64 protein-coding genes (2 of these 64 only partly in view) are annotated in these 54755 nt (G+C 73.2%); 30 read left to right on the top strand and 34 right to left on the bottom strand.

The annotated features are described in order from the left end of the window. Window positions 1–342 carry the beginning of a discoidin domain-containing protein gene (locus tag ACLQ2W_RS28800; RefSeq protein WP_425790350.1) on the bottom strand. The gene continues 2235 nt to the left of window position 1, outside the view, so 342 of the gene's 2577 nt are visible here — the first part of the coding sequence; the start codon lies at window positions 340–342; its stop codon lies off the left edge, out of view. Window positions 343–514: 172 nt separating this feature from the next. Then, window positions 515–1591, bottom strand: coding sequence for a DUF4037 domain-containing protein (locus ACLQ2W_RS28795; RefSeq protein ID WP_425790348.1), 1077 nt, complete (start codon window positions 1589–1591; stop codon window positions 515–517). Between the two features lie 99 nt (window positions 1592–1690). On the opposite strand from ACLQ2W_RS28795, the gene ACLQ2W_RS28790 reads away from it, so the two are divergent. After that, window positions 1691–2614 (top strand): 5'-3' exonuclease, encoded by a 924-nt coding sequence (locus ACLQ2W_RS28790; protein WP_425790346.1) that lies wholly within the window; start codon window positions 1691–1693, stop codon window positions 2612–2614. Window positions 2615–2792: 178 nt separating this feature from the next. On the opposite strand, the gene ACLQ2W_RS28785 is transcribed toward ACLQ2W_RS28790, so the two are convergent. Together ACLQ2W_RS28785 and ACLQ2W_RS28780 are read right to left on the bottom strand one after the other, a co-directional pair. Continuing rightward, window positions 2793–3746 (bottom strand): MHYT domain-containing protein, encoded by a 954-nt coding sequence (locus ACLQ2W_RS28785; protein ID WP_425790344.1) that lies wholly within the window; start codon window positions 3744–3746, stop codon window positions 2793–2795. A 166-nt stretch (window positions 3747–3912) separates the two neighbouring features. Beyond that, window positions 3913–6693 carry a DEAD/DEAH box helicase gene (locus tag ACLQ2W_RS28780; RefSeq protein ID WP_425790342.1) on the bottom strand — a complete coding sequence of 927 codons (2781 nt, stop codon included), beginning with the start codon at window positions 6691–6693 and terminating at the stop codon, window positions 3913–3915. An 86-nt stretch (window positions 6694–6779) separates the two neighbouring features. Between ACLQ2W_RS28780 and ACLQ2W_RS28775 the strand changes: the two genes are divergently transcribed. After that, window positions 6780–7544, top strand: a complete 765-nt coding sequence (locus ACLQ2W_RS28775; RefSeq protein WP_405094062.1) for an HAD family hydrolase — start codon at window positions 6780–6782, stop codon at window positions 7542–7544. 99 nt (window positions 7545–7643) lie between these two features. After that, window positions 7644–8570: an EamA family transporter gene (locus ACLQ2W_RS28770; protein WP_425790339.1), complete on the top strand. Its 927-nt coding sequence runs from the start codon at window positions 7644–7646 to the stop codon at window positions 8568–8570. Here ACLQ2W_RS28770 and ACLQ2W_RS28765 read toward each other — a convergent pair. Beyond that, window positions 8533–9459 (bottom strand): diacylglycerol kinase, encoded by a 927-nt coding sequence (locus ACLQ2W_RS28765; RefSeq protein ID WP_425790337.1) that lies wholly within the window; start codon window positions 9457–9459, stop codon window positions 8533–8535. The genes ACLQ2W_RS28770 and ACLQ2W_RS28765 overlap by 38 nt on opposite strands. A 95-nt stretch (window positions 9460–9554) precedes the next feature. Here ACLQ2W_RS28765 and ACLQ2W_RS28760 point away from each other — a divergent pair, with 95 nt between their 5' ends. Continuing rightward, on the top strand, window positions 9555–10301 hold the full coding sequence (locus ACLQ2W_RS28760; RefSeq protein WP_405094059.1) for a hypothetical protein: 747 nt from the start codon (window positions 9555–9557) through the stop codon (window positions 10299–10301). A 58-nt stretch (window positions 10302–10359) separates the two neighbouring features. Here ACLQ2W_RS28760 and ACLQ2W_RS28755 read toward each other — a convergent pair whose 3' ends face one another. Then, window positions 10360–11010, bottom strand: coding sequence for a fasciclin domain-containing protein (locus tag ACLQ2W_RS28755; RefSeq protein WP_107155602.1), 651 nt, complete (start codon window positions 11008–11010; stop codon window positions 10360–10362). Window positions 11011–11113: 103 nt separating this feature from the next. Continuing rightward, entirely contained in the window at window positions 11114–11812 is a 699-nt protein-coding gene (locus ACLQ2W_RS28750) for a hypothetical protein (protein WP_425790335.1), read from the bottom strand. A gap of 151 nt (window positions 11813–11963) precedes the next feature. Here ACLQ2W_RS28750 and ACLQ2W_RS28745 point away from each other — a divergent pair, with 151 nt between their 5' ends. Beyond that, window positions 11964–12848: an ABC transporter substrate-binding protein gene (locus tag ACLQ2W_RS28745; RefSeq protein WP_425790333.1), complete on the top strand. Its 885-nt coding sequence runs from the start codon at window positions 11964–11966 to the stop codon at window positions 12846–12848. Between the two features lie 78 nt (window positions 12849–12926). On the opposite strand, the gene tatC is transcribed toward ACLQ2W_RS28745, so the two are convergent. The 5 genes from tatC to ACLQ2W_RS28720 form a co-directional block, all read right to left on the bottom strand. Further along, window positions 12927–13880, bottom strand: coding sequence for a twin-arginine translocase subunit TatC (gene tatC / locus ACLQ2W_RS28740; RefSeq protein WP_405094056.1), 954 nt, complete (start codon window positions 13878–13880; stop codon window positions 12927–12929). Between the two features lie 20 nt (window positions 13881–13900). Next, window positions 13901–14221, bottom strand: coding sequence for a Sec-independent protein translocase subunit TatA (gene tatA / locus ACLQ2W_RS28735; RefSeq protein ID WP_405094055.1), 321 nt, complete (start codon window positions 14219–14221; stop codon window positions 13901–13903). 188 nt (window positions 14222–14409) lie between these two features. Beyond that, the gene (locus tag ACLQ2W_RS28730) at window positions 14410–14652 is read right to left on the bottom strand and encodes a hypothetical protein (protein WP_425790372.1); all 243 of its coding nucleotides are present in this window, start codon (window positions 14650–14652) and stop codon (window positions 14410–14412) included. 15 nt (window positions 14653–14667) lie between these two features. Beyond that, entirely contained in the window at window positions 14668–15678 is a 1011-nt protein-coding gene (locus ACLQ2W_RS28725) for a helix-turn-helix transcriptional regulator (RefSeq protein WP_405094054.1), read from the bottom strand. Continuing rightward, window positions 15675–16673 (bottom strand): helix-turn-helix transcriptional regulator, encoded by a 999-nt coding sequence (locus ACLQ2W_RS28720; RefSeq protein WP_281940772.1) that lies wholly within the window; start codon window positions 16671–16673, stop codon window positions 15675–15677. Before ACLQ2W_RS28720 ends, ACLQ2W_RS28725 begins: the two co-directional genes overlap by 4 nt. 126 nt (window positions 16674–16799) lie before the next feature. Between ACLQ2W_RS28720 and ACLQ2W_RS28715 the strand changes: the two genes are divergently transcribed. Together ACLQ2W_RS28715 and ACLQ2W_RS28710 are read left to right on the top strand one after the other, a co-directional pair. Further along, the gene (locus tag ACLQ2W_RS28715; protein ID WP_425790329.1) at window positions 16800–17789 is read left to right on the top strand and encodes a cation diffusion facilitator family transporter; all 990 of its coding nucleotides are present in this window, start codon (window positions 16800–16802) and stop codon (window positions 17787–17789) included. A 44-nt stretch (window positions 17790–17833) separates the two neighbouring features. Then, entirely contained in the window at window positions 17834–18919 is a 1086-nt protein-coding gene (locus ACLQ2W_RS28710) for a DUF3866 family protein (RefSeq protein WP_425790327.1), read from the top strand. Window positions 18920–18938: 19 nt separating this feature from the next. On the opposite strand, the gene ACLQ2W_RS28705 is transcribed toward ACLQ2W_RS28710, so the two are convergent. The 8 genes from ACLQ2W_RS28705 to arc form a co-directional block, all read right to left on the bottom strand. Next, window positions 18939–19163: a hypothetical protein gene (locus ACLQ2W_RS28705; RefSeq protein WP_425790325.1), complete on the bottom strand. Its 225-nt coding sequence runs from the start codon at window positions 19161–19163 to the stop codon at window positions 18939–18941. A 60-nt stretch (window positions 19164–19223) separates the two neighbouring features. Next, a complete protein-coding gene (pafA, locus tag ACLQ2W_RS28700) occupies window positions 19224–20582 on the bottom strand; it encodes a Pup--protein ligase (protein WP_425790323.1) in 1359 nt (452 codons plus the stop codon). A 124-nt stretch (window positions 20583–20706) separates the two neighbouring features. After that, a complete protein-coding gene (gene prcA, locus ACLQ2W_RS28695; protein WP_425790321.1) occupies window positions 20707–21540 on the bottom strand; it encodes a proteasome subunit alpha in 834 nt (277 codons plus the stop codon). 63 nt (window positions 21541–21603) lie between these two features. Beyond that, complete coding sequence (prcB, locus tag ACLQ2W_RS28690) at window positions 21604–22443, bottom strand: proteasome subunit beta (protein ID WP_199199544.1); 840 nt, start codon at window positions 22441–22443, stop codon at window positions 21604–21606. Then, window positions 22362–22859: an endonuclease VII domain-containing protein gene (locus ACLQ2W_RS28685; RefSeq protein ID WP_425790318.1), complete on the bottom strand. Its 498-nt coding sequence runs from the start codon at window positions 22857–22859 to the stop codon at window positions 22362–22364. The genes prcB and ACLQ2W_RS28685 overlap by 82 nt, the downstream gene beginning before the upstream one ends. A 211-nt stretch (window positions 22860–23070) precedes the next feature. Next, window positions 23071–23277: a ubiquitin-like protein Pup gene (locus tag ACLQ2W_RS28680; RefSeq protein ID WP_046562769.1), complete on the bottom strand. Its 207-nt coding sequence runs from the start codon at window positions 23275–23277 to the stop codon at window positions 23071–23073. Window positions 23278–23383: 106 nt separating this feature from the next. Continuing rightward, entirely contained in the window at window positions 23384–24901 is a 1518-nt protein-coding gene (dop, locus tag ACLQ2W_RS28675; RefSeq protein ID WP_425790316.1) for a depupylase/deamidase Dop, read from the bottom strand. Between the two features lie 141 nt (window positions 24902–25042). Then, window positions 25043–26824, bottom strand: coding sequence for a proteasome ATPase (arc, locus tag ACLQ2W_RS28670; protein WP_107155587.1), 1782 nt, complete (start codon window positions 26822–26824; stop codon window positions 25043–25045). A gap of 177 nt (window positions 26825–27001) precedes the next feature. Here arc and ACLQ2W_RS28665 point away from each other — a divergent pair, with 177 nt between their 5' ends. After that, window positions 27002–27295, top strand: coding sequence for a ferredoxin (locus ACLQ2W_RS28665; RefSeq protein WP_107155586.1), 294 nt, complete (start codon window positions 27002–27004; stop codon window positions 27293–27295). Between the two features lie 102 nt (window positions 27296–27397). Here the strand turns inward: ACLQ2W_RS28665 and ACLQ2W_RS28660 are convergent, their stop codons facing one another. The 3 genes from ACLQ2W_RS28660 to ACLQ2W_RS28650 all read right to left on the bottom strand — a co-directional run bounded on the left by ACLQ2W_RS28660 (window position 27398) and on the right by ACLQ2W_RS28650 (window position 30203). Then, the gene (locus ACLQ2W_RS28660; RefSeq protein WP_343447548.1) at window positions 27398–27970 is read right to left on the bottom strand and encodes a hypothetical protein; all 573 of its coding nucleotides are present in this window, start codon (window positions 27968–27970) and stop codon (window positions 27398–27400) included. A 149-nt stretch (window positions 27971–28119) separates the two neighbouring features. Continuing rightward, a complete protein-coding gene (locus ACLQ2W_RS28655) occupies window positions 28120–29064 on the bottom strand; it encodes a tRNA (adenine-N1)-methyltransferase (protein ID WP_425790313.1) in 945 nt (314 codons plus the stop codon). Further along, the gene (locus ACLQ2W_RS28650) at window positions 29061–30203 is read right to left on the bottom strand and encodes a M50 family metallopeptidase (RefSeq protein ID WP_425790311.1); all 1143 of its coding nucleotides are present in this window, start codon (window positions 30201–30203) and stop codon (window positions 29061–29063) included. Before ACLQ2W_RS28650 ends, ACLQ2W_RS28655 begins: the two co-directional genes overlap by 4 nt. An 82-nt stretch (window positions 30204–30285) precedes the next feature. On the opposite strand from ACLQ2W_RS28650, the gene ACLQ2W_RS28645 reads away from it, so the two are divergent. The 4 genes from ACLQ2W_RS28645 to ACLQ2W_RS28630 all read left to right on the top strand — a co-directional run bounded on the left by ACLQ2W_RS28645 (window position 30286) and on the right by ACLQ2W_RS28630 (window position 36190). Beyond that, window positions 30286–31203, top strand: a complete 918-nt coding sequence (locus ACLQ2W_RS28645) for a RecB family exonuclease (protein WP_425790309.1) — start codon at window positions 30286–30288, stop codon at window positions 31201–31203. 732 nt (window positions 31204–31935) lie between these two features. Next, complete coding sequence (locus ACLQ2W_RS28640) at window positions 31936–32619, top strand: response regulator (RefSeq protein ID WP_425790307.1); 684 nt, start codon at window positions 31936–31938, stop codon at window positions 32617–32619. A 257-nt stretch (window positions 32620–32876) separates the two neighbouring features. Further along, window positions 32877–33644, top strand: a complete 768-nt coding sequence (locus tag ACLQ2W_RS28635; RefSeq protein ID WP_425790305.1) for an ABC transporter ATP-binding protein — start codon at window positions 32877–32879, stop codon at window positions 33642–33644. Further along, entirely contained in the window at window positions 33644–36190 is a 2547-nt protein-coding gene (locus tag ACLQ2W_RS28630) for an ABC transporter permease (RefSeq protein ID WP_425790303.1), read from the top strand. The genes ACLQ2W_RS28635 and ACLQ2W_RS28630 overlap by 1 nt, the downstream gene beginning before the upstream one ends. Window positions 36191–36232: 42 nt before the next feature. Here ACLQ2W_RS28630 and ACLQ2W_RS28625 read toward each other — a convergent pair whose 3' ends face one another. From ACLQ2W_RS28625 to ACLQ2W_RS28615, 3 genes are all read right to left on the bottom strand, one after another. Continuing rightward, window positions 36233–36871 (bottom strand): HAD family hydrolase, encoded by a 639-nt coding sequence (locus ACLQ2W_RS28625; protein WP_405094042.1) that lies wholly within the window; start codon window positions 36869–36871, stop codon window positions 36233–36235. 115 nt (window positions 36872–36986) lie between these two features. Further along, the gene (locus tag ACLQ2W_RS28620; protein ID WP_425790300.1) at window positions 36987–37736 is read right to left on the bottom strand and encodes a neutral zinc metallopeptidase; all 750 of its coding nucleotides are present in this window, start codon (window positions 37734–37736) and stop codon (window positions 36987–36989) included. 85 nt (window positions 37737–37821) lie between these two features. Further along, window positions 37822–38319 carry a hypothetical protein gene (locus tag ACLQ2W_RS28615; protein WP_425790299.1) on the bottom strand — a complete coding sequence of 166 codons (498 nt, stop codon included), beginning with the start codon at window positions 38317–38319 and terminating at the stop codon, window positions 37822–37824. 56 nt (window positions 38320–38375) lie between these two features. On the opposite strand from ACLQ2W_RS28615, the gene ACLQ2W_RS28610 reads away from it, so the two are divergent. Then, entirely contained in the window at window positions 38376–38792 is a 417-nt protein-coding gene (locus ACLQ2W_RS28610; protein WP_281940739.1) for a hypothetical protein, read from the top strand. A 4-nt stretch (window positions 38793–38796) separates the two neighbouring features. On the opposite strand, the gene ACLQ2W_RS28605 is transcribed toward ACLQ2W_RS28610, so the two are convergent. Next, window positions 38797–38976, bottom strand: coding sequence for a hypothetical protein (locus tag ACLQ2W_RS28605; protein ID WP_281940737.1), 180 nt, complete (start codon window positions 38974–38976; stop codon window positions 38797–38799). 52 nt (window positions 38977–39028) lie between these two features. Continuing rightward, window positions 39029–39184, bottom strand: coding sequence for a hypothetical protein (locus ACLQ2W_RS28600; protein WP_425790296.1), 156 nt, complete (start codon window positions 39182–39184; stop codon window positions 39029–39031). A gap of 52 nt (window positions 39185–39236) precedes the next feature. Here ACLQ2W_RS28600 and ACLQ2W_RS28595 point away from each other — a divergent pair, with 52 nt between their 5' ends. Genes ACLQ2W_RS28595 through ACLQ2W_RS28565 form a run of 7 tightly spaced genes read left to right on the top strand, consistent with a single transcriptional unit; the run spans window position 39237 to window position 42428 of the window. Continuing rightward, on the top strand, window positions 39237–39896 hold the full coding sequence (locus tag ACLQ2W_RS28595) for an HNH endonuclease family protein (RefSeq protein WP_405094038.1): 660 nt from the start codon (window positions 39237–39239) through the stop codon (window positions 39894–39896). 42 nt (window positions 39897–39938) lie between these two features. After that, window positions 39939–40109, top strand: a complete 171-nt coding sequence (locus ACLQ2W_RS28590) for a hypothetical protein (RefSeq protein ID WP_425790294.1) — start codon at window positions 39939–39941, stop codon at window positions 40107–40109. Beyond that, window positions 40106–40444 (top strand): hypothetical protein, encoded by a 339-nt coding sequence (locus ACLQ2W_RS28585; RefSeq protein ID WP_425790292.1) that lies wholly within the window; start codon window positions 40106–40108, stop codon window positions 40442–40444. Before ACLQ2W_RS28590 ends, ACLQ2W_RS28585 begins: the two co-directional genes overlap by 4 nt. Further along, the gene (locus ACLQ2W_RS28580; RefSeq protein ID WP_425790290.1) at window positions 40441–40878 is read left to right on the top strand and encodes a MerR family transcriptional regulator; all 438 of its coding nucleotides are present in this window, start codon (window positions 40441–40443) and stop codon (window positions 40876–40878) included. The genes ACLQ2W_RS28585 and ACLQ2W_RS28580 overlap by 4 nt, the downstream gene beginning before the upstream one ends. Next, entirely contained in the window at window positions 40862–41158 is a 297-nt protein-coding gene (locus ACLQ2W_RS28575) for a hypothetical protein (protein ID WP_425790288.1), read from the top strand. Before ACLQ2W_RS28580 ends, ACLQ2W_RS28575 begins: the two co-directional genes overlap by 17 nt. Continuing rightward, entirely contained in the window at window positions 41155–41490 is a 336-nt protein-coding gene (locus tag ACLQ2W_RS28570) for a YnfA family protein (RefSeq protein ID WP_405094037.1), read from the top strand. The genes ACLQ2W_RS28575 and ACLQ2W_RS28570 overlap by 4 nt, the downstream gene beginning before the upstream one ends. 2 nt (window positions 41491–41492) lie before the next feature. Then, on the top strand, window positions 41493–42428 hold the full coding sequence (locus tag ACLQ2W_RS28565; RefSeq protein WP_425790286.1) for an alpha/beta hydrolase family protein: 936 nt from the start codon (window positions 41493–41495) through the stop codon (window positions 42426–42428). A 57-nt stretch (window positions 42429–42485) separates the two neighbouring features. On the opposite strand, the gene ACLQ2W_RS28560 is transcribed toward ACLQ2W_RS28565, so the two are convergent. Both ACLQ2W_RS28560 and ACLQ2W_RS28555 read right to left on the bottom strand, forming a co-directional pair. Further along, a complete protein-coding gene (locus ACLQ2W_RS28560; RefSeq protein WP_425790284.1) occupies window positions 42486–43289 on the bottom strand; it encodes an alpha/beta fold hydrolase in 804 nt (267 codons plus the stop codon). 31 nt (window positions 43290–43320) lie between these two features. Further along, a complete protein-coding gene (locus ACLQ2W_RS28555) occupies window positions 43321–43986 on the bottom strand; it encodes a DUF4097 family beta strand repeat-containing protein (protein WP_425790282.1) in 666 nt (221 codons plus the stop codon). A 232-nt stretch (window positions 43987–44218) separates the two neighbouring features. Here ACLQ2W_RS28555 and ACLQ2W_RS28550 point away from each other — a divergent pair, with 232 nt between their 5' ends. After that, window positions 44219–44947: a helix-turn-helix domain-containing protein gene (locus ACLQ2W_RS28550; protein WP_425790280.1), complete on the top strand. Its 729-nt coding sequence runs from the start codon at window positions 44219–44221 to the stop codon at window positions 44945–44947. A gap of 85 nt (window positions 44948–45032) precedes the next feature. Here the strand turns inward: ACLQ2W_RS28550 and ACLQ2W_RS28545 are convergent, their stop codons facing one another. From ACLQ2W_RS28545 to ACLQ2W_RS28530, 4 genes are all read right to left on the bottom strand, one after another. After that, complete coding sequence (locus tag ACLQ2W_RS28545; RefSeq protein WP_425790278.1) at window positions 45033–46535, bottom strand: FAD-binding oxidoreductase; 1503 nt, start codon at window positions 46533–46535, stop codon at window positions 45033–45035. Window positions 46536–46657: 122 nt separating this feature from the next. After that, window positions 46658–47128 (bottom strand): hypothetical protein, encoded by a 471-nt coding sequence (locus ACLQ2W_RS28540; RefSeq protein WP_425790276.1) that lies wholly within the window; start codon window positions 47126–47128, stop codon window positions 46658–46660. 244 nt (window positions 47129–47372) lie between these two features. Further along, window positions 47373–47663: a hypothetical protein gene (locus ACLQ2W_RS28535; RefSeq protein WP_425784715.1), complete on the bottom strand. Its 291-nt coding sequence runs from the start codon at window positions 47661–47663 to the stop codon at window positions 47373–47375. Then, a complete protein-coding gene (locus ACLQ2W_RS28530) occupies window positions 47660–47980 on the bottom strand; it encodes a hypothetical protein (RefSeq protein ID WP_425790274.1) in 321 nt (106 codons plus the stop codon). Before ACLQ2W_RS28530 ends, ACLQ2W_RS28535 begins: the two co-directional genes overlap by 4 nt. A gap of 432 nt (window positions 47981–48412) precedes the next feature. On the opposite strand from ACLQ2W_RS28530, the gene ACLQ2W_RS28525 reads away from it, so the two are divergent. The 9 genes from ACLQ2W_RS28525 to mobF all read left to right on the top strand — a co-directional run. Beyond that, on the top strand, window positions 48413–48814 hold the full coding sequence (locus tag ACLQ2W_RS28525; RefSeq protein ID WP_425790272.1) for a hypothetical protein: 402 nt from the start codon (window positions 48413–48415) through the stop codon (window positions 48812–48814). Further along, window positions 48811–49257: a hypothetical protein gene (locus tag ACLQ2W_RS28520; RefSeq protein ID WP_425790270.1), complete on the top strand. Its 447-nt coding sequence runs from the start codon at window positions 48811–48813 to the stop codon at window positions 49255–49257. Before ACLQ2W_RS28525 ends, ACLQ2W_RS28520 begins: the two co-directional genes overlap by 4 nt. 11 nt (window positions 49258–49268) lie before the next feature. Beyond that, a complete protein-coding gene (locus ACLQ2W_RS28515; protein WP_425790268.1) occupies window positions 49269–49448 on the top strand; it encodes a hypothetical protein in 180 nt (59 codons plus the stop codon). Beyond that, a complete protein-coding gene (locus tag ACLQ2W_RS28510; protein WP_425790266.1) occupies window positions 49448–49894 on the top strand; it encodes a DUF3307 domain-containing protein in 447 nt (148 codons plus the stop codon). Before ACLQ2W_RS28515 ends, ACLQ2W_RS28510 begins: the two co-directional genes overlap by 1 nt. A gap of 143 nt (window positions 49895–50037) precedes the next feature. Beyond that, window positions 50038–50334 (top strand): hypothetical protein, encoded by a 297-nt coding sequence (locus ACLQ2W_RS28505; RefSeq protein ID WP_425790264.1) that lies wholly within the window; start codon window positions 50038–50040, stop codon window positions 50332–50334. Beyond that, window positions 50331–52022: a type IV secretory system conjugative DNA transfer family protein gene (locus tag ACLQ2W_RS28500; protein ID WP_425790262.1), complete on the top strand. Its 1692-nt coding sequence runs from the start codon at window positions 50331–50333 to the stop codon at window positions 52020–52022. The genes ACLQ2W_RS28505 and ACLQ2W_RS28500 overlap by 4 nt, the downstream gene beginning before the upstream one ends. Next, window positions 52019–52714, top strand: a complete 696-nt coding sequence (locus ACLQ2W_RS28495) for a hypothetical protein (RefSeq protein ID WP_425790260.1) — start codon at window positions 52019–52021, stop codon at window positions 52712–52714. Before ACLQ2W_RS28500 ends, ACLQ2W_RS28495 begins: the two co-directional genes overlap by 4 nt. Window positions 52715–52724: 10 nt before the next feature. Continuing rightward, a complete protein-coding gene (locus ACLQ2W_RS28490) occupies window positions 52725–53756 on the top strand; it encodes a hypothetical protein (protein WP_425790258.1) in 1032 nt (343 codons plus the stop codon). A 248-nt stretch (window positions 53757–54004) separates the two neighbouring features. After that, window positions 54005–54755: the 5' end (the start) of a MobF family relaxase gene (mobF, locus tag ACLQ2W_RS28485; RefSeq protein ID WP_425790256.1), read on the top strand. 3635 nt of this gene lie beyond the right edge of the window; only the first 751 of its 4386 coding nucleotides appear in the window; its start codon is at window positions 54005–54007; its stop codon lies beyond the right edge, outside the window.

Genomic DNA, 54755 nt, shown 5'->3' with positions numbered 1-54755 from the left:
GTCGGTGGAGGTCTGCACCTGGTAGGCCCGCGCGTACGCCCCCTCCCAGGTCAGGCTGACCCGGGAGACGGTGGCGGTCGCGCCGAGGTCGACCTGGATCCACTGGGGATCGGCGAACGCGCTGGACCAGCGGGTGCCGGTGTTGCCGTCGGTGGCGTTGGACGCCGGGGTGCCGGCGTTCTCGGTCGAGGAGGCGGTGGTGGGTCGGCCCTGGGACAGCAGCGGGTCGGCGGCGCGGGCCGGCCCCGCCGGGGCGGTCAGCGCTCCGGCGGCGAGCAGCGCGGCCAGCGCGGCGAGCAGCCGGCGGACCGGTCGGCGGCGGACGGGCGGAAGGGGTGACATGGGCAGCTCCGGGACGGGTGGAGTGCGGGGAACGGGCACGGGCGTGCCAGGGTGGCCGCCCGTGCGGTGGACCATCCCCGCACGCAGTGGCGCATGTCAATTCCCCGCAGCGGCTTCCGCTGCTTTTTTCGCACCTTGTGAAAAGTCCGGAACAAAGCAAACTGGTCGCGCCTCACCCGGTCGCGGTCGCCGCCGCCGCGACCCGCCGGACCCGGTCCGGGTGGGTGAGCACGTCGACGTTGTCGACGTACTGGTCCACCGCGCCGACCGGTGGCCGGTCGCGCAGGTCCGGGTCGTCGATCGCCGCGCGCAACGCCTCGACGAACCGACCCGCGTGCAGCACCAGGAACGGTCGGTCGTGGAACGGACGGGCGGTCGGGTCCACGGGCGCGGCCAGCCCGGCGTCGTTGGTCCAGGCCGCCACCGTCTCCAGGGCCCGCACCAGACCGGCCTGCCGGGCCGGCCAGTCGCCGGGCCCGAGCGCGACCGCCAGCGCGTCCCGGACCGGCGCCGCCGCCGGCAGGCCGGCGAAGACCGTGCCGAGCCACTTCGGGTACGGCGGCCAGCGGCGGTGCAGCACCAGGCCGAGGCGCATCAGGTCGCGGGCCAGCCCGGCGACGACGATCCGGCTGCCCAGGTCGTCGCCGACCTCGGCGCACCGGCCGGCCAGGTGCTCGGCCTGCGCCACCCGCTGCCAGCCGGCCAGCAGCACGTGCCGCCACACGTCGTCCGGGTACCACGCCAACCGCGCGCGGACGGCGGTGAGCGCCCCGTCCAGCCCGTCGTGGAACACCGCGCCCCCGGTCAGCTCGGCGAGCCGCTGCGTCGGCGTGGCCAGCCAGTCCGCCGCCGTCAGGCCGGCCCGCGGATCGACACCCAGCCGGTCCCGCAACCACGCCCCGAGCTCGTCGACGCTCACCCCGTGCCGGTCACCGTCCGCCCGGACCACCCCGAGCCGGACCGTCGGGCCACCGGCGAACCGGGCCGGCCAGCCGAGGAACTCCCCCGGCAGCTCCGCGTCGAGCACCGCACGCACCTCGGGCACCCGCGCCGAGTCCGCCACGAACACCTGGGTACGCGGACCCCAGTCGTGGTCGGTGGAGCGGGGCGTGTCGAGGCCGAACAGCTCGGAGCCGCCGTCGAGCAGGCCGGCGGCGTACCGCAGGCCGGGCAGTCGGCGGGCCAGCAGCGGGGCCACCACCTCGTCGTGGAACCGACGGGCCAGGATCAGACCGGGTACGAAGCTCACCGGGCCAGTCTGCGCGCACCGGCGCTCGCCGGGCCGCCCGTTTCCAGGCGCACGGGTGCGTCCCCCACCTCGTCGGTGGGCTGTGCCACCCTGGTCGGCGTGGCACACCGACCCCCGATCCTGCTGATCGACTCCCCCAGCCTCTACTTCCGCGCCTACTTCGGCATTCCCGAGTCGGCCGCGAAGACGGGCGACGGCCAGCCGGTCAACGCCGTGCGCGGCTTCCTCGACATGCTCGCCCAACTGGTGCGCACCCGCCGGCCGGACCGGATGATCTGCACGCTGGACCACGACTGGCGGCCGGCCTGGCGGGTGGAGCTGCTGCCGTCGTACAAGGCGCACCGGGTCGCGCCGCAGGGCGGCGAGGTCGTACCGGACACGCTCTCCCCGCAGGTGCCGATGATCCTCGAGGTGCTCGACGCGCTCGGCGTCCCGGCGGTCGGCGCGACCGGCTACGAGGCCGACGACGTGCTGGGCACGCTCTCGGTGACCCAGCCGGGGCCGGTCGAGGTGGTCTCCGGCGACCGCGACCTGTTCCAGCTCGTCGACGACGACCACCCGACGCGCCTGCTCTACGTCGGGCGGGGCGTGGCCAAGCTCGACGACTGCGACGACGCCGCGGTGCGGGCCCGCTACGGCGTGCCCGCCAACCGGTACGCCGACTTCGCCGCGCTGCGCGGCGACCCGAGCGACGGCCTGCCGGGCGTTCCCGGGGTGGGCGAGAAGACCGCCGCCCGGTTGATCGAGCGCTACGGCGGCCTCGACGGCATCCTGGCCGCGCTCGACGATCCCGGTTCCGGCTTCGCGCCGGGCCTGCGCGGCAAGCTCGACGCCGCCCGCGACTACCTGGCCGCGGCGCCCAAGGTGGTCCGCGTCGCCACCGACGTGCCGCTGCCCGAGCTGGACCCGGCGCTGCCGACGTCCCCGGCCGACCCGGACCGGCTGCTCGACCTGGCGCAGCGCTGGAACCTGGCCGGCTCCTGCCGACGCCTGGTCGACGCGCTCGCCACCCCCCGCCCCTGACCCACCCCTCCAGCCCCGCCCCCGCCCCGCCCCCGCCCCGCACCCCGTCGCCCCGCGCCGCCCCCGCCGCGCGCTGTTTCACGGAAAGAGTGGCCATTCCGAGCGGGATGGCCACTCTTTCCGTGAATTAGTGCTCTGGGCCGTGGGCCCTGGGGGGCGGGGGGAGGGTGGGAGCGGGTTAGGGGCGTCGGTCGGGGTTTCGGCGGGAGGGGAACTGCGCACCCGGCTGCGCCAGCGTCGACCGGGCCCGCAGGCCGACCGGGTCCGGCGTCGCGGGAGGCGGTGTCGAGGCGGCCGGTGCCGACCGGGCGCGCAGGCCCACCGGGTCCGGCGCCGGTTCGGCCTCGGCCACCGGCGACGCGCCGTCCAGCCGGGCCGCCACGTACGCGGCGCCGGCCCGGTCGTCGTCGGACGGCGCGGCGAGCAACGCGTAGACCAGCCCGACCACGCCGAAGACCACCGCGAGCACGATCGGCACCAGCAGACCGCTGACCTCGGTGCCACCGGAGGTCGCGCCCCGGCCCTCGTGCAGGTGCACCGACAGCGCGCTCATGCCGGTGAAGTGCATGCCGTTCACGGCGATGCCCATGACCAGCGCGGAGGCGATGATGGCGACGCCGCGCCGGACGGTCATCGCCAGCCAGAGCGCCACCGTGGCGGCCACCAGCGCGATCACCACGGAGAGCGTCACCCGCAACGGGTCGTAGCCGAGCGTGCCGTCCAGCCGCATCGCCGCCATGCCGGTGTAGTGCATGGCGGCCACCCCGGCGCCGGTGAAGAAGCCGCCGGCGAGCAGCCGGGTCGCGGTGAGCCGACCGGTGCCCACGATGGCCAGGCCGATGCCGACCGCACCCATCGCGATCACCGTGCTGGCGGCGGTCAGCGGCACGTCGTACCGGATCCGGGTGCCGGCGACGGCGAAGCCGAGCATGGCCATGAAGTGCATCGCCCAGATGGCGGTGCCGCCCAGCGCCCAGGCCGCGAGCAGACCCCACCAGGCCCGCTGGCCGGCGCCGGTGGCGGTCCGGATCCGCCCCGCGCAGACCAGGCCGAGCGCCGAGCCGAGCACGGACAGCGCGTAGCTGAGCGCGGGTGTGATCCACCCGTACTCGAAGTGATTGATCTCGCCCACGGTGACCTTCCCCCGATCCGCTACCGACGCGTGACCCGACGCGCCACGGCAATGATCCGGCAGCGTCTGACCAGGCATGACGGCGGCCCCCCGGATGTTCGGGGGGTGCCGTCGCGATGACGGAGCGATGCGTCGATTTACCGCTGGCAGTGACCGAAAGTGATCGTCAGGCGGAGGCGTGGTAGGCCAGGACGCCCCGGTTCACGGCCGAGATCGCCTGCCGCGCGGTGGCACGCAGCTCGGTCGACGCGCCGCCCGAGTCGGCGAGCTGGCCGAGCAGGTCGACCACCTGCCGGGCCCACCGGACGAAGTCGCCGGCCGGCATCTCGCCGTCGATCTGGTGCCCGCTGGCGAGCACCTTGGCCAACGCCTCCCCACGCGCCCACCGGTAGATCGGCCAGGCGAAGCCGAGATCCGGCTCGCGGGTGACGGCCAGGCCGCGGGCCGCCTCGTCCGCCTCGATGTCGCCCCACAGCTTCAGCGTCTCGTCGACCGCGTCGCCGACCGCGCCGCGCGGCAGCGACGCCCGCTCGTCGACGTCCCGCCGGGCCTCGAAGACCACCACCGACACGGCGGCGGCCAGCTCGGCCGGGGACAGCCCGTCCCACACCCGGCGGCGCAGGCACTCGGCGACCAGCAGGTCGGCCTCGGTCCAGATCCGGGCCAGCGTCCGGCCGGCGTCGGTGACCTCACCGTCGGGGGCCAGGTAGCCGCGCGCGGTCAGCAGCGCCACGATCCGGTCGAACGTACGGGCCAGGGAGCCCGTCCGCCCGCTGACCCGCTCCCGCAACTCCTCGGTGTCGCGCTCCAACCGGCGGCGGCGCTCCGCCCAGCGGGCGTGCTCCTCGCGGTCGGGGCAGGCGTGGCAGGGATGCCCGCGCAGCTCGACGCGGAGCTGGCTGAGCCGGTGGTCCTCCCCCACCGCCTGGCGGGACCGGCCGCCGCGCCGGCCGCCGTGCCGGTCCAGCCCGGTGCCGCTGACCGCGGCGGCCAGGTCGCGCCGGGCCGCCGGGGACCGGTGGTTGAAGTGCTTCGGGACCCGGATCCGGGTGAGCACCTCGGCCGGGGTGGTGAAGTCGCCGGGGCTGACCCGGCCGGCCCAGCGGTCCTGGGTGAGCACCAGCGGGCGCGGCTCCCCGAACCCACCGGTCGCCGGGTCGAGGACCACGGCCAGGCCGGCCCGCCGCCCGGACGGCACCCGGATCACGTCACCGACCCGCAGCCGCTCCAGCGACGCGACGGCCGCCGCCTTGCGCTGGGTCTGCCCCTGCCGGGCGATGGCCCGCTCCCGGTCGGCGATCGCCACCCGCAGCGCGAAGTACGCGTCGAAGTCGCCCTGGTGGCAGGTGGCCTCCGCGCCGTACGCCTCGATCGTCTCGGTGTTGCGCTGCACCTGCCGGGCCAGGCCGACCACCGAACGGTCCGCCTGGAACTGCGCGAACGAGGACTCCAGCAGCTCCCGGGCCGGCGCCGCGCCGACGCTGCCGACCAGGTTGACGGCCATGTTGTACGACGGCCGGAAGCTGGACCGCAGCGGGTAGGTGCGGGTGGAGGCGAGGCCGGCCACGTGCCGGGGGTCGGTCTCCGGCGACCAGACCACCACCGCGTGCCCCTCCACGTCGATGCCCCGCCGGCCGGCCCGGCCGGTGAGCTGGGTGTACTCCCCCGGGGTGAGGTCGACGTGGGCCTCGCCGTTGAACTTGACCAGGCGCTCCAGCACCACGCAGCGGGCCGGCATGTTGATGCCCAGCGCGAGCGTCTCGGTGGCGAAGACGGCCTTGACCAGGCCGCGGACGAACAGCTCCTCGACGACCTCCTTGAACGCGGGCAGCATGCCGGCGTGGTGGGCGGCGAGCCCGCGCTCCAGCCCGTCGAGCCACTCCCAGTAGCCCAGCACGGACAGGTCCTCACCCGGGATCGCGGTGACCTTGGACTCGACCACGCGGCGGATCTCGGCGCGCTCATCGGGCGAGGTCAGCCGCAGCCCGGCGGCGAGGCACTGCTGCACGGCGGCGTCGCAGCCGGCCCGGCTGAAGATGAACAGGATCGCCGGGAGCAGCCCCTCCCGGTCGAGCCGGTCGACGATGTCCGGGCGCATCGGGCCCCGCCAGCGCGGGCCCCGCCGCCCGCCGCCGGGGCCGGCGCTGCGCCCCTCGCCCAGCTCCAGCCGGCGCACCGTGTCCCGGGTGTAGCGCAGCAGCTCGGGGTGGACGTCGTGCTTGCGGGCCGCGTCGGCGTCGTGGAACAGGTCGAACATGCGCTTGCCGACCAGCATGTGCTGCCAGAGCGGCACCGGCCGGTGCTCGGAGACCACCACCGCGGTCTCGCCGCGCACGGTGACCAGCCAGTCGGCGAACTCCTCGGCGTTGGAGACGGTGGCCGACAGCGAGACCAGGGTCACCGACTCGGGCAGGTGGATGATCACCTCTTCCCACACGCCGCCCCGGAACCGGTCGGCCAGGTAGTGGACCTCGTCCATCACCACGTAGGCCAGGCCCTCCAGCGTGGCCGAGCCGGCGTAGAGCATGTTGCGCAGCACCTCGGTGGTCATCACCACCACGGGCGCGTCCCCGTTGATCGCGTTGTCGCCGGTGAGCAGGCCGACCTGCGCGACGCCGTAGCGGTCGACCAGGTCGTGGTACTTCTGGTTGGACAGCGCCTTGATCGGCGTGGTGTAGAAGCACTTGCGCCGCACGGCCGGCCCGTCGCCACCAGGCGTGCCGCGCAGCGCCAGGTGCACGGCGAACTCGCCCACCACCGTCTTGCCGGCGCCGGTGGGCGCGCAGACCAGCACGCCGCTGCCCCGCTCCAGGGCCTCGCACGCCTCCCGCTGGAAGTCGTCGAGGTCGAACCCGAGATCGCGGGAGAATTCGTCCAGGGCCGGGAAGGCGGAGGCCTGCGCGGCCCGGCGGCGCGCCGCGGCGTACCGCTCGGCGGGGCTCGACATGCATCCAAGATTAATCGGTACCGCCGACGACCACCGGTCAAGGCCGTCCGGCAGGGCGGTCGGAGCGGGTCGGTAGGGTGCACGACGTGCCGGACCGTACCGAACTGCCCCACGCCTCGCGCGGCGCCGACGACGCCGTCCGCCCGAGCCCGTCCCGCCGGCCCGTGGAGGCGGTGCTCTTCGACTTCCACGGCACTCTCGCCCAGGTCGAGGAGCCGCTGGCCTGGGTGCGCGCCGCCGCGGCCGCCTGCGGGGTCGAACTGGACCGGATCAAGGCCACCTCGCTCGCCGACCGTCTGCTCACGGCCGGCCGGGCCGGCGGCCCGCTGCCCGCCCGGGTGCCGCCCCGGCTGGCCGAGCTGTGGGCCGACCGCGACCTCTACCCGCACGCCCACCGGGGGGCCTACACCGGGCTGGCCGAGACCGTCGACGCCGGCATCGACGGGCTCGCCGACGCGCTCTACGAGCGGGTGCTGGTGCCCGAGGGCTGGTTGCCGTACCCGGACACCGCGCCGGTGCTCGGCGCGCTGCGGGCCGCCGGGGTGAAGGTGGCGGTGGTCAGCAACATCGGCTTCGACCTGCGACCACTCTTCACCGCCTGGGACCTGGACGCGCTTGTCGACGCGTACGCGCTGTCGTACGAGGTGGGGCGCTGCAAGCCGGACCCGGGCATCTTCCTGCGGGCCTGCGGGCTGCTCGGCGTCGACCCGGAGCACACGCTGATGGTGGGCGACACCCCGGCCGACGCCGGCGCGGTGGCGGCCGGCTGCGGCGTGCTGGTGCTGCCGTGCGCCGAACCCGGCCGGCCGAACGGGCTGGGCGCCGTGCTCGACCTGGCCGGCATCCGGTGACCGGCCACGCGTCGGGTCGTCAAGCCGGCCGCGCGGCGGAGCCTCGGGCCGGCCGCGCGGCGGAGCCCCGGGGCCGACGTGCCCGGCCCGATGTCCGGCATGCCGGCTGAGGTCAGCGGCGGCACCGCCCGGCACCCCCTACCGCCGGGCCGGCTCGGTGGGGTGGCGCTGGTGCTCGGTGGGGCGTTGTCCGTGCAGTTCGGCTCCGCGCTGGCCGCGTCGTTGTTCCCGCGGACCGGGGTGGCCGGGGCGGTCACGCTGCGGCTCACTCTCGGCGCGCTGCTGATGCTCGTCGTGTGCCGGCCCCGGCTGCGCGGGCACCGGCGCGGCGACTGGGCCGCCGTGGTCGCGTTCGGGCTGGCCCTGGCCGGCATGAACTCGATCTTCTACCAGGCGATCGAACGGATCCCGCTCGGGCCGGCCGTGACGCTGGAGGTGCTCGGCCCGTTGGCGCTCTCCGTGGTCGGGGCACGCCGGGTCGCCGCGTGGTGCTGGGCCGGGCTGGCGCTGGCCGGCGTCGCCCTGCTCGGGCAGGGCGGCTTCGACCGGCTGGACCCCGTCGGCGCGGCGCTGGCGCTGGCGGCGGGCACGATGTGGGCGGCGTACATCGTCTGCTCGGCCCGGGTCGGCGCGCGGTTCCCCCGGGCCGACGGGCTGGCCCTGGCCCTCACCGTGGCGGCGCTTGTCACCCTGCCGATCGGGCTGGTCGACGCGGGCGGTCGGCTGGCCCACCCGGCGGTGCTGGGGCTCGGCGCCGGGCTGGCGCTGCTCGCCTCGGTGCTGCCCTACAGCCTGGAGCTGGCGGCGCTGCGGCGGCTGCCCACCGCCACGTTCGCGGTGCTGATGAGCCTCGGACCGGCGATCGCCGCGCTGGCCGGCTGGCTGGTGCTCGGTCAGGCGCTGCACCCGGTCGAGGTGCTCGCCATCGCGCTGGTGGTGGCCGCGAGCGCGGGCGCGGTCCGCGCCGCCGCCCCACCACCGGCCGTGGTCAGCGCAGCAGCCGCAGCGCCGCCGGCACGGCGGTGACGGTCACCGGCAACGGGAACGCCCGCTCGCCGTCCACGTACGTGGTGATGCCGTCGGCGACCAGCTCCACCGTCCGCGCCCGGTAGGTCCGCACCAGCGGGTGCGTGACGTGGGTGCCCCGGTAGATGCGAGGCTTGACCCGCATCAGCGTGCGCCTGTCGAAGCGACCGCCCACCACCACGTCCAGCAGCCCGTCGGTCGGGTCGGCGTCCGGGCAGATCCGCATGCCGCCGCCGTAGCTGGCCGCGTTGCCGACCGCGACCAGCACCGCGTCCATTTCGTGCGGCTCGCCGTCGAGGGTGAGCCGGTAGCGGCGGGGGCGCAGCCGGGCCAGCTCGACCAGGATCGCCAGGTCGTAGCGGCGCCGACCGCGCGGCCAGCGCATCCGGTTGGCCCGCTCGTTGACGATCGCGTCGAAGCCGGCCGCGAGCACCGCACCGAACCAGCGGTCGTCGTCGCCGGGCCGGGACAGCCGGGCCAGGTCCACCGGGCGGGTCCGGCCGGCGGCCAGCGCGGCGGCGATCACGTCGACGGCGGCGAGCGGGTCGGCCGGGTAGCCGGTGTCCACCGCGAAGTCGTTGCCGGTGCCGGCCGGGACCGGCCCGAACGGCACCGCCGTGCCGGCGACCGCCTGCACCGCACGGTGCACGGTGCCGTCGCCGCCGACCGAGACCAGCGCCCCGGCGCCGCCGGCCACCGCGGCGTGGCACGCCGCCTCCGCCTCCCCGGCGGTACGCGCGCGCAGCAGCTCCACCGGGCGGCCGGCGGCGCCGAGGCGCGCCAGGACCTCCGGCAGCAGGCCCCGGTGCCGGCCCCGGGCGGCGGTCGGGTTGGCGAGCACGGCCACCGGGCCGGGCGGAACATGATCGGGCGCGGTCACGGCGAGCACGGTACGACACGGGGCGCACCGCCCACCAGGGGAGACACCGACGTCGGTGATCGACGGGGCCACGGCGCGGACGACCGTACGGCATACTCCGCGCCATGCGTTCCCGCACGCTGATCGCCGTCCTCGCCCCGTTCGCGCTCGCCCCGTTCGCGCTGGCCGCCGGGCTGTGGTGGGCGCACCGGCCGGGCGAGACGCCCTGGCACGACAGCGCGGTCGCCGACGCGACCGGGACCGTCGACCGGCTGGAGAGCCGGTTCGACGTCGACCACCTCTACCAGGCCGACGAGTTCGTGCACGCCGCCGGGCAGGAGCAGGCGGTGGAGGTGCTCCAGGTGCGCGGCGAGACGCACTGGCAGACCGGGGTGACGTTGGTGCTGCGGGTGACCGGGCACGGGGTCGGCGTCAACGACTGGGGCGAACGGGTCGAGGGCACCGAACCCGTCTGCTTCCGGCTGAACCTCGGCCCCGAACGGGACGACCGCGACGACGACATCGACTGCCCCACCGGCGACCCGCTGCCGGTCCCCCGGGACCCGTCCCTCACCGGCGTCGACGCTCGGCTCCGGGCGGCGCTCACCCGGTCCGGCCCCGACGAGGCGGCGGTCCGTGCCGCCGTGGCCGGCCTGGAACTCGACCCGGCCGTACGGCAGGAGATCGCCGTGCGGGGCGGCACGGTCGGCGTGGCGCTGCGGGCCAGCCAGTACGACTGCCTGCTCGCCCGCGTCGGCCCGACAGGCGCCGCCGAGACCTGGCGGCCCTCCCACGTCCAGCTCGCCCCCGGCGAGCTGAGCTGTACCGCCGGGCTGGCGTTGAGCAGCCAGTTCGGCCACTCCGTCCGCTGACCGGCGACACGACGACGGCGCCCGGCACGGAGCCGGACGCCGTCGGACGGGACGTGGGTCAGGGCAGGTCGACCGGGCGCAGCACCCGGTCCACCGCGTGGGCGATCTGCTTGTTGCCCTTGTTGATGTCGTAGCGGACCACCCGCGCGTCACGGTCGTTGGTGTCCGCGTCGACCAGGCGCACCTGCTTGCCGTACCAGCAGTGCCGCACGTCGACCTCGACGGAGGCGCCGAGTGCGGTCGACAGCTCCGCGCCGTCGGCCTTCAGCGCCGCCTTCCGGTCGATCGTGGCGCCCGGCACCACGTGGTAGAGCAGCACGTTCTCCACGGTGTCCACACCCAGGCCGGCGACCCCGTCGAACGCGGCCTTCTCGCTCGGCAGCGTCCGCGCGTGGGTGATGTCGCGGACCAGCTCGCGGAACGCGTAGTCGTTCGGCACGAACGCGGTCAGCGCGACCGTGCCGTCGGTGAGCACCTTGACCGGCGAGTTCGGCTTCGCCTCCAACACGGTCAGGACCGCCTTGGTGAGCACGTCGAAGTCCCGCGCGTTGCGGTCGAAGCCGCTCTTGTCGGCGGTGAGCACCGCGGCCAGCGAACGCGTGCCGGGCTGCTTCGCGCCGGCCTGGGCGGGCGCGGCGGCGACGGCGGTGGCCACCGCCGCGGCCGTGGCGCCCACGGCCAGCCGGGCGGCGAGACGAGCGATGTTCATCGGGGAGCCTTTCGTCGAGGCGACCAGGTCCGTGACTGTCGTCACGACCCTTGCTTCGCCCGCACCGTCCCCGATGGATGCACCCGCGTCGCAACTCCTCCGATCAGCGCACCACCAGCCGCTTGCTCACCGACGGCACCCCGTCGCCCTTGACCTTGAGCGTCCAGTTCCCGGCCGCGCCCAGGGCCACCACCGTCTCGGCGGTGCCGTTCGGCTCCGCCTTCAGCTCGGCGATCCGCTTGCCGTCCGGATTGAGCACGTACAGCGTCCGGGCGCCGGCGGTCTTGTTGGTCACCTTCAGCGAGAGCTTCTCGCCGGGCTCGGCGATCAGCCCGTCCGCGCCGGTGAGCGTGTCACCGGTCAGCTCGACGGCGATCGCCCGGTCGTACGCGGTCTCGGCCGCGGCACTGGCCACGTTGCCGTCGTCGGAGACGGTGATGCGGGTACGCACCCCGTCGCCCTGCCGGCCGGGCTTGCAGGCCACCTCGTAGGAGCCGGTGGCGAGCGTGGCGCGCAGGTCGCCGGTGCGGCCCGCCGGCACGTCGGCCACCTCGGCGATCACCTTGGTGAAGCCGTCGCCCTCCCGGCCGTAGACGTAGACGCCGGTGGCCTGCTGCCCCCGGTTGGTCACGGTGAAGGTCACCGTGCCGGGGGTGAACAGCGTGGTGGTGACCTCGCAGCTGGTGTCGGTGGCGGTCACCGGGACCTGCTCGCCCTTCGGCGCGGGCTCGTCGTCGCCGCAGGCGGTGAGCGCGGTGGCGGCACAGAGGACGGTCAGGACGGCGGCGGTACGGCTTTTCATCGGGGCTCTCCGGAGCGGAGGTCAGCGCGCTGACCGGGACGGGGCGTGGGACTCGGCGGAGTCAGCAGAGTCTAAGCGGGCCGGCGGTGGCGGCAAGGCCCGAGGGCGACTCGAATGTGCGGCCGCGCGCCGGCCCGGCATGATGGGCGGCATGCGTCTGGTTTCCCTGCTCCCGTCCGCCACCGAGATCGTCTACGCGCTGGGCCTCGGCGACGACCTGGTCGGGGTGACGTTCGAGTGCGAGGTGCCGCCGTCGTACCGGGCCGGCGTCACGGTGGTGGTGGGTGGACGGGACACCCGCGGCATGAGCCCCGGCGAGATCGACGCGTACGTGCGGGAGCGGGTCGCCGCCGGCGACGACCTGTACACGTTGCACGCCGGCGCGCTGGCCGGACTGGACCCGGACCTGATCCTCACCCAGGACCTGTGCCGGGTCTGCGCGCTGCCGTCCGGCCGGGTGGCCGACGCGGTCGACCATCTCGGCGCGCGGGCGGAGGTGCTCTCGCTCGACCCGTACACGCTCGACGACGTGCTGGGCACGATCCGCGCGGTGGGCGCGGCGGCCCGGGTGCCGGACCGCGCCGAGGCCCTGGTGGACGGCCTGCGCGCCCGGCTGGCGACGATCCGGTCGGCGGTGGCCGGCCGGCCCCGGCGGCGGGTCGCCGTGGTCGAGTGGGTGGACCCGCCGTTCGGCGCCGGGCACTGGATCCCGGACCTGGTGGACGTCGCCGGCGGCGAGCCGGTGGCCACCAGTGCGGGGGCCCGGTCCACGCCGACGACCTGGGCGGAGCTGCGGGCCGCCGACCCGGAGGTGGTGCTGGTCGCGCCGTGCGGCTTCCGGCTGGACGGGGCCGCCGACCAGGCCGCCGCGGTGGCCGGGCACTTCCCCGGCGCGGAGGTCTGGGCGGTGGACGCGGACGCGCTCATCGTGCGGGCCGGTCCCCGCCTGGTCGACGGCGCCGAGGCGATCGCCGCGATCCTGCACCCCGACGCCGTTCCGGCGCTGTCCCCCACCGCCGCCCGCCGGGTGGCATGAGCCCCGATCCACCGCACCTCCCGGACGACGAACGCCGCCCCCGAGCGGCGGGGACGGCGTTCGGGACGAGCGGAACGGTCAGGTCATGTCGTCGTAGCGGCGCTCGATCGGCGCCGGCGCGGCGACCGGCTCGGGGGCCGCGACCGGGGCGGACGCCTCGATCCGGGCGCCGGTCGGCACCGGCTCGTCGGACAGGTCCAGCGGCGACACCTCGTCGTCGGCGATACCGGCGTAGACCTCCCGGCCCCGCCCGCGCCGCCGGTCGTTGATGAACGCCACCCCGACCGCGCCGAAGTAGAGCGCGGAGAGACAGATCGCCAGCGCCGTCATGCCGAACGGGTCCGGCGTCGGCGTGACCACCGCGGAGAACGCGAAGAACACGAAGATCGCCACCCGCCACCAGCTCAGCAGCCGCTTCGCGCTGGCCAGGCCGACGAAGTTGAGCATCAGCACGATCAGCGGGAACTCGAACGCCACCCCGAACAGCAGGATCAGGTTGGTGACGAAGGAGATGTAGCGGGTGACCTCAAGGTTGGTCGCGATGTCGTCACCGGAGACGTTGAGCAGGAACTCCAGGCCCTTGGTGGTGACGAAGAACGCCAGCACCGCGCCGGCGGCGAACAACGGGGCCGCGAGCGCGGTGAAGATGTACGCGTACCGCCGCTCGTGCCGGTGCAGGCCGGGCGCGATGAACGCCCAGAGCTGGTAGAGCCAGACCGGGGCGGCGATGATCAGGCCGACCCAGAGACCGATCTTCAGATTCAGCAGGAAGACGTCGGCGACGCCGAGCTGCACGAACAGGCACTTGCCGGTGTCCGGATCGACCGACTGCGGCAGGTCGCAGTAGGGCTGCGACAGCAACTTCCGGACCGGCTCGGCCAGCCAGAAGCCGAAGCCGAAGCCGACCACGACCGCCAGGGAGGCCCGGAACAGGCGGTTACGCAGTTCGCGGATGTGCTCGATGAGCGTCATCGAGCCGTCGGCGGCGCGCGCGAACGTGCTCGGCCCGCGCTTCTTCAACCCGAAGGCCACGGTGATGAGGCCCCTTCGGATCAGTTCTCGCGGACGCGCTGCACCGGGTCGACCGGCGGGGCGACCGGCTGCTGCGGCTGCGGGGCATACTGCTGCTGGGGCTGCGCGTACTGCTGCTGGCCCTGGAGCGGCTGCTGCGGCGGGAGAGGCTGGTAGGCGGCCTGCGCGTCGGCCTTCTCGGCCAGGTCACGGTCGTCGTCGTGCAGGCTCTTCGTCTCGGCCTTGATGATCCGCAGCGAACGGCCCAGCGAGCGGGCCGCGTCCGGGAGCCGCTTCGCGCCGAACAGCAGGATCAGCACGACCACGAGTACGGCGATGTGCCACGGCTTGAGGGCACCCATGGGAAGCTCCAGTCGCTCTGTGTCGGTGGTGAGGTGGGTCGCCGCCCATCGTACGTGCGTCGCAGCGGCTTGCCACCCCCGCCGGGCCCGCTGGTGCCGACCCGGTCGGTGAAGTCTCGGCCAACCCGAAGTGTCCCGTCAACCACCCGTCCCGGCGCATTCGGGTGGGAAACGGCACGCGTCGATCACTACTCCCCGCGCCTGGCCTTGATCAACATGATCCGCTCCTGCGCGACGGTCGCCCGCTCCTGGAGCGCCTCGGCCCGCGCCTGCAACTCCTCGGCGGCCGAACGCAGCGACTCCGCCTCGACGGCCCGGCGCTGCAACGCCACCGCCGAACGGCGCAGCCGGGGCAGCCGGGCCACCACCGGGCGGACCGCCAGGGCCAGCACGACCAGCGCGAAGAGCACGACCCCGAGCACGATCCACATCACCACGCGGTCAGCCTATCGGGTGACGCCGGTGGCCGCCGGACCGGCGGTGCCGGTCGGGACCGCGTACGCGTCCAGCGCGGCGACCGCCTGCGCGCGGACCTGCTCGGCCAGCTCGGCCGGGGCCACCACGGTCGCGTCCGGGCCCAGCCCGAGCACGAACCGGCGGGCCCAGCCGAGGTCGGTGACCCGCAGCGACACCAGCCACTGCTCGCCGTCGGCCTCGACCCGCTCGCACGGATAGTATTCGGTGATCCACCGCTCGCCCCGGCCGATCCGCAGCGTGATCAACGGCAGGTCGGCCGACGGCCGGAACACGCCGTCCCGCAGGTCGTGCGGGCGGGCCTGCGGCGGCACCACGGCCCGCTCCGGCAGCTCGGTGACCGCGTCGATCCGGTCGGCCCGGAACAGCCGGACCGCCTCGGCGCGGCGGCACCACGCCTCCACGTACGCCCGGCCGCCCACCGACAGCATCCGCAACGGGTCGATGGTGCGTTCGGTGGACTCGTCCCGCGCCGGAGTGTAGTAGGTGATCCGCAGCGCGCGGCCCCGCTCGACCGCGGCGCGCAGCTCCCGCACCCGGTCGGTGTCGCCGGGCAGCAGCACCTCCACCGGCGCGCCGCCCAGGTCACCGGCCGCGCTCTCGATCTTCGCCAGGGCCCGCTCCACCGCCTCCCGGTTGGCCACCCCGGGCGTCTCGGCGAGCATTCGCAGCGCCACCACCAGGGCCAACGCCTCGTCGGGGGTGAGCCGCAGCGGCCGGTCGATGCCGGCGTCGTAGGTGATCGTCACCCGGTCGCCGTCGAACGCCATGTCGATCAGGTCACCGGGGCCGTAACCCGGCAGCCCGCACACCCAGAGCAGCTCCAGATCCTCCCGGAGCTGCCGCTCGGTCACGCCCAGGTCGTGCGCCGCCTCGGCGATCTCGATGCCGGGGCGGGCCAGCAGGTAGGGCACCAGGTTGAGCAGCCGGGCCAGCCGGTCGGCCGAGGCACGGCCGGCGCGGGCCGCCGCCGGCCGGGTCACCGGGCACCCCCGGCCACCGCCAGCTCGTCGTGCCGGGCCGCGACCTCCTTCAACCGCTGGATGACCGCTTCCCGGACCTCCGGCGGCTCCAGCACCCGCACGTCCGGGCCGTACCCGACGATCTGGCCGGCCAGGAACTCGGCGTCGGCGTACGGCAGCACCAGCCGGTCCCCGTCCGGCCCGGCGTGGCTCTCCACCGCCCAGCGGCGCAGCCCGGCGGCGCGGCCCGGCGTGACCAGCACGGTCGCCCGGCCGGTGCGCTCCACCGGCCCCGACCAGCGGGCCACGTGACTGATCAGGTCCACCCCGGCAGGCGGCTGGTAGGCACCCGGCTCGCCGGTCGCCCGGACCGCACCGACGACCCGGGAGAGCCGGAAGCAGCGGGTCGCCGCCCGGTCCAGGTCGTGACCGACCACGTACCACCGGCCGCGCCAACACACCACGCCCCACGGCTGCACCCGGCGGCGGGTCGGCGCGTCCCGGTCCGGCACCCGGTAGTCGAAGGCGACCTCCCGGCGGTCCCGCGCGGCGGCGGTCAGCGGGGCGAACGCCGGATCGACCGTCACCATCGGCTCCAGACCCAGGGTGGCCTGCGGGTCCACGTCGATGCCGGCGGCGCGCAGCTTCGCCAGCCCCGACGAGGCGGCGGCGGCGAGGCCGGCGTGCTGCCACAGCCGGGCCGCGATGCCCACCGCGGCGGCCTCGTCCGGTTCCAGCGGGATGTCGGGCAGCGCGTACTCCCGGTGGGCGATCCGGTAGCCCGGCTCGGCGTCGAAGACGCTCGCCGTGCCGGTCTCCAGCGGCACGCCCAGCTCCCGCAGCTCGGCCTTGTCGCGCTCGAACTTGCGCTGGAACGCCTCATGGTCCTTGGCGTCGTCCGGGTCGTGCTCGTAGCCGGGCACGGTCGCGGCGATCTGGGCGGCGGTCAGGAAACGCCGCGTCGACAGCAGGCAGATCACCAGGTTGACCAGGCGTTCGGTACGGGTCCGGGACACGTACCGAACGCTAGCAGCCCGCGCGTCCGACGCGGGCACCCACGCGGGCGCGGCGCGCGGTCACCACCCGAGCGGCCCCGTCCGGCTCACCGGGCGGCCCGTCCGGACCGGCCATAGGGTGAGCCCATGGCGGAACCGGAAGTCAAGACCGAGAGCGTCGGCACCGTCGTGGTGGCCGGCGCGGCCAACCTCGCCATCGCGATCGCGAAGCTGGTCGCGGGCCTGCTCTCCGGCTCCGCGGCGATGCTCTCCGAGGCCGCCCACTCGGTCGCCGACACCACCACCGAGGTGCTGCTCTACCTGGCGCTGCGTCGCGGCGCGCGGCCCGCCGACCCCCGGCACCCGTTCGGGTACGGCAAGGAGAGCTACGTCTGGGCGTTCCTCGCCGCGCTGTTCACGTTCGTGGCCGGCGCCGGTTTCGCCATCACCCACGGCGTGACCACCATCCTCGTGCACGACCACACCGGCGACTACCTGGTCGCGTACGTGGTGCTGGCGATCTCGTTCGCCATCGAGTCGGTGTCGCTGGCCCGGGCCGTCCGGCAGGTGCGCGGCGAGTCCCGGCGCTGGCGCACCACCCCCCGCCGCTACCTGCGGCTCACCGCCGACACCACGGTCAAGGCCGTCTTCCTGGAGGACAGCGCCGCGCTTGTCGGCCTGCTCATCGCCGCCGCCGGGCTCACCCTGTCCCACCTCACCGGCGACGAACTCTACGACGGCGTCGCCTCCATCCTCATCGGCGTGCTGCTGCTGGTGGTCGCCGCGATCCTGGCCCACAGCAACATCTCGCTGCTGGTCGGCCGCGCCGTCTCGGAACGCACGCACCGGCAGATCGAGCAGGAGCTGGCCGCGCTGCCGACGGTCGACCGGGTCGACACGCTGATGACCATGTTCCTCGGCCCGGAGGACATCCTGGTCGCCGCCAAGGTCGACTTCCGCGACGACGCCACCGGCGCCGAGATCGAAGCCGCCGCCGACGAGGCGGAACGCCGACTCACCGGGCGGTTCCCCGAGATCGCGTACGTCTTCCTCGACCCCACCCGGTCCCGCGCCACCGGCCGGCGCGCCCGGACCACCCAGGACGAACCCGGTCGACCCGTCGACCAGGGCGCCTGACCCGGCCGTCGCCCGCCCCGCCGCCGGCCGATAGGTTGCCGGTCATGGTGCGATGGCGGTCCGGCACGGTCACGACGGTACGACGACGGTGGGCCGGCGCCGTGGAACTCGACGTCGACCTGCCCGACGGCGCCCGGATGCGGGCCCTGGCCTACCCGGCGCTGGTCGGCGACCCGGAACCCGGCGACCGCGTGCTGCTCAACGCCGGCGCGCTGCTGATGGGCCTCGGCACCGGCGGTTACGCCCTGGTCGTCGCGCTGCCCGACCGGCTCCCCGCCGACCCGCCGCAGGCCGGCGACAGCCGCGACGCCGGGCACCTCGTCAAGGCCCGCTACACGCCGCTGCAACCGATCCTGCTCGGCGTCGACGAGGAAGCCTCCCCGCACCACCACCGGCTGGCCTCCGCCGAGTCCGTCGACGGCATGCCGGTGGTCACCGCCGACCTGCACTCCGCCCTACCGGCGATCCTGGCCGGCGTGCACGCCGACGCCCCGCACGCCCGGATCGCGTACCTGCTCACCGACGGCGGCGCGCTGCCCGCCTGGTTCTCCCGCACCCTCGCCAGCCTCGCCGGCCACCTCGCCGGCACGGTCAGCGTCGGCCAGGCGTTCGGCGGCGACCTGGAAGCCAGCACGCTGCACAGCGGCCTGCTCGCCGCCCGGCACGTGCTCCACGCCGACCTGGCGATCGTCGCCCAGGGGCCGGGCAACCTCGGCACCGGCACCCGCTGGGGCTTCTCCGGCGTCGCCGTCGGAGAAGCCGTCAACGCGGTCGCCACGCTGGGCGGACGCCCGGTCGGCTCACTGCGGATCTCCGACGCCGATCACCGCCCCCGGCACCGCGGCGTCTCCCACCACAGCCTCACCGCGTACGGCCGGGTGGCGCTGGCCCCCGCGGAACTGGTCGTGCCCGACGGCCTCGACCCGGAACTGGCGGCGGACGTGACGGCGGCGCTGGCACCGCTGGCGGACCGGCACCGCGTCGTCACGGTGCCCACCGACGGCCTCGACGCGGCGCTGCGCGCCAGCCCGGTCGGGCTCTCGACGATGGGCCGCGGCCTCGACGCCGACCACGCCTACTTCCTGGCCGCGGCCGCCGCCGGCCGGTACGCCGCCGGCCTGCTCGGCTGAGCCGACCCGCCGGCCGACCTCAGCCGAAGAAGACGATCAGCCCGACCCAGGCCGCCACGATCACCACCAGCGCGACCGCCATCGCCCACGTCGGCACCTTGTGGTCACCGCGGCGGTTGCGCTCGATCTCGGCGCGGATCTTCTCCCGCCGCCGGTCGATCCAGTTGAGCTTCTCGGTGCCGCCGTCCCGCTCGCGGCCGGAGGTACGGCCGCGCGCGCGGCCCTGCGGTTCGGAAGTGTCCATGGCCAGGCCAGCCTACCGGGGCCGCGGCGGCCGGCACCAAGGCACCGGCCGCCGACGCGCTCACATGCTGGCGATCAGCCGCTCCACCCGCTCGTCGTACGCGCGGAACGGGTCCTTGCAGAGCACCGTGCGCTGCGCCTGGTCGTTCAGCTTCAGGTGCACCCAGTCGACGGTGAAGTCACGCCGCTTCTCCTGCGCGTGCCGGATGAACTCGCCACGTAGCCGCGCCCGGGTGGTCTGCGGCGGCGTCTCCTTCGCCTCGAAGATCTCCGGGTCGTTCGCCACCCGGTCCACCTCACCCCGACGCTCCAACAACCCGTACAGGCCCCGGCCGCGACGCAGGTCGTGATAGGCCAGATCCATCTGCGCCACCCGCGGATGCGACAGCGGCAGGTCGTGCTTGCGCTGGTAACGCTCGATCAGCTTGAGCTTGCTCACCCAGTCGATCTCGCGTGCCACCGGGTCCAGGTCACCGGTCTCCACCGCCCCCAGCACCCGCCCCCACAGTTCCACCACCCGCTTCGCGGTCTGGTCTCCGCCCCGGCGCTCCACGAACTCCGTCGCCTTCGCCAGGTATTCCTGCTGGATCTCCAGCGCCGAGACCTCCTTGCCGGAGGACAGCCGAACCTTGCGCCGGCCGGTGATGTCGTGCGACACCTCCCGGATGGCCCGGATCGGGTTCTCCAACGTCAGGTCCCGCATCACCACGCCGGCCTCGATCATCCGCAGCACGATGTCGGCGGTGCCGACCTTCAGCAGCGTGGTGACCTCGTTCATGTTGGAGTCGCCCACGATGACGTGCAGCCGGCGGTAGCGCTCCGCGTCCGCGTGCGGCTCGTCCCGGGTGTTGATGATCGGCCGGCTCCGGGTGGTCGCCGAGGAGACGCCCTCCCAGATGTGCTCCGCCCGCTGCGACAGGCAGTAGACCGCGCCGCGCGGCGTCTGCAACACCTTGCCCGCACCGCAGATCAACTGCCGGGTGACCAGGAACGGGATCAGCACGTCGGCCAGCCGGCCGAACTCCCCGTGCCGGGACACCAGGTAGTTCTCGTGGCAGCCGTACGAGTTGCCGGCCGAATCGGTGTTGTTCTTGAATAGATAGATCTCGCCCGCGATGCCCTCGTCGTGCAGCCGCTTCTCCGCGTCGACGAGCAGCCCCTCCAGGATCCGCTCGCCGGCCCGGTCGTGCGCCACCAGATCGGTCACCGAGTCGCACTCCGGCGTCGCATATTCCGGATGCGAGCCCACGTCCAGATAGAGGCGAGCCCCGTTACGCAGGAAAACGTTGCTCGACCGGCCCCACGACACCACCCGTCGGAACAGGTACCGCGCGACCTCGTCGGGGGAAAGCCGGCGCTGCCCGCGATAGGTGCAGGTGACGCCGTACTCGGTCTCGAGGCCGAAGATTCGCCGCTCCATGATGAGACATTAGCCGCCCGGAGCCCCCGATGGGCAGCGCCCGCCGTCAGCGTCGTACGCCGGGACCCCCGGACAGCGGCGAACCCCGCCACCTCAGCGGTGTGGCGGGGTCCGGAAACCGGTGTCACTCGCCGGGCGCGTCCTCCCGATTGCCCTCCAGGTCGGCCGAACCCGCCGACGTGATCGGCTTCTTCGCCTCCTCGGTCGGCACCGTCGGCGTCTTCGCCCGGCCCGGCGCCGGCGCGACGTCCGCCTCCGCGTCGCCGTCCAGCAACGCGGTCAGCGCCGCGCCGGTGATCCGCCGGAACGTCCGGCCCACCCGGCGCCGGTCCAGGACCGCCACCTCCAACTGGTTCGCCGCGATCGTCCGGGCCGCCCCGCCCTCACCGCCGACGCTGCTCAGCGCCTTCATCGCGGCGCGTACCGCCTCCGACAGCGACATCTCCGGCCGGTGCTCGTTCTTCAGCACCCCGGTGATCGCCTCGGCCTGACCGCCCATCGCCATCCGGCCCGGCTCGTCGTTGACCGAGCCGTCGTAGGTCACCCGGTAGAGCGAGTCGTCCTCAGCCGTGGCGCCCACCTCGGCCACGCAGATCTCCACCTCGAACGGCTTCGACTGCTCGGTGAAGATGGCGCCCAGCGTCTGCGCGTACGCGTTCGCCAACGCCAGGCCGGTCACGTCGCGCCGGTCGTAGCTCAGGCCGTTGAGGTCGGCCATCCGCACCCCGGCGCGCCGCAGGTTCTCGAACTCGTTGTACCGGCCGACCGCGGCGAAGCCGATCCGGTCGTAGATCTCACTGACCTTGTGCAGCGTGCTGGACAGATTCTCGGCGACGAAGAGCACCCCGCCGTCGTAACTCAGGACCACCGCGCTGCGGCCCCGGGCGATGCCCTTGCGGGCCAGCTCGGAGCGGTCGCGCATGATCTGCTCGGGCGAGGCGTAGAACTGCATGGCCACGGCGGCGGTTCTCCTTCGTACCTGTGGTGCGGGACTGCTGACTCGGTGGACGTGCGAGCGGGGTCAGCCGCCGGGGTTCTCCATCCGACCGGACACCACGCTCTCCGCGATCGCCGCCGTCTCGGCGTCGGTGAGCCGGTGGGTGCCCTCGGCCGTCGCGGTCATCACGACCGGGTAGATCCGCCGGGTCAGGTCGGGGCCGCCGGTGGCGGTGTCGTCGTCCGCGGCGTCGTAGAGCGCCTCGACGGCCAGCCGCGTCGCGTCGTCGACCGACAGGCCGGCCCGGAAGCGCTTCTTCAGCGCGGACTTGGCGAACAGCGAGCCGGAGCCGATCGCGTCGTAACCGGTCTCCTCGTAGGGACCGCCGGTCACGTCGAAGCTGAAGATCCGGCCGGCCCGCGCCGGGTCGCTCGCGGCCAGGTCGAAGCCGGCGAACAGCGGGACCACGGCCAGCCCCTGCATGGCCGCGCCCAGGTTGCCCCGGATCATCGAGGCCAGCCGGTTGGCCTTGCCGTCGAGCGAGAGCATCGCGCCCTCGATCTTCTCGTAGTGCTCCAGCTCCACCTGGAACAGTCGCATCAGCTCGATGCCGATGCCCGCCGTGCCCGCGATGCCGACAAGCGAGTACGCGTCGGCCGGGTGCACCTTCTCGATGTCACGCTGGGCGATCAGGTTGCCCATGGTGGCGCGGCGGTCGCCGGCCATGACCACGCCGTTCGCGGCCGCGATCGCCACGATGGTGGTCGCGTGTGGCGCCAGGTCTGCGGCCATGCCGGGCGGCAGCGGCCGACGGCCCGGCAGCATCTCGGGGGCCGCCTTGCTCAGGAACGTGGTGAAGGAGGACGTCCCCGCGTTGGTGAACACATCTGGAAGACGCCCGGATGGATCAAAACCCGCTGCCACGTGGTTCCTCTCAGGTATGTGATCGCCCCGGCCAGGTTGTCGAGGTTGTCCTTGAACTGGCCGAGACCGCCGTTGCAGTTGAAGCAGAGTATCCCGCGGACCCATCCGGTGCGATGATCGTGGTCCAGATGTTCCGGATCGGGACGCCGGCAGATCGCGCACACGCCGCCCTGCTCGGCCAGGAGCTCCTGGAACTCCTTCTCCCCGACCCCGTAGCGGCGACGCAGGTGGTACTCGCGACTACCGCCGTAGAGCCGCTGCCGCGTTTCCTTGCCCTTCTCGTTGTGGCACGGCTTGCAGTATCGGCCGTAACCACCCCGCCCGGACCGATTGCGCGGGAAGTCGTCGAGCACTTTCGTCTCGCCGCATGTCGGGCAACGACGGTGGCCATCCGGAACGGCCGGCAGCTCCCGCACCTCTCGCCCCTGCTTCTCCTTCAGGCGCCTGGCGTAGCTCGCCTTCGAACGAAGGTTGAAGCAGGGCTTGCAGTAACTGCCCCGACCGTCAGGGCGACGACTGTTGGCGCAGAACTCTTCGAGCGGCTTCCACTCGTGGCAGTCCCGACAACGACGGTAGCCATCCCGGTCGTCAGAGCTCTTGGGCATGTCTGATTTAACCGGCCATGCCCTATTCGCCCCCTTTCTGTACATAGCCCCTGACGAATTCCTCGGCGTTCTCCTCCAGGACGGAGTCGATCTCGTCGAGCAGGTCGTCGACGTCCTCGGTGATCTCGGCGTGCCGCTCGGCCACCTCGGGATTGGCCTGCGCGGTGACCTCCTCGACCTCCTCGTGGGACTTGCCGGACTGGGTCTGACCACCCTCTTGCGTCGCCATGGTGGTGCCTCCTCCACGATCGCCTGCGATCAACTTACCTCGCGCGGGCGACGAAAAGCCCGCCGCGCGCCGGGTTCGGCACGCAACGGGCCTTCCGGCAACCGGCTCAGCCGCCGGTCAGCAGCTCCAGCAGATCCTTGGCGCTCTCGCACCTGTCGAAGAGCTGACCGACGTGCGCGCGGGTGCCCCGCTCGGGCTCCATCATCGGCACCCGGACCAGCGACTCCCGGCCCACGTCGAAGATGACCGAGTCCCAGCTCGCGGCCACCACCTCGGAGGCGTACTGGGCCAGACACCGGCCGCGGAAGTAGGCCCGGGTGTCCTCCGGCGGCTCGGTCATCGCGGTGCGGGTCTGCTCGTCGTTGAGCAGCGTCTTCATCGAGCCGCGCTGGACCAGCCGGTGGTAGAGGCCCTTCTCCGGCCGCACGTCGGAGTACTGCAGGTCGACCAGTTGCAGCTTGTGCGAGCCCCAGCCGAGCTTCTCCCGCTCCCGGTAGCCCTCCAGCACCCGCAGCTTGGCCACCCAGTCCAGCTCGTCGGCGCACTCGAAGGCGTCGCGGCCGAGCCGGTCCAGCACGCTCTCCCAGCGGTCCAGCACGTCGGCGGTCTGCGCGTCCACGTCGGGGCCGTACCGCTCGTCCACGAAGGAACGGACCCGCTCGTGGTAGGCCCACTGCACGTCCAGCGCGGTCAGCCGGCGACCGTCGCGCATCCGCATGAGGTGCTTCAGGGACGGGTCGTGACTGACCGCGCGCAACTCGCCCACCGGGTCGGCGATGCCCAGGTCGGCGCCGAGCGCCTTCTCCTCGATCATGGCGAGGATCAGCGACGTGGTGCCGACCTTGAGGAACGTGGAGATCTCGGAGAGATTGGCGTCGCCGATGATGACGTGCAGGCGGCGGTACTTGTCCGCGTCCGCGTGCGGCTCGTCGCGGGTGTTGATGATGGGCCGCTTGAGCGTGGTCTCCAGCCCGACCTCGACCTCGAAGAAGTCAGCACGTTGGGAGATCTGGAAGCCGCTCTGGCCGCCGTCCTGGCCGATGCCCACGCGGCCGGCGCCGCAGACGATCTGCCGGGTCACGAAGAACGGCGTCAGGTACGCCACGATGTCGGCGAACGGTGTCTGCCGGCGCATCAGGTAGTTCTCGTGGGCGCCGTAGCTGGCGCCCTTGTTGTCGGTGTTGTTCTTGTAGAGGTGGATCGGGTGGGTGCCCGGGATGGTGGCGGCCCGTCGGGCCGCCTCGGCCATCACCCGCTCGCCCGCCTTGTCCCAACGGACCACGTCGAGCGGGGTGGTCACCTCCGGGGTGGAGTATTCGGGGTGGGCGTGGTCGACGTAGAGCCGGGCGCCGTTGGTGAGTATCACGTTGGCCAGCCCGAGGTCCTCGTCGGCGAGCGCCTCGGCCGGGTCGTACGCCGCCCCGGAGTAGGTGAACCCGCGGGCGTCGCGCAGGGGCGACTCCTCCTCGTAGTCCCAGCGGGCCCGGCCGCCCCGGTTGAGTTCCGGTCGCGCCCCGTAGGCGTTGACCACCTGCGAGGAGGTGACCATCGGGTTGGCTCCGGCCTGGCCGGGCACGGAGATGCCGTACTCGACCTCGGTGCCCATGATCCGTCTGACGCTCATCGACCTGCCCGCTCCGCTCGCCGTCCCGGTCCCCGTCACGTCGAGCGTAGTCGGCACATCGACGGTAGGTGGCGCGCCGTCCCGCTCGGAGACGACCGACCGGGACGGCGCCGGTGTGGCGCCGCCCCGGTCGGGCCGGTCTCAGAGGTACTGGCCGGTGTTGCTGGCGGTCTCGATGGACCGGCCGGCCTCGGTGCCCTTGCCGCCGGAGACGAGCGTGCGGATGTAGACGATCCGCTCGCCCTTCTTGCCGGAGATGCGGGCCCAGTCGTCCGGGTTGGTGGTGTTGGGCAGGTCCTCGTTCTCCCGGAACTCGTCGACGCACGCGTCGAGCAGGTGCTGCAACCGCAGCCCCTTGCGCCCGGAGGTGAGGAACTCCTTGATGGCCATCTTCTTGCCCCGGTCGACGATGTTCTGGATCATCGCGCCGGAGTTGAAGTCCTTGAAGTAGAGGACTTCCTTGTCGCCGTTGGCGTAGGTGACCTCGAGGAAGCGGTTCTCCTCGGTCTCGGAGTACATCCGCAGGACGACGGCGTCGATCATCGCGGCCACGGTGGCCTGCGGGTCGCTGCCGTGTTCGGCCAGGTCGTCGGCGTGCAACGGCAGGTCGGCCAGGACGTACTTCGTAAAGATGTCCTTGGCCGCCTCGGCGTCCGGCCGCTCGATCTTGATCTTCACGTCGAGCCGACCGGGCCGCAGGATCGCCGGGTCGATCATGTCTTCCCGGTTGGAGGCGCCGATGACGATGACGTTCTCCAGCCCCTCCACGCCGTCGATCTCGCTGAGCAGCTGGGGAACGATGGTGTTCTCCACGTCGGAGGAGACGCCGGAGCCGCGGGTGCGGAAGATCGAGTCCATCTCGTCGAAGAATACGATCACCGGGGTGCCCTCGCCGGCCTTCTCCCGGGCGCGCTGGAAGATCAGCCGGATGTGCCGCTCGGTCTCGCCGACGTACTTGTTGAGCAGCTCGGGACCCTTGATGTTGAGGAAGAAGCTGGTGTGCCGGTCCTTGCCCAACCGCTCGGCGATCTTCTTGGCGAGCGAGTTGGCCACCGCCTTGGCGATCAGCGTCTTGCCACAGCCGGGCGGACCGTAGAGCAGGATGCCCTTCGGCGGCCGGAGCTGGTGCTCGCGGAACAGGTCGGCGTGCAGGAACGGCAGCTCCACCGCGTCGCGGATCTGCTCGATCTGCGCCTGGAGGCCACCGATGTCCTCGTAGTCGACGTCGGGCACCTCCTCCAGGACCAGCTCCTCGACCTCACTCTTCGGGATCCGCTCGTACGCGTACGCCGAGCGGGGCTCGATCATGAGTGAGTCGCCGGCCCGGATCGGGCTGCCGATCAGCGTCTCGGCGAGGTGCACGATGCGCTCCTCGTCCGAGTGGGAGACCACCAGCGCCCGGTCACCCGGCGCGCCGTCCGGACCGACCAGGATCTCCTTGAGCATCACCACCTCGCCGACCCGCTCGAAGCCGAACGCGTCGACGATGTTGAGTGCGTCGTTGAGCAGCACCTCCTGCCCACGGCGCAGCTCGTCGGTCTCCAGCGAGGGCGAGACGGCGACGCGGAGCTTGCGCCCGCCGGTGAACACGTCCACCGTGCCGTCGTCGTGCTTCGCCAGGAAGACGCCGTAGCCACTGGGTGGCTGGGCGAGCCGGTCGATCTCCTCCTTGAGCGTCACGATCTGCGCGCGAGCCTCCTTGAGGGTGCTCACGAGCCGCTCGTTGTTCTCGGTCAGCCGCGCCAACTGTGCCTGGGTGGCCGCCAGCCGCTCTTCGAGCTGCCGGACGTGTCGGGGGCTTTCGGTCAACTTGCGCCGCACCAGAGCGAGTTCCTCTTGCAGGAACGCGACCTGCGTGGAGAGATCGTGGGCTTCCTTTTCCCACCGTGCGGCGCGCGAGTCCGCGTCGTCGCTGCGTGCCACGTCCCACCTCCCCGGGGGGCTTGAACGTTCTGAGCTAACACTAGCCGCTATGAGCCCGATTCGGTCCTCCGCAACGCGCTCGTCACCGAAGCTTGATCGCCAAGGGCTGGTCGACGGGCGGGTACGGGCGTTCGGGTACCGTCAGAGTCCGGGACGGGAGAACATGGGGGGTGCTTCGTGACCGACGTCGCGACCGACCAGTTGCAGGTCTGGGTCGACCAGGACCTCTGCACGGGTGACGGACTGTGTGTGCAGTACGCGCCGGAGGTCTTCGAGTTCGACGTCGACGGCCTGGCGTACGTCAAGGGCCCGGACGGCGAGCTGCGGCAGGCCCCGGGCGCCCGGGTGGACGTGCCGGAGCACCTGCGCCTCGAGGTGATCGACTCGGCGAAGGAGTGTCCGGGCGAGTGCATCCACGTGACGCGGGGCAGCGACGGCGTCGAGGTGGCCGGCCCGGAGGCCGAGGACTGACGCACGGCTGACGCGGGCCGGGGACGCCGTCCCCGGCCCGCGTCGTGCCGCCTGGGCCGTCACCGGCTCAGAGCCCCGGTGGACTCGGAGCATGGGCCGGCTTCAGAGCATGGGCCGGCCGACCACCGAGGCCACCAGCCGGGCGAACTCCTCCAGCCGGGTGATCTGCCCGGCGCCGCCGTCGTCGAGCGTCTTGCCGAAGCGCAGCGCGTCGTGCCGCGGGGTGCCGGCCGCCTCGTCGCTCGGCGGCGCCTCGTCAAGCGAGCTGAGCAGCAGGTACACGTCGATGCTGTCGACCCGGACCGTGCCGTCCTCGGCGCGGGTGAGCCGGCGCCGGCAGCCGACCTCGGTGACCGTGGAGACCGGCACCACCCGCAGCGACGAGGTCATCGCGCCGGGCGGCCCCTCCCCCGGCGGCACGTCCTCGCCGTGCCAGAGCACCAGCCGGCTGCCGTCGCAGACGACGACCTCCTGCCACACCCCGTTGACCTCGTTGACGAAGCGTTCCAGCGTGAAGCCGAGCACGGAGGCCCCGCGCAGCACCCCACCGAGCGCCTCCAGGGCGATGTCGGGGTCCCGCAGGTACGCCCGGGCGGCCGATTCCAGGTCGGCGTAGGGCGACCAGTCGGGGAAGACGGCGGGCATCTCGCCGTTGCCGTAGCCGGGACTGCTCACGCCACCTCCCGTCGACCGGTACCGCCGGGGCCGGGACGGACGCGCCCACCGCGCGTCCCGGTCCGCTCTGTCATGCTTACCGTCTCCGGTGTCGTCGTCCCCACGGGCACACATGATCCGCCCGACCGTGGCGGTTCGCGCGGCGGGGGTCAGGACTGGTCGGGCTCCTCCGCCGGCCGGGCCGCCGCCGCGGCGCGCAGGGCGTCGCGGCGCTGCGCGTACGCCTCGGCGCCCTTGCTGGGCTTGCGCCGGCGCGGCGGCGCGGTGACCCCGGGGGCGAGCTTGCGCGCGGAGACCAGGAACGCGGTGTGCGCGATCATGCGGTGGTCCGGCCGGACCGCGAGGCCCTCGGCGTGCCAGTCGCGGACCATCGACTCCCAGGCGCGCGGCTCGGTCCAGCCGCCGCGCTCGCGCAGCGCCTCGACCAGCTCGGAGAGCTGCGGCGTGGTGGCCACGTAACCGATCAGCACGCCGCCGGGGACCAGCGCCCGCTCGACCATGTCGAGCATCTCCCACGGGGTCAGCATGTCGAGGATGATCCGGTCGAAGCCGGTCTCGGCGCAGTCGGCGACGTCGCCGACGTGCAGCCGCCAGGCCGGGTGCGGGCCGTTGAAGAACGCCTCGACGTTGCGCCGGGCGATCTGGGCGAAGTCGTCGCGCAGCTCGAAGGAGTGCAGCTCCCCCTCGGTGCCGACGGCGCGCAGCAGCGAGCAGGACAACGCGCCGGAGCCGGCGCCGGCCTCCAGCACCTTGGCGCCGGGGAAGATGTCCCCCATCGCGACGATCTGCGCCGAGTCCTTCGGGTAGATCACCTGCGCGCCGCGGGGCATGGAGAGCACGTAGTCGGAGAGCAGCGGTCGCAGCGCCAGGAAGGCGGTGCCGCCACCGGCGGTGGTGACCACGCTGCCGTCGGGCAGGCCGACGAGCGTGTCGTGCTTGAGGATCCCGCGGTGGGTGTGGAACTCCTTGCCGGGCTCCAGCGTCACGGTGTGCATCCGGCCCTTCGGGTCGGTGAGCTGGACCCGGTCGCCGATCCGGAACGGCCCGCGGTGGACCGGGGGCAGCGCCGGGACGGTGGAGTTCTCTACGGTCACGTGTTCGTCTTCCGTCTCGGTTCGAGGAGCTGGGCGAGGTCCGCGACGTGGAGCACGCCGACCACATCTTCGCCTGCCGTCACCAGGTACTGCGCGGCCGGGTGGGTGCGGACGGTCTCCAGCACCCGCTCGCCGTCCGCGCCGACCGGCAGGGCGGGCAGCGCCGCCAGGCCGCGCGCCACCTCGTCCACCGCGAGCCACGGCCGCCGTTCCGGGGGTACGCCGGCGGCGCGCGCCGGGTCGACAAGCGCCACGGTCCGGCCGGCGGAGTCGACCACGGCGAGCGCGGCGTCCGGCGTGCCCGCCTCGGCGCGGCGGCGCTGCGCCTCGGCCAGCGGGGTGCCGGTGGGCACCGGCAGCAGCGGGCGGGCCAGCCGGGTCAGGTCGACCAGGTGCAGCCGGCGACCGATGCGGGCCAGTCGGATGGACTGCCCGGCGCCCCGCCACAGCGTCAACGCGACCAGCAGGAGCAGCGGCAACGCCAGCGGGGCGAGCGCCCGGCGCAGCGTGAGCGCCACCACCAGGGCCAGCGTGCCCAGCGCCACGGCCCGGCCGACCCAGCCGGCCACCTCGGTGCCCCGGTGCCGGTCCCGGGTGAGCGCCCAGACCGCGGCGCGCAGCGCGCGCCCGCCGTCCAGCGGCAGCCCGGGCAGGCTGTTGAAGATCGCCACCACCACGTTGCTGACCGCGAGCTGGAAGGCGAGTTGGTGGCCGAGGGTGCCGGCGGGCAGCGTGAGCGTGGCGGCGACCGCGCCGGCGCCGAGCACCGCGGACACGGCCGGGCCGGCCAGGGAGATCAGCAGCTCGGTCCGGGGGTCGGGGGCGTCGGAGTCCATCTCGGTGTACCCGCCGAGCAGTTCCAGCGTGATTCCCCGCACACCGATGCCGAACCGGCGGGCGGTGAGCGCGTGTCCCAGCTCGTGCAGCAGCACGGAGCCGAGCAGCGAGACGACGAAGCCGAAGCCGACCAGGTAACCGCCGAGCGGGCCGAGGTCGAGCTGGCGGCGGGCCAGCGCCGCGTAGAGCACGGTGACCACGACGGTGAGCAGCAGCATCGACGCGTCGGCGCGCAGCGGCACGCCGAAGACCCGGCCGAGGCTCAGCCCGGGCCGGCGCGGCCGTCGGGTCCGCTGGTCCACCCCGGCGATGCTACGCGTCTGTAGATCATGGTCCGGCACGGCGACGGTGGTGGTGTCACACCGGTGGCCTAACCTTCCGGGCATGACGGCGGAACCGGTGATCGACACGCAGGGCGACCCGACGGCGGCACCGACGCCGGTCACGGTGCGGGCGTCGTTGTCGCCGTCGCGGGCGGCCGACTTCAAGACCTGCCCGCTGCTCTACCGGTTCCGCAGCATCGACCGGCTGCCGGAGCGCCCCACGGTCGAGCAGGCCCGGGGCACGCTGGTGCACGCCGTGCTGGAGCGGCTGTTCGACCTGCCGGCCCCGGCACGCACCCCGGAGTCGGCCGGCGATCTGGTCGCCCCGCAGTGGGACCGGCTGGTCACCGAGGAGCCGGAGCTGGCGACGCTGTTCGCCGACGACGACCCGGTCGGCGTGGAGGGCTTCCTGCGGTCGGCGGCGGGGCTGCTGGAGGGCTACTTCGCGGTGGAGGACCCGCGCCGCCTGGAGCCGGCCGAGCGCGAGGCGTTGATCTCCGCGGTGGTCGACGACGAGCTGCTCATCCGCGGCTATCTCGACCGGCTCGACGTGGCCCCGGACGGCGCGCTGCGGGTGGTCGACTACAAGACCGGCGGCGCGCCGCGCGAGGCGTTCGAGGCACGGGCGCTGTTCCAGCTCAAGTTCTACGCGCTGGTGCTGTGGCGGACCCGGGGCGTGGTGCCGCGGGTGCTGCGCCTGCTCTACCTCAAGGACGCCGAGGTCTGCGACTACGCGCCCGACGCCGACGAGCTGGTGCGCTTCGAGCGCACGGTGGTGGCGCTGTGGCGGGCGATCGAGCAGGCCACCGCGCGGCAGGATTTCCGTCCCCGGCCGAGCCGGCTCTGCGACTGGTGCAGCTACCAGGCGCTCTGCCCGACCTTCGGCGGCACGCCGCCGCCGTTCCCGGTGGCCGCCGCCGCGCCCGACCCGCTGGTGGACGCCCGTTCCCGACCGGCCAGCCCCGGCGCCGACGAGTGAGGCCCGTCCCCGCCGGTTGAGCCCCCGGGGCCCGGATCCGTCGACGGGCGGGTCGTCCCCGCTACGCCAGCGCAGCGCCCACCCCGCCCCTGCCCGGGCGCCCCGATCCACCAGGGCAGCGCGCCCACCCATCCCGCCCGTGCGCGCCTTCTCCTCTCCCACCCACGCCCGCCCGTGCGCCCCACCCGACGCCGCGCGCCCGCCTCTCTCCCCCCGGGCATGGCCCCGCTTTCCCGGAAAGTGGGGCCATGCCGGCGCTGATACCCACGCTTTCCCAGAAAGTGTTACTCCGCTCCGGACGGGCTCGCTTCTCCCGACGGCGGGTCACGCGGACCCGATGGGACCGCTTTCGGGGAAAGCGTGCGTCAAGAGACCTCAATGAGCACGCTTTCCGTGAAAGCGGGCGCCCAGGAGCCCTCATGGGCACGCTTTCCGTGAAAGCGGTGGGTGGAGCCGGCGGGCGGGGCGGGTGAGCGCGGGGCGGGGCAGGGCGGGGCAGGGCGGGGCGGGTGAGCGCGGGGCAGGGCGGGACGGGGCGGGTGGGCGGCGGTGGGTGGGGCGATTGGATCGGATCCGGTGCGGTCGGTATGCGGGAACCGGTCGCCCTCTACGGTGGGTTCCTGCGGACCGGTCGACGCCCGGCGGTGGTCCCCGGGTGTGTGCGCCCGGCGACCGCCGCGTCCGGCCGACCCGGTTCCGGGCTGACCGCCGTCCAGCACGACGAGGGAGACGATGACCGACGCCGCCGCGCCCCGACCGGTTCGGGTCCTGCTCGCCGACGACCAGCCGTTGCTGCGTGCCGGGTTCCGGATGGTGCTGGGGGTCGAGGACGACCTGGACATCGTGGGCGAGGCGGGCGACGGCGTGGAGGCGGTGGAGCTGTCCCGGCGGTTGCTGCCCGACGTGGTGCTGATGGACATCCGGATGCCGCGGATGGACGGGGTGGCCGCGACCCGGGCGATCGTGGACGCCCGACTGCCGGTACGGGTGCTGGTGCTGACCACGTTCGAGTTGGACGAGTACGTGGTCGGCGCGTTGCGCGCCGGGGCGAGCGGCTTCCTGGCCAAGGATGTGCCGGCGGAGGATCTGGTGACCGCGATCCGCACGGTGGCGGCCGGGGAGGCGGTGGTGGCGCCGCGGATCCTGCGCCGGCTGTTGGACCGCTTCGCCGACGTGCTGCCGGATCCGGCGGCCAGCCGGCCGCGGGTGCTGGACCCGCTGACCGACCGGGAGCGGGAGGTGCTGGTGCAGGTGGCGCGCGGGCTGTCGAACGCCGAGATCGCCCGGGCGCTGTCGGTCAGCGAGACCACTGTCAAGACGCACGTCGGGCACGTGCTGACCAAGTTGAAGCTGCGGGACCGGGTGCAGGCGGTGGTCCTGGCGTACGAGACGGGGCTGGTGCGGCCGGGGAAATAGGTGGCGGCGCTCACGTACCGTCACCAACGGCGGCGGCGTGGGGTTGACCGTGACGCGGCGTGAGGTTCTACCGTCGGCGTCGCCGGTCGGTCAGGGATCACCCTGAGCCGGCCTGGGGGGCGACCCTCACCGGAAGTTCGGCACGGATTCCGCCCGGGGTCGGACGGTTCCGGGGCCGGCGGCACCGAGGATGGAACTGCCGCACCGACCAGCGGGGGCGGTGCGGATCAGCAAGCCAGACGGAAGAGGTAGATGACGTGACCGCGACGGTAGGCCGGCAGGCGCAGGCCGCGGCCCGGGCGAACGACGTGTGGAAGGTGTACGGCAGCGGCGAGGCGCAGGTCATCGCGCTGCGGGGGGTGAGCGCCGAGTTCGAACGCGGCCGGTTCACCGCGATCATGGGGCCGTCGGGCTCGGGCAAGTCGACGTTGATGCACTGCCTCGCCGGTCTGGACTCGGTGACCCGGGGCACCGTGATGATCGGTGAGACGACGGTGACCGGGCTCAACGACTCGGGTCTGACGAAACTGCGCCGGGACAAGGTCGGTTTCATCTTCCAGCAGTTCAACCTGCTGCCGACGCTCACCGCGCAGGAGAACATCCTGCTGCCGCTGTCGATCGCCGGCCGCAAGGCCGACCCGGCCTGGTACGACACGGTGATCGACACGGTCGGGCTGCGGGATCGGCTCGGGCACCGCCCGGCGCAGCTCTCCGGCGGCCAGCAGCAGCGGGTGGCGTGCGCGCGGGCGCTTGTCGCCCGCCCCGAGGTGATCTTCGCGGACGAGCCGACCGGCAACCTGGACTCCCGGTCCGGCGCCGAGGTGCTGAACTTCCTGCGCAGCTCGGTACGCGAGCACGGCCAGACGATCGTCATGGTGACCCACGACCCGACCGCCGCCGCGTACGCCGACCGGGTGGTCTTCCTGGCCGACGGGCAGATCGTCTCGGAGCTGATCGAGCCGACCGCCGACACGGTGCTGGACACGATGAAGAAGCTGGACGCGCCGGTCGAGGTGGGCAACTGATGTTCCGGGCAACGCTGAAGAGCCTGCTGGCGCGCAAACTGCGCCTGCTGCTGTCCGGGCTGGCGGTGGTGCTCGGCGTCATGTTCGTCTCCGGCGCGTTCGTTCTCACCGACACGCTGGGCCGCTCGTTCGACGCGGTCTTCGCCGACGCCTACGCCGACGTGGACGTGAACGTGGCGGCGAAGCCGAAGGTCGAGGTCTCCGAGACCGAGGGCGAGCAGGTGGCCGGCCCGGTGCCGGCGTCGCTCGTGGACCGGGTGAAGGCGGTGCCGGGCGCGGCGGACGTGCGCGGCGTGGTGGCGGCCGACGGCGCGCGGCTGATCGGCGGCAACGGCAAGGTGGTCACCTCGTTCGGGCCGCCGCAGCTGGGCGAGAACTGGCTGGGCGAGAGCGACCTGGTGTCGTTGCGCGAGGGGCGCGGCCCGCAGGCCGACGACGAGATCGTGGTCAACGCCGCGCTGGCGAAGGCGGCCGGCGTGCGGGTCGGTGACCGGGTCGGCGTGTTGACCCTGTCGCCGAAGAAGGAGTTCACGCTGGTCGGCGTGTTCGGCTACAGCGGTGGCCGGGACTCCGTGGGCGGCGCGAACGAGGTCGCGTTCACCACGCCTGTCGCGCAGCGGTTGATGCTCGGCAAGCCGGACGTGTTCTCCAACGTCACCGCGCGGGCGGACGGCACCACGCCGGAGGCGCTGCGTGACGAGGTGTCCGGCGCGCTGGGCGGCGCCTACGACGTCAAGACCGGCGACCAGCTCGCCGACGACGCCTCGGCCGGGCTGAAGGAGGGGTTGTCGTTCTTCAACAAGATCCTCCTCGGTTTCGCCGCGGTGGCGTTGCTGGTCGGCACGTTCCTGATCCTCAACACCTTCTCGATCATCGTGGCCCAGCGCACGCGTGAGCTGGCGCTGATGCGGGCCATCGGGGCCAGCGGCCGGCAGGTCATCGGCTCGGTGGTGCTGGAGGCGGTCGCGGTGGGTCTGATCGCCTCGGTGCTCGGCCTGGCCGCCGGCATCGGGGTGGGCGCGCTGCTGGCGTACCTGTTCGGGAAGCTCGCCGGTGGTCTCACGCTGGCCGGGCTCGGGGTGCCGCCGGCGGCGGTGATCGGCGCGTTCGCGGTCGGTCTGCTGATCACGGTGGTCGCGGCGCTGCTGCCGGCGCTGCGCGCCGCGCGGATCCCCCCGATCGCCGCGATGCAGGACGTCGCCACGCCGGACCGGCCGCTGACCAAGGTGACCGTCGGCGGCGCGGTGGTCACCACGGTCGGCGCGGTGCTGCTCTTCCTCGGCCTCAGCGGCAACGCCGGCGGCAACACGCTGGCGACCATCCTCGGCGGCGTGCTGTTCGCGTTCATCGGGGTGGCGCTGCTGACGCCGGTGATCAGTCGGCCGGTGGTGTCGCTGCTCGGCGCGATCTTCTCCTGGTCGGTGCCGGGCAAGCTGGGCCGGTTGAACTCGGGCCGTAACCCGCGTCGGACCGCGATCACCGCTGCCGCGCTGATGGTGGGCATCGCGCTGGTGACCGGCGTGACGGTGATCCTGGACTCGGCGAAGGGCAGCATCAGCGCGCTCGCCGAGGACCGGATCAAGGCCGAGCTGGTGATCTCCGGCGCCTCGTCCGGGCCGCGTCCGGCGAGCTTCGACGCGGCGGTGTTGGAGAAGACCGCCGCGATCCCGGGCGTGCAGTTGGTCGACGGCGAGTACGGCGACATGGCCACGGTGGGCGGCGAGCGGACCTGGGTGGCGGCGTCGAGCAACGTGGCGGCGCTGGAGCGGATCTTCGGGGCGAAGGCCACCGCCGGTGACATCAGCCGGCTGGCGCCGGACCAGATGCTGCTCAGCTCGGACACCGCGAAGTCCCGCAACCTGTCGGTCGGCTCGACGGTGCCGGTGCAGTTGTCCCGCGGCGAGGCCCGCACGTACACGGTCAGCGGCATCTATGAGAGTTCCCAGCTCACCAACCCGGTGGTGCTGCCGCCGCAGGCGACCGCCGACTTCGCCATCCCGCAGCCCATCCAGGGCTTCGTGCAGCTCGCCCCGGGTACCTCGGTGGGCGCGGTGCAGCCGCAGGTCGAGCGGCTGCTGGCGGACAGCCCGGAGGTGTCGGTGGCGGACCGGGCGGCGTTCATCAAGCAGCAGACCAGTCAGCTCGACACGCCGCTGCGGATGATCCAGATCCTGTTGGCGCTGGCCATCGTGATCGCGGTGCTGGGCATCATCAACACGCTCGCGTTGTCGGTGCTGGAGCGCACCCGTGAGCTGGGTCTGCTGCGGGCGATCGGCCTGCGTCGGGCCCAGACCATGCGGATGATCACGGTCGAGGCGGTGGTGATCTCGATCTTCGGCGCGTTGCTCGGCGTGGTGGTCGGCACCGGTCTCGGCGCGGCGGTGGTGCGGGCGCTCAAGGACGAGGGCATCACCGACCTGGTCCTGCCCTGGGGCCAGATGGTGACGTTCCTGGTGCTGGCCGCGATCATCGGCGTGGTCGCGGCGGTGCTGCCGGCGATCCGGGCCGCGCGGATCAACGTGCTCGGCGCCATCGCCCACGACTGAGGCGCACGGCGGGGCCCCTCCCGGTGGGAGGGGCCCCTCGGCCTACCGGTTCAGCAGCGCGGCGAGCAGCTCCAGGTCCGCCGCGGTGAGGCTCTCCACCTGGTGTACGCCGTCGGTCGGCGGCAGCGGCACCTCGGCCGGTACGGCCAGCACCGCCGCGCCGGCGGCCAGTGCGCTCGCCACGCCGGTCGGTGAGTCCTCGATCGCCACGCACCGCTCGATCGGCACGCCCAGCAGCTTCGCGGCGGTCAGGTACGGCTCCGGGTGCGGCTTGGCCTCGCCAACCTCGTCGCCGCAGACCACCGCGTCGAAGCTGTCCCGGCCGAGGGTCTCCAGCGCGACCTCGACCAGGGACCGGCCGCTGGAGGTGACAAGCGCGGTGGGAATGCCGGCGGCCCGGACGGCGCGCAGCAGCGCCAACGCGCCGGGACGCCAGCGCAGCCCGGTGCGGAACAGGTCGAGGATCCGCGCGCTGATCCAGTCGGCGCTGGCCTGCGGGTCGCGGTCCGGCTGGCCCAGGTCGGCGTGCACGATCCGCATGGAGTCGGCCATCGCGGTGCCGATGATCGCGTGACGGGCCTCGGCGGAGAGCGTGCCGCCGTAGACGGCGGCCAGCTCCTGCAACGCGACGTCCCACAGCTTCTCGCTGTCGACGAGCGTGCCGTCCATGTCGAAGAGCACGGCGGCGGGGTGTGGGCTGCTCAGCGGGGGCCTCCTTCGGTGGGTGTGCCCCACCGATCCTGCCAGCCGGACCCGGCCCGGCCGGCGGCGCCGCCGGCCGGGGTGACCTGTGGCATCAGCCGAGGTCGCACGCCTTCAGCGAGTTCTCGTAACCGGCGAAGAACTTCTCGCTGCGCTGCTCGGCGGTGCCGTGCGCGCCCTCGGCGAACCACGGCTGGTCCGGGTCGTCGCCGACCGCCAGCAGCCCTTCCCGGAACTCGTCCAGGTCGCCGTCCTCCACCTTGAGCGACCCGGCGCGCACGCTGTCGCCCAGGTAGGCCCCGGCCATGCAGTCGGCCTGCAACTCCTGCTGGATGGTGTAGTCGTAGCGGATGCCGAGCCGGGTCTGCACGCCGTGCGCGTACTCGTGGCCGAGCAGGTAGAACAGGAACGCGTCGCCGATCTGCCGGAACGCCGACACCGACCAGTTCACGTCGTAGGCGATGAAGTCGCCGGCCGAGCAGTAGACGGCGTTGTTACGCGGCAGTGGCTGCCCGCCGCAGGACACCTCACCGGCCCGGGTGTACGCCACCACCCGTCGGATCGGCCGGAAGCGTTCCCCGGAGGAGCGGAACTGCGCGGTCCAGTACTGCTCGGCGCCGGCCACCGCGTCGGAGAAGTCCTGCTTGAACTCGGCGACGCTGGTGGTGCCGTCGGCCCGGGTGGTCTCCGCGCCGGGGGACGCCGCTCGCCCGCTGCGCTCGGGGGCGGGCTGCTGCGGCTCGCCCTGGTCGAGCCCGCCGCCCATGCAGCCGGCGGCCACCACCGCGGCCACCACCAGCCCGGCGAGCGGCCCGAGCCGCCGACGTCCCGTCCTGTCCCCCACGACTACCTCCCGGCTGTCCAACCTGTGTTCCGCGCAGTACCCCGGTATCCACCGGCTCTCACGCATCGGCGGCGGCGAACGTTCATCAGGTGTCGACGGCGGTGATCAGCAGCAGCGCCGCGCCGGGGTCGAAGCGCACCTCGGCGGCGCCCGCGTCGTGGTCGGCGCTGCGGTGCCAGCGCACGCCGGCCGGCACGTACCCGGCGAGCGCCGGCCACACCTCGGGCGCCGCGCCGGTCACCGGCGTCCAGGTGTACGCGGCGGCGAGCGCGCGGGCGTCGGCCGGGGTCAGCCGCACCACCGCCTGGTAGCGCCGGTCGGTCGGGCCGGGCGCGCGGGAGCAGGCGAAACTCGGATAGTCGACCTGCCAGTGGATCTCCGGGTACGCGCCGATGCCCGGCACGTCGGCGTCGGTCCACCGCCGGTCGGTGCGGACCTTCGCCTCCTCGGCGGCGACCCGTGCCGCGCAGTCCCGCTCCTCGCCGTCACCGGTGCGGGCCAGCCAGGTCACGCCGCCGCAGGCGGCCAGCAGCGCGACGCCGAGCGCGGCGGCGAGCACGAGGAACCATGATCGTCGGGTCACGCCGGCAGGGTAGCCACCGCCGGCCACCGTGGAGCGCCCCCGGTACAGTCCCGGCCGTGGATCCCGACGTGACGCTCGCCAGCGTCGTCTACTGGCGGCGCAGCCTCTGGAACGGCCGGCGGTGCGTGCCGGTGTTGATGACGCTCGACCAGGGCCGGCTGCGGGCCCGGGACCGGCACGGCGCGGAGGTGTTCGCGGCGCCCGTCGGCCAGGTGCGGGGGCGGTTGACCCGGCTGGGCACGCTGCTGCTGACCGTCGACGGCCGGCGGTACGACGTGGTCGGGCGGGGGTCGGACATCTCGCCGTCGCCCAGCCCCGACCAGCGGCGCGGGCTGGACGAGTTCTGGGCGCACCGGACGCCGCCCTCCGGCGACGGGCCGGGCTTCCTCGACCTGGCGTTCAACGGGGCCGCCGCGTTCCACACCCGGTCCTGGCGGGACGCGCTGGCCCGCGCGGGCGCGGCGGTGCGCTGAGCGGCTAGTCCAGGCCGCGCATGATGTGCGGCTCGCCGTCGTCGTCGCCGAAGCAGCGGTGCAGGATCTGGGCGCGGGCCCACAGGTCCAGGCTGCTCGGCGGGCCGGCCGGCGTCGACCGGACCGGCGCGGCCAGGACGGGGCCCTGGTCGGGCGGCACCTTCGACGTCACCTCGTCGGCCATCTGGCGCCCCTTTCGTCGTACCCCAGGCTCGTCACCGGCCGTCTCGACCGCGTCAATCGGACGGCGCAGGCGTGGACGCGGCGCTGCCGCCTCTTCTGCGAAGGTAGCCCGCCGGGCCGGCCGGCACAGTCGAATTCGTGTCGTCCTCGGGCGCGGCGCCGATGGTCAGGCGATGTTCACCGAGATCGGCCTGGACCATGACGTCCACATCTGTCTATATGGATGGGACAGTCGCGCCATTCCCGTACGGATGGAGTCCCATGTCCCGCAACCTGCGCGCCACGGCCATCAGCCTCGCCGCGATCCTGGCCACCACCCTCGGCCTCGCCCAGCCCGCCCCCGCCGCCGGCTACTCCGCGTCGCTCACCACCGCGGTCGCCGGCCTGTCCGTCGCCACCGAGGTCCGCACCGGTTACAGCCGTGACCTGTTCCCGCACTGGATCGACGCCGACGGCGACGGCTGCCACACCCGCAACGAGGTGCTCTACGCCGAGGCCACCACGAAGCCCACGATCAGCGGCACCTGCACGCTCTCCGGCGGCCGGTGGTACTCCTACTACGACAACGCCACCTGGACGGCCACCGGCGACCTGGACATCGACCACATGGTCCCGCTCGCCGAGGCCTGGGACTCCGGCGCCCGGAACTGGACCACCAGCCGCCGCCAGGCGTACGCGAACGACCTGGGGGACGCGCGCGCCCTGGCCGCGGTGACCGACAACGTCAACCAGGCCAAGGGCGACCAGGACCCGGCCACCTGGCTGCCGCCGTACGCCTCGGCCCGTTGCCGCTACGTCGGCGAGTGGGTGGCGGTCAAGATCCGCTGGCGGCTCACCGTGGACAGCGCGGAGAAGAGCGCGCTGACCAGCTGGGCGAACAACTGCCCGGCCGCCACCATCTCGGTCACCTACGCGTACTGACCGCCTCCGGCGCTCCGGGCCGGCGGCGGCCCGGGGTTGCCGGTGGTCGCCCGGGTCCGTCCGGACAACGTCGCCTCCCGGCGGGTCGCCGAACGCGCCGGGCTGCGCCGCGCCGTCCACCTCGACACCCCCGGCGAGGACGGCCTCGACTGGATCTTCACCATCGGGGACTTGCATCCGGTACCGGGGTACGGGCCTACCGTCGAGGCGTGACCGACGAACCCGGCGCCTCCTGGGTGCCCGACGCCTGCACCCTGCCGACCCCCGACCGGCCGCTGCGGCTGGCCGAGTTCGACCGGCTGTTCCGCGATGCCGTCCACGATGTCGACCGGCGCTCGGCCCGGCACCTGCGGCTGCGCCTCGACACCACGGCCGAGCCGGCCCTCCGGGACCTGATCGCTCGCGAGTCCGCGTGCTGCTCGTTCTTCACGTTCGCGCTCGCCCGGCCGGACGGCGACGCGCTGACGCTCGACATCCGGGTGCCGGCCGCCCACGTCGACGTGCTCGACGCGCTCACCGAGCGGGCCGCGCCCGCGCCCCGACCGTGACGGACCTGCGCAGCGGCCAGCTCGCCGACGCGGTCGGGGTGAACGTGCAGACGCTGCGCTACTACGAACGTCGCGGACTGCTCGACGCGCCACGACGGTCGCCGGGCGGGCACCGGCTCTATCCCGCCGAGACCGTCACGCTGCTGCGGGTCGTCAAGACCGCCCAGCGTCTCGGCTTCACCCTCGCCGAGGTCGCCGACCTGCTCGACGCCGGCCGGCACCGGCCCGGCCGCGACGCCGGCCTGCGGGCCCTCGCCCGGGAGAAACTCGCCGAGCTGGAACAGCGGCTGACGGACCTCACCGTCATCCGCGACACGTTGCGGGCCGCGATCTCGGCCGGCTGCGACGACCTGATCGCCTGCGCCGGCAGCTCCTGCTGCCCGCTGCCCTTCGTCGACCCCGCCGAGAGGACCGACCGTGCCGAACCCCGTTGACCGGCTGCGCCGTCTGCTGCCCACCAGCCTCACCGGGCTCGCCGGCGCGGCCTGCGCCGCGTGCTGCGTACTGCCGCTCCTGCTGGCCGCCGGGATCCTGGCCGGCGGTGGCTGGGCGACCGTGACCCGCTTCCTGCCCGGGACCGCCGTCGCCCTGGCCGGGCTCGCCGGCCTGTCCTGGTGGTGGGCCGCCCGGCGCGGCCACCGCGCCGGTTGCGCGGGCGGCGACTGCGCCTGTCGACCCGGCGGCAAGATCGCCACGGTACGGTCGGACCCATGACCGTCGCGCGATCCATCCTGCTGTTCCTGGTCGCCGCGCTGGCCGAGATCGGCGGCGCCTGGCTGGTCTGGCAGGGCTGGCGGGAGAACCGCGGCCTGCTCTGGATCGCGGGCGGGATCATCGCGCTCGGCGTCTACGGCTTCGTGGCCACGTTCCAGCCCGACCCGAACTTCGGGCGCATCCTCGCCGCCTACGGCGGCGTCTTCGTCGCCGGGTCGCTCGCCTGGGGCATGCTCGTCGACAAGTTCCGGCCCGACCGCTACGACCTCGCCGGCGCGGCCATCTGCCTGGTCGGCGTCGCGATCATCATGTACGCGCCGCGCACGAGCTGACCGTGCTGTTCGCCCCGGAGACGACGGAACTGTCCTTCCGCCACGGCGACGACGTGCTGGTCGGCGACCTGGTCCGGCCACCCTGGCCGGGGCCGTACCCGGCGGTGGTCTTCGTCGAGGGCTCCGGCCCGGGCGGTCGCGACCAGCGGGAGTGGCAGACCCGACTGGCCGCCGCCGGCTTCGCCAGCCTCGCCTACGACAAACCCGGCTCCGGCGCGTCCACCGGCGACTGGACCCGGCAGAGCCTGGTTGACCGGGCCGACGAGACCTTGGCCGCGGTGGCCGCCCTGCGCGCGAGGCGAGACATCGGGTCGTGTCCGGTCGCGTTGATCGGACACAGTCAGGGCGGCTGGGTGGCGCCGCTCGCCGCGTCCCGCTCCCCCGCCGCCGTCGCCGCGGTGGTGAGCGTGTCCGGTCCCGGCGTCGGCGTGGTGGCGCAGGAGGAGTACCGGCTGGGTCACCAACTCACCGCGACGGGCTTCACCGCCGACGACGCCCGTCAGGCGCTGGCACTGTTCCACGAGCAGATCGATCGGGTTCGGGCCGGCGACGACCCGGCCGCTGTGCACGCCGCGCAGGCCCGCTGGCACGAGGCGCCCTGGTATCCGCTGCTCGCCGGCACGTCGCCCGCCTCGATCGCCTTCCTCGCCGGCATCGCCGAGCACGACCCGGAGCCGGCGCTCGCCGCCCTGCGCTGCCCGTTGCTGGCGATCTTCGGCGCCGACGACGTGCAGGTCCCGGTCGGGGCCAGCGTGCGCGCCCTCGACCGGATCCTCGTCGACGCCCGGCACACCGACCACACGATCGTGGTGTTCCCGGGCGCCGACCACGGTGTCCGGGTCCGGGGTGCGCGGGCGCCCGGCTTCGACGAGCTGGTCGTGACCTGGCTCCAGCACCGGCTCTCCCACCGCCGGCGCAACTCCGCGCCGGACCGCTGACCATGACGGTGGCGGTGACCGCCGTCCGACTCGCCACCACCACGTCATGATCGCCCGTCACCGGTCGGTCGTCGCCGCGTCGGCGAGGGCGGCGACCTCGCGGACGGCCGCGACGATGGCCGGGGCGTCCTTCTTGAGCAGCGCGCCGTGGTTGCTGGCGACCTTCGCGCTGATCCGGATGTTCGGGTTGCGGGCGGTCACCGCGTCCAGCCCGGCGCGGATCCGTTCCTGCTCGTCGCCGCGGCTGCCGAGAGACGTGCCCGACGCGACCACGTAACGCACCGGGACGGTGATCCGGTCGAGCACCGGGCCCAGTTCGCGTTCCCGGGACAGTCGGCCGAGCTCGATGTTGCTCTCGGCCTGCTGCGCGGCGCTCATCCGCGGGGTCAGGCCGGTGGGGCGCAGCAGCGGCGTGAACCAGCCCATCCGCTTGAACAGCTTTCGAATCCGCAGCTCCATGGCCTCGTCGAGCCAGTCGTAGGGAAACGCGCCGTCGACCAGGACCGCGCCCACCGTACGGTCGGGATTGCGCTCGGCCCAGTGCGCGCCGACGACGGCGCCGTAGGACCAGCCCACCAGCAGCGCCCGGTGCACGCCCCGAGCCGCGAGCACGGCGTCGACGTCGCGGACGGCGGCGGCGAAGGAGTAGTCCGCCGACCGCTGCGACCGGCCGCGGGCCCGTTCGTCGTAGGTGATGTGCCGCCAGCCGTCGCCCAGGTCGGCGATGACCCGCCGCCAGTAGCCCTGGGTGGCGAACTGGCCGTTGAGGTACAGCACGGGGACGCCGTCGCCGCCGGTGTCGGTGACCGCCAGGGCGGTGTCCTCGACGGGTACCTTCCCGGTCCACGCGTTCTTCATCATGATCCTGCTCCTGCAATTGAGTGGGGATGCGTCAGAGGCTGCGGGCGGTGATGTCGCCGTGCGAGGTGGTGGCCCGGATGTCGAGCACGGGGGCGCCGTCGTTGCGCAGGGCGTTGCTGACGCGGCCGTGGTCGGTGCCGGCGTCCAGGCTGGCCGGGACACCGCTGGCGGCGGCGACGGTGATGTCGCCGGAGCGGGTGCGGAGCACGACCGTGCCGCGTACCGCCTCGGCGATCCGGATGTCGCCCCGCGCGGTGCTGATCTCCGCCGCGCCGGTGAGTCGGCCGATCTCGACGTCGCCGTCGGTCGCGGTCAGGTGCACACTCGCGGCCTCGTCGATTTTCACCTGCCGGTACGCGCCGTCGACGGTGACGTCGCCGAGGCGGCCGACGCCGCGTACCTCGACGGCGCCGGAGGTGGCCTGGAGGTCGGAGCCGGCGGGCATCCGCACGGTGACCTCGACGGATCCGGGGGCGCCGATGATCCGGCCGGCGGGCTCGGGGACGTGGAGCCGCAGGACGCCGTCGGCATAGCTGACGACCGCCTGCTCCGCGCTGCGGGCGTCGCGGCTGCGGGCGGCGTCCGCGGGTCGGACCTCGACGCTGGTGTCGGCGCGGTCCGCGGCGATGACCTGGATACGCCCGGCGGGGACGTCCAGGACGGCGGAGATGGGGGCGGGGGTGGCGAACGTCGGCACGGTGCTCTCCCAGGGTTCCGGTGCTTGTTTCCAACACCGGAAACGCTACGTTGCTTTCCACATTGCGGCAACAGACTCGTTGCACTCAGAGAGCGTTTATCCAGCTCATACCGTTTCAATCATTGCAACAGGCTGCGAGGTAATGCAACATGGCCGACAGCTTCCGTTGCAACAGCCTGGTAGTGAACGCTATGCTGCCCACCGAACGCGGGCCGGACGGGAGGAGTTCGACGTGCCGGGAAGCAGACTCACCCAGCAGGAGCGCCAGCGGATCGCGTCAGGGCTGGCCGAGAGCCTCGCCTACGCGGAGATCGCGCGACGACTCGAGCGTCCGACCTCCACGATCACCCGGGAGGTGATGCGCAACGGCGGCCCCACCGCCTACCGCGCCGAACTGGCCCACCGCGCCACCGAACGTCGCGCCCGGCGGCGCACGACCGCCGCCCTCCGGGGGTCGGAGTCACTCCCCCAGCCGCGAGGACGCGACGCCGAGGCCCTGACCGAGTACGAGGAGACGCTGACCACCGTCCTCCTGGCCTCGGGCCTGCCGACGATGGCTGCCCGGGTCCTGACCTGCCTGTTCACCAGCGACGAGGGCAGCCTCACCGCGGCCGACCTCACCCGGCACCTCCAGGTCAGCCCCGCCTCCGTCTCCAAGGCGATCGCCTTCCTCGCGGGGCAGAGCCTGGTCCGCCGGGAACGCGACGACAGCCGCCGGGAGCGCTACGTCGTGGACGACGACCTTTTTTACCAGGCGACGATCGCCAGCGCACGGGCCAACGACCAACTCGTCGCCGTCGCCCGCCAGGGCGTCGCCCTGCTCGGACCCGACACCCCAGCCGCCGCCCGGCTGGAGAACATCGCCCGTTTCCTCGACTTCATCAGCGAGAACATCACCCGCGCCGCCGAACAGGCCCGCGACATCCTCCGTACCGCTCCCCGGCCGCCCGGGGAGCGGTGAGCCCGCGCGCGACCAGGGCCTCTTTCACAAGGCGGTCGAGCCGAGGCGGAGCCCGGGCAGCGATCCGGCCGGGCGCGGCCCTGGCTCAGCAGGACGCGGGCGGGATGCTCTGCTCGTACTGGAAGACGTTGTGCGGGTCGTACCACGCCTTGAGCCGGCGGAGGCGCTCCACGTTCGGCCCCCAGTACGCCGTCTCCCACTCCTGCATACCGATGTTCGGCACGTTGACGTAGGCGCCGTCCACGTAGGGCCGCAGCGCCTGGCTGAACTCGGCGATCCACGCCTGGGCCGCCGGGGTCAGGGCGTCGCCGCTGTCCGGCACTCCCCGGGTCCCCCAGCCGGCGCCCGGCTCGGAGTAGAAGATCGCGTCGCGGTGCGGGAACGCCGAGCCGCCGGCCGGCTGCTTCGCCTGCGCGCCGACTCCGAACGCCTGGGTGAAGAAGTTGCTGTCGTCGGTGGGCGCGACCGCCATGAACGAGCGGATGATCTCGATCGCCTCCGGCGGGAACGGCCGGCGGGTGAACTGGGAGAAGAACTTCCAGTTCGCCGGTTCGTCCTGGGTCGGGATCTGGAACCCGGCATAGATGTCGCCCCAGCCGCCGATCTGCACCGTGACCTGCGGACTGCCGACCGACAGGACCGGCGCCAGCAGCCTCCGCGCCTCCGCCTCGGTGCCCTCGGCGAGCACACCGAACAGCAGGATCTGCGACCGGTGGATCTCCAACTGGGAGCCGAGGCGCACATCGGTGAACGGCGCGGTGCGCTGCCACCGGTCGAAGACGCCCCGCAGGTCGTCCAGGCCCGACCAGGTCGCCTGGAGGTAGGCGACGCCGCGCAGCGGGGCCACGCGGTAGGTCAGCGAGGTGACGATGCCGAAGTTGCCGTTACCCGCCCCGCGCAGGGCCCAGAGCAGGTCCGCGTGGTTTCTCAGGTCCACCTCGACCGCCCTGGCGCCGTTGGCGCCCGACGCGACGACGACCTCCGCCCCGATCAGGTTGTCGCAGGCCATGCCGAGCCAGCGGGTCAGGAAGCCGAAACCCCCGCCCAGGGTCGCCCCGGACAGGCCCACGCTGCCCTCCGTACCGGTCGTCACCGCGAGACCCTGCTGGGCGAGCGCGGTGACCGCCTCCAACTGGTTGAGCCCGGCACCGACGCGCGCGGTGAGCGCCGCACGGTTGATCTCGGCGGACTTCAGCTCACTGACGTCGATCACGATGCCGTTGTCCACGTTCGACCAGCCCTCAAGGCTGTGCCGGCCACTGCGTACCCGCAGCGCGACGTTGTTCTGCCGCGACCAGGTGAGCGCGTTCACCACGTCCTGGGTGTTCTGCGCGAACACGATGACCAGCGGGTTGCGGACGAACAACTCGTCCCAGCCGAGGCTCGCGGTCGGATAGTCGGGGTCACCGAACCGCACGATGCGGCCGGTCAACTGCGCCGGCGGGCACTCGGCCCAGACGGGCGCCCCGGAGCCGTCGGTGCCGGTGACCGCCTGGGCGGGCCCGCCGAGCACAGCCGGGGCGACGACCGCTCCGGCGCCCACAGCGGCCGTCGCCTGGAGCAGCTTGCGACGCGAGATGTCATGCATGGTCGTGGCCTCTCGATCGGGTCGGCGTGCGCCCTCACGTTAGGACCGGACAGTTGCTCATATAACCGGAAGAGGATGTGAGAACCCTTCCGAGTGATGCCGATCTGGGACAGAATCCGACGTCAGGCGCCGAGCGCCTCGCGCACCGCGTCCAGGAAGGCCAGACGCGGCCACTCGAACAGCTCCCGCGCGTCCTGCCCGTCCGGCACCCCCTCCCACACGGCGCCGTTGAGCACCAGGAAGTACGCCCGGGCGGCGTCGTGCACCGGGATCGGGAACAGCAGGCGGATCATCCGCTCCGCGACCCAGAACTGGTTCATCACCGACTGCGTCTGCGTCGGCCACTCCTCGCCGTCCTCCCACCGGTCGGGGCGGGTGAACGCGTACCGTTCGGCGTCGGCCCCCACCGTGACGAACCGCTCCACCAGCGCCAGCCGCTCGGCCCGCCGGGCCTCCGCCCGGGCCAGATCCTGTCTACGCTGCTCGGTCCGGGCCGCCATCCGCTGGGTCGAATGCTGCACCAGATAGGAGAGCCCGCCGCCGATGGCCACGCCGCCCAACGACGTCACCGCCGCCCACACCTCCACCGCCACGCACGCATGGTCCCCAGCCGGGGCCGACCATGTCCACTCAGGCGGTCGAACCCAATCCCGACGACGTGTTCCACGGGCCCGTAGCCTGGCACCGTGACCCCTCGATTGTCTTCACAATCCATCGATGATCAACGCGGTGGCCGTCTCCATGCCCACGCCACGCCCGACGCCAAACCCAAGTGACGTCGGAGTTCGAGGCCGTCACGGCCCGATCAGGACACCCCTGTCCGGCCAGCAGGCACGATCAGCAGAACCAGCCGTCCTGCACCCAGCCGCGCCGGTTGATGTGACCGTAGGCAAAGCCGTAGACGTAGCCGCCGCTGCGGGGACCCTCGACCAGGAACGTCTGACCCTGATAGAGGGTGCCCATCCAGGCACCGACGGGCTGAGTGCGGACGAACAGGTCACTCGCGCACACCGTTTCCCGCTCCCCGATCGTGCCGTTGGCGGCCTGCGCCGGGGTCGGCATGGCGAGTGTCGCGGCGACGACTGCGACCAGCAGGCCGGCGGCCACCCGGGTGCTACGCCGGCTCACCACGAGTCGTACCCACCGATGCACTCGGCGCGCAGGTAGCCCCAGTCGTTGGGGCCGAAGTCGAAGGAAGCCGCCCACCCGTTGTAGACCGGGTGCGCCCCCGGTGTGTGGCCGATCTTGTTGCCGTAGAACAGGGTGCGCTTCAGGCCGGTCGGACCGCCGGCGGAGTCGTAGTTGGCGTAGAAGCTGGCGCTCTGGCAGATCACGATGGCGTGCCGTGGCACCACCGGGTCGGCCTGGGCCGGCGTGGTGCCCAAGGCGATCGTTGTCGCTCCAATGGCCAACGCGGCGGCAACCGCGCGCTCTCGTCGGGGCATGCCCACCTCCCGTACGGCGAAACTTTCCTACCGGAGACCCTACCGACGGGGTTGATATATGTCGATGGGGAGGTGGTGGCCGAGCGGGCTCCCGAGGTGCCTTCGGTGGCCACCCGGGCGTTGACGGGAGCCGACCTCCTGGCCGACGCCGCCCACCTCGAACCGGACGAACTGCGACGACGTGGAGTGGATCAAGCGCCGAGACCGGGCTACTTGGCGTTGAAGAAATTCCGCTGAGTCCCTGACCTGCGCGAACGTCCGCGAATCTGGCGTTGACCTGCGCAAACAGTCCACCTCAGGTCACGGCGCATCACATGGTTTCACTACCTCTTGTGCCCATGGTGTGCCCAAAAAGTGGGCCCGGCCGGAGCCGCTAACTCCGAACCGGACCACTTGCCCTCAACCCCCTCCGAACAGGGAGCGAGAACCGAAATGCGATCCTCCACCCTCAGCCCGGCCAACACCAACACCCCGGCCGACACCAGCACCACCACCCCCGCCGACCGCGAAGCCGCGTGGAGCCTCATCATCGGCTGCACCGTCATGGGCCTGCCCCTCCCGGAGCAGATCGACCTCTACAGCTTCCACGCCCTGTACCTGAAGTTCGACACCGGCGACACCGGCGCCGTCGACCGGTGGGCCGCCTACCTGGGTCTGCCGGCCGCCGCCCGCAGCGAGCGCGCCCACAGCGTCGACAGCGCGACGCCGCTCACCGGCTACTCCACGCGGATGACCCGGCACCCGAGCCTGCCCGGCTGGTCGGTCAGCGTGTCGTGCAGCGTGCCGGCCACCGCCGACGAGATCGAGGCGGCCCGCGTCGAGGTGACCAAGTGACCGCCCGGGTGATCGGGACCGCCCGCGTGGCGGACCACCTGGCCGACGTCGACACCGTGGCGTTCACCGCCACCAACACGACCGACGGGTTCGTGCTCACCGCCGAGGACCGGGCGAACATCGCTTGGGTGCAGCACCTGCTCGACAACCCGCACGAGGACCCCGAGATGGCCCAGGAGCTGCGGGCGATGGGGGTCGCGCTCCGGCTCATCCGGGACGCGGAGGACGAGGAGCTTCGCGCCGAGCTGACGGCGATCCTGGACGCGCAGCCGCCGGTCGGCGAGTTGGCCGGCCTGGTTGAGCGGGCCACGGTGGAGTCGGCGTGGCGGTGGCTGGACGGCAAGTGGGGCGACCGCACTCCTGAGGCCGACCGCGCCGCAGTGGAGGACGGTCCGCTGACGTTCCAGCGGGTGCCCCGCCAGCGGAACGGTGGGCGGTTCTGATGCCCCGCCGGATGACCGCAGCGGAGGCGGAGCAGGTGGCCGCCGACGCGCTGCTGAGGGGTCTGTCGCGCAGCGAGCAGGGCCGGGAGGCGCTGGCCGCTCTGCCGGCCGTGCACCGGGAGAACCTGTACGGCCTGGCCGCCGCCAACCGGGAGCGGGTCGCCCGCGGCGCGATCGTGGAGACGCACTGATGGGCGCCGCCGACTTCACCGCCGTGTTCGCCGCGCTGTACGCCGGCCACCAGGTCGCCGACCACTGGATCCAGACGCAGCACCAGGCCGACCACAAGGGCCTGCCCGGGTGGGTTGGCCGGTGGAACTGCGTGAAGCACGTGGTCACCTACGGCGCGACGCAGCTCGCCGCGCTCGCCCTGGTCGCCGCAGTGGCCGGCCTGCCGCTGAACCCCTGGACGCTGACCGCCGGGATGGCTGTCAACCTGGCCAGCCACTACATCGCCGACCGGCGCACCCCGCTGTTCCGGCTGGCCCTGGCCACCGGGTCCGCGAGGTTCTGGCGGCTCGGTGCGCCCCGCCCGGACCGGGACGACAACCCGTCGCTGGGTACCGGCGCGTACGCCCTCGACCAGTCGTGGCACATCGGCTGGCTGTTCCTGTCCGCACTGCTCATCGCAGTCTGACCGCCCCCGTGGCCGCCCGGCTCATCACCCGGGCGGCACGCGGAGGCCGCCAGACCCAGCAGTACCTGACGGCGGGGCGGCCGGTGGGGGCAACCACCGGCCGACCCCTGATCCCGACCCTCCGATGCAAGGGACGTGACCCAGTGTCATTCTCCACACCCGCGCGAAACCACACGCAGTGGTGCGGCCGGGACCACCGATGCGGTCTCGGCGAACACCGCTCCGAAGAGATCATCGTCGACATCACCGGCCGCGCCCGCGCTGTCCTCACGCGCGTCCGCACCGCCGCCGGCCGCGAGCACGCCGAGGTCCGGTTCCGGGTTGCCCTCGCCCCGGTCGAGCTGGTCGCCCGCCGCCAACTGGTCGACCTGCTCGGCGACGTGCGGCAGGCGATCACCCGCGCGGCAATCGCGGGTCAGCGGAACGGAGGCACCCGATGACCGCCTCGAACACCCCGGCCCGCATGGTCGGCGCCGGTCTCGTCACCGGCCCGCTCGGCTACCTGGTGGCGCAGGTTCCGCTCGACCACGCCGGCACCGTCGGCTGGACGACCGTGGCCACCGCCACCGCCCTCACCGCCGGGGGCGGCTACGCCTGGACGGCCGGCCGTCGGGCCACCACCTCCCACATCAACCGGTGGTCGCGGCGGGCACGCCGAAACCACGGCGTGCAGTCGCTGGCCGGGCACCTGAAGACCACGTCGTCGGTGGCGATGCGGCGGCGGGCGAAGACGCTGCGGCCCAGCCTCGCCGACCTGTCCCGGGTGCAGCGGCTGCGGCTTCCGGTCACCGAGTACGCGACGCCGCTCGGCAAGTCGGGGGCGCGCACCCTGTACGTGTCGCACGAAGATGTGGTGCTGCGGGTCGCCGGGGCCCGGTCGGGGAAGACGACTGCGCTGGCCTGCCGGATCGTCGACCACCCCGGCCCGGTGGTCGTCACCTCGACCCGCGTGGACCTGCTCCACTGGACGGGGCCCATGCGGGCCAAGCGCGGGCCGCTACACGTGTTCAACCCGGCCGGCGTCGGCGGCATCGCCTCAACGCTGAAGTGGTCACCGCTGGTCGGCTGCAAGTCCATCGAGACGGCGATGCGGCGGGCCGACGATCTGATCCCGGCTTCCGCGTCCGACGAGCGGGAAGGCTGGAACGACCAGGCCCGCCGGGTGTTGGCGCCGCTGCTGTTCGCCGCCGCCCGCGGCGACCGAACCATGGCGCACGTCCTCGGGTGGGCGTCGGCCAGCGGGGAGCAGGCGAAGAAGGCTGAGCGGCAGATCCTGCTGCTCCTCGACGACGCCCCCGAGGCCGCCGCCATGCGGGAGAACGTGAAGCAGTTTTTCGGCATGACCGGCGAGAACGAGAAGACCCGGTCGTCGATCGTCACCACGCTGATGCCGGCGTTGCAGTGGCTGTCCAACCCGACCGCCGCCGCCATCGGCGACGCCCCGGTCAGCGACGACATGCTCGACGTCAACGAGCTGCTGGCCACGAACGGCACCGTGTACCTGCTCGGCGGCACGAACCGGGTGACCGGCGCGTTGACCGGGGCGCTGGTCGCGGAGATCGCTTTCCGGGCGTCGCAGCGGGCCGAGGGCATGCCGGGTGGCCGCCTGGACCCGGCGCTGCTGCTGGCGCTCGACGAGGCCGCGCTGGTGGCGCCCGGCCCGCTGGACCGGTGGACGTCGGACATGGGCGGCCGGGGTGTCGTGCTCGACATTGCGGTGCAGTCGCTGGCGTGGCTGCACGGGGTGTGGGGTGAGAACGGTGCCCGGATCATCCTGGGCAACGCGGCGGTGGTGCTGCTCGGCGCCGGGTGCAAGGACCCGGAGGACATCGCGCACTGGGAGGCGCTGTCGGGCACGCGTGAGGAGACGGCGGAGACGCGGGACGCTGACGGGAAGGTCACGTCCACGTCGACGCGTCGGGTGCCGGTGTTGGGCCGGGATCAGATCGCGGCGCTGCCGAAGTTCCACGCGGTGGTGTACGGGGCCGGCCCCATCACGATCATCCGCACGCCGAACATCTGGAAGCGACGTGACGCGCGGCGGGCGATGGCGCGGGCGGGCGAGCAGGTGCGGGAGACGCGGTACGCGGAGAAGCTGGCCGCCGCCGGGGAGAAGGTGACGGCGTGACCGCCTCCGACGACACGGTGAAGACGCAGATGCGGGCGGTCGTCACCGAGGTTCAGCGGGTGCACGCGCGGGTGTCCGAGCTGGCCGGCGTTGCCGGTTCGGCGAAGGAAACCGCCGAGGCTGCGCAGGCCGCAGTGACCCGGCTGGCGGAGGAGCTGGTGAACCTGGCCCGCGACATGGAGCAGGCCGGCGGCGACCTGGACGGCGAGGTGGAGAAGGTGGTGCCGGGTCTGTCGTGGCTCACCGTCTCCGACCCTGACGACGCCCGGAAGCTGATGCGCGGCTTCCCGGACTGGCTGGCGAACGTGTACTGCCGGTGGCAGGAGAAGCCGCTGCCGGACTGCTGGGCGTGGCACCCGGCCGTGGTGGCGGAGCTGCTGGCGCTGCGGGACGCGTGGAACGACGCGGTGAACCCGGCCGCGTTCTCGGCGGCGCGGGCGATGGACTGGGTGGACCGGTACCGGCCCGCTACGGCGCGGCGGATCGCGAAGGAGCTGACCAACTGCTCCCTCACTGCGCATACGGCGGATAAGCCGACCGCGTACCGGCCGCCGCAGGTTCACGGCGCGGACATGCTCGACCAGCTCACCGACTGGTGGTGGCAGACGGGTGGGCGGGAAACCGCCCCCGGCCCGGACCCGGCGATGCTCGCCGCGGTGAAGGCCCGCGCTGCTGCCGACGACGACCTGTAAGGAGGCGACCGTGAAGCTCAACTTCGTTACCCAGGCCATCCACGACCACGGCGGCCTCGTCGCCATGGTGGCCGCCGCCGCGCTGACCGCGAAGGGCGAGTTCGACCTGGCGGTGATCGTGCACTACCCGAGTGAGATCGCGTGGCTGCTGCCGGTGGCCCTCGACGTCTACCTGGCGACCGCGGCGGCGAAGAACGCCCGCATCGACATCTTCATCGGACTGCTGCTGATGATGGGGTGCCAGGCCGCCGTTCACCTGCTGCCGGTGTTCATCACCAAGGGCGAGGAAGTGCCGTGGGGTCTGGTGGTGGCGGCGGTGTGTGTGCCGCCGGTCATCGCGCTGCGGACCACCCTCGGGATGCACGGCAAGGATGAGAAGTCGCCGGAGGTGTTGGCCGCCGAGGAGCAGGCGCGGCTGGCCGCCGAGCGGGCCGCCGCTATCGACCGGCAGCGCGCCGAGAACGCCGAGCGGTTCCGGGCGGAGCGGGAGGCGTTGGAGGCGCAGCGACAGGCCGCCGAGACGCGGGCGTTGGAGGTTGAGGCCGAGCGGGACGCGGCGCAGGAGCGCGTCACCGTGGCGGAGCGGAAGGCGGAGCGGGCGGAGTTCCGGGCCGCGCAGGCGCGTACTCAGCGTGACGGTGACGCGGGCGGCCGGCGGGCCGGTGCGTCGCGCGTCGAGCGGCCGGTGACGCACTCGGACGGGCCGAAGGATGCGTCAGTGACGCACCCGGTGACGCATGGCGGTGACGCACCCGCCAGCAGCGGTGACGCATCGGGTGACGCACCGGGCGGCGGTGACGCGCCCGCCGGTGACGCATCGCTGACGCGGGAGGAGCGGTTGACGCTCGCCGTGATGGAGGCGGTGAACGGCGAAGGCGTCAGCGCGCGGTCGGCGGCGTTCAAGTACGGGCTCACCTCCGGCGGTGACATCCAGGCGGTCCAGCGGCGCGTGCGCGCGGCGAAGCGCACCGAGCAGGATCCCCCGCTGGCGCGGGCCGGGCTCAACGGCACCACCCCCGACCTCACCAACCCACCGCAGTAGACGGGCAGGAGGACGACCAAAGCCGAGCAACAGCAGAGCCGACAGTCGTCCTCCACCCAACCCACGATCTTCAGCAGCACCAACAAGCAGAGCAGCAGTCAGCACCGACGAGCACAGTCAACCCCTCCCATGAGGATCACCGAGATCAACTGCCAGGTCCACCACAGAGGAATCACACCTAGGCATCATCGACCGAATAGGTTTTTGATCTTGGCTCGCAGGGCGGGCACGGAAGGAAGACGATCAATATGCTGTCGATCTCCAGCGGCCACTCCGCCGACTACCTCTACGGCCAGGTGGCCGGCGGCCGGGAGTCGTACTACCTCGACGCTACCGTTGAAGGCGAAGCGCCCGGCCGGTGGTCCGGCGGCGGCGCCGCCAAGTTCGGGCTCACCGGCGAGGTGGCCGCCGAGGACATGGAGGCGCTGTACGGGAAGTTCCTCGACCCGCGCGACCCGCGGTGGTCGGACCCGGCGGCCCGCGCGGAGTGCGCGCGACTCGGCCGCGCCCCCGGCAAGTACCGGTCGGCGGACGACATCCTCGCCGAGCGCGTCACCGAGAAGTACGGCATTGACGCGTCACGGCTGGCGGAGATGCGTCACGCGGCTGACGCATCGGACGACCCGCAGCGGGCGATGCGTGACGCACTTGTCGCAGCGACGGGCGCGCTGCCGGAGGACGTCACGGCGATGATGCGTCAGGCGGCGAAGGCGGAGCGTCAGCCGGTGTCGTTCGTCGACCTCACCTTCTCCCCCGTCAAGAGCGTCACCGTCCTTCACACTGCGTATTCGCGGATGGAGCTCGACGCACAGCGCGACGGTGACGCCGAGGCCGCCCAGGAGTGGGCCGCGAAGCGTCACGCGGTCGAGGAGGCGATCTGGGAAGGCAACCAGGCGATGCTCCAGCACATGACCGAGCAGGCCGGCTACTCGCGGGTTGGGCGGCACGGCGCCGGCGGCGGCCGGTGGACCGATGCCCCGGACTGGACGGTGGCGTCGT

This window comes from Micromonospora sp. DT227 (genome assembly GCF_049841835.1).
GTDB lineage: Bacteria > Actinomycetota > Actinomycetes > Mycobacteriales > Micromonosporaceae > Micromonospora.
This window is presented reverse-complemented; position numbering and strand designations above follow the sequence as displayed.

Excerpts from the sequence above, each read along its gene's own strand:
- ACLQ2W_RS28770 (WP_425790339.1), top strand. The coding sequence starts at position 7,644 with ATGCCGGCTGAGGTCAGCGGCGGCACCGCCCGGCACCCCCTACCGCCG.
- ACLQ2W_RS28640 (WP_425790307.1), top strand. The coding sequence starts at position 31,936 with ATGACCGACGCCGCCGCGCCCCGACCGGTTCGGGTCCTGCTCGCCGAC.
- ACLQ2W_RS28530 (WP_425790274.1), bottom strand. The coding sequence starts at position 47,980 with ATGCCCCGACGAGAGCGCGCGGTTGCCGCCGCGTTGGCCATTGGAGCG.
- ACLQ2W_RS28515 (WP_425790268.1), top strand. The coding sequence starts at position 49,269 with ATGACCGCAGCGGAGGCGGAGCAGGTGGCCGCCGACGCGCTGCTGAGG.
- dop (WP_425790316.1), bottom strand. The coding sequence starts at position 24,901 with ATGAGCGTCAGACGGATCATGGGCACCGAGGTCGAGTACGGCATCTCC.
- ACLQ2W_RS28705 (WP_425790325.1), bottom strand. The coding sequence starts at position 19,163 with ATGGACACTTCCGAACCGCAGGGCCGCGCGCGCGGCCGTACCTCCGGC.
- ACLQ2W_RS28730 (WP_425790372.1), bottom strand. The coding sequence starts at position 14,652 with ATGTGGATCGTGCTCGGGGTCGTGCTCTTCGCGCTGGTCGTGCTGGCC.
- ACLQ2W_RS28745 (WP_425790333.1), top strand. The coding sequence starts at position 11,964 with ATGCGTCTGGTTTCCCTGCTCCCGTCCGCCACCGAGATCGTCTACGCG.
- ACLQ2W_RS28760 (WP_405094059.1), top strand. The coding sequence starts at position 9,555 with ATGCGTTCCCGCACGCTGATCGCCGTCCTCGCCCCGTTCGCGCTCGCC.
- ACLQ2W_RS28750 (WP_425790335.1), bottom strand. The coding sequence starts at position 11,812 with ATGAAAAGCCGTACCGCCGCCGTCCTGACCGTCCTCTGTGCCGCCACC.
- ACLQ2W_RS28605 (WP_281940737.1), bottom strand. The coding sequence starts at position 38,976 with ATGGCCGACGAGGTGACGTCGAAGGTGCCGCCCGACCAGGGCCCCGTC.
- ACLQ2W_RS28570 (WP_405094037.1), top strand. The coding sequence starts at position 41,155 with ATGACCGTCGCGCGATCCATCCTGCTGTTCCTGGTCGCCGCGCTGGCC.
- ACLQ2W_RS28630 (WP_425790303.1), top strand. The coding sequence starts at position 33,644 with ATGTTCCGGGCAACGCTGAAGAGCCTGCTGGCGCGCAAACTGCGCCTG.
- ACLQ2W_RS28525 (WP_425790272.1), top strand. The coding sequence starts at position 48,413 with ATGCGATCCTCCACCCTCAGCCCGGCCAACACCAACACCCCGGCCGAC.
- ACLQ2W_RS28645 (WP_425790309.1), top strand. The coding sequence starts at position 30,286 with ATGACGGCGGAACCGGTGATCGACACGCAGGGCGACCCGACGGCGGCA.
- pafA (WP_425790323.1), bottom strand. The coding sequence starts at position 20,582 with ATGGAGCGGCGAATCTTCGGCCTCGAGACCGAGTACGGCGTCACCTGC.
- ACLQ2W_RS28710 (WP_425790327.1), top strand. The coding sequence starts at position 17,834 with ATGGTGCGATGGCGGTCCGGCACGGTCACGACGGTACGACGACGGTGG.
- ACLQ2W_RS28595 (WP_405094038.1), top strand. The coding sequence starts at position 39,237 with ATGTCCCGCAACCTGCGCGCCACGGCCATCAGCCTCGCCGCGATCCTG.
- tatA (WP_405094055.1), bottom strand. The coding sequence starts at position 14,221 with ATGGGTGCCCTCAAGCCGTGGCACATCGCCGTACTCGTGGTCGTGCTG.
- ACLQ2W_RS28680 (WP_046562769.1), bottom strand. The coding sequence starts at position 23,277 with ATGGCGACGCAAGAGGGTGGTCAGACCCAGTCCGGCAAGTCCCACGAG.
- ACLQ2W_RS28755 (WP_107155602.1), bottom strand. The coding sequence starts at position 11,010 with ATGAACATCGCTCGTCTCGCCGCCCGGCTGGCCGTGGGCGCCACGGCC.
- ACLQ2W_RS28780 (WP_425790342.1), bottom strand. The coding sequence starts at position 6,693 with ATGTCGAGCCCCGCCGAGCGGTACGCCGCGGCGCGCCGCCGGGCCGCG.
- ACLQ2W_RS28560 (WP_425790284.1), bottom strand. The coding sequence starts at position 43,289 with ATGATGAAGAACGCGTGGACCGGGAAGGTACCCGTCGAGGACACCGCC.
- ACLQ2W_RS28715 (WP_425790329.1), top strand. The coding sequence starts at position 16,800 with ATGGCGGAACCGGAAGTCAAGACCGAGAGCGTCGGCACCGTCGTGGTG.
- ACLQ2W_RS28510 (WP_425790266.1), top strand. The coding sequence starts at position 49,448 with ATGGGCGCCGCCGACTTCACCGCCGTGTTCGCCGCGCTGTACGCCGGC.
- ACLQ2W_RS28500 (WP_425790262.1), top strand. The coding sequence starts at position 50,331 with ATGACCGCCTCGAACACCCCGGCCCGCATGGTCGGCGCCGGTCTCGTC.
- ACLQ2W_RS28545 (WP_425790278.1), bottom strand. The coding sequence starts at position 46,535 with ATGCATGACATCTCGCGTCGCAAGCTGCTCCAGGCGACGGCCGCTGTG.